Source organism: Bacteroides fragilis (genome assembly GCF_019583405.1).
In the GTDB taxonomy this organism is placed as follows: domain Bacteria; phylum Bacteroidota; class Bacteroidia; order Bacteroidales; family Bacteroidaceae; genus Bacteroides; species Bacteroides fragilis_B.
On sequence record NZ_SZUU01000012.1, the window covers coordinates 1 to 57,671 of the forward strand.

The following is a 57,671-nucleotide window of genomic DNA, read 5'->3' on the forward strand; positions in this document are numbered from 1 at the left end:
GTTAACATTGTTAATGCGGTTGGGGAGAGATTTATTTCGAGGGCGGAAAGAACAAAGCTTTTACTTCGAAAAGACTTGTTATTTGAAAACAAAAGGCTTGATTTAACAGAGGGTTAAATCAAGTAATGGGAAGAGGAAAAACAAAAGGGGGAAAAGAATTGAGAATGAAGGAAATAGAGAGATAAGAGGGGGTTTCCTGGAAAAAGGGATAAGGGGCGGACGGAAAGGGATAGTTGCGATTAGAACAAGTATGGGGGCAGCGGATTTTTAAAGGAAAGGTTGGGAGTAGAAACGGGAGGAGCTTACTTTTAAAGCCAAAAGGAGGTTGGTTTGAAGTCAAAGAAAGCAAACTACAAACACTGGCACAGTCCGCCATTTTGTGTAACTATCATGGAGAGTTCCGATCCTTTTTTGAAAGCGGCACTGTCCACTATTTTATGTAAATAGAAAACTTCAGGATTCAGGTTTTATACGGCAATATTCAGTTCTACCCAAAGTCATATTCAAGCTACACACCATTCAAAAGTGGATCGGACATGTCTTAAACAGAAGCCTCAAAATGAAAATCTCCCATAACTTATAAAATATGCGCTTATGTTTTTATACTTTTGCATTCATATTCAGAAAAGAAACTATATGCGACTCGGACTTTTAACCGCTTTCATCCTACTACTGCCCTTTACTACTTCCTGTCAATATAAGGAAGCACAGCCCAACCCTGCATTTAAAGATTCCATTGTCCTCGTAACTCCAATGGAACTGCAACCGACTGCAAGTAAAAGCCCAACAGCCTTTTATCTGGATTCCATCGGTCTGATGAATATCGCCGAACTCGATTCTACATTCATTATCCGGCTAATGTACGCCACTCCGGACAATTTTACCGGTCAACTTCTTTATAATGAATTGAAAGAAGCATATCTTCACCCGGACGCAGCTAAAGCTCTTTTAGAAGCACATCTGTTACTTAAAGCCCAATATCCCAGCTACCGCCTGATAATTTATGATGCGGCACGTCCGATGTCCGTACAGAAAAAAATGTGGGATGTGGTAAAAGGGACCTCCAAGTATATGTATGTATCTAACCCCTCACGGGGAGGAGGTCTGCATAATTATGGATTGGCAGTAGATATCAGCATAGCCGATTCATTAGGGCATCCGTTACCCATGGGAACAGAAGTGGACTATATGGGTGCAGCATCACACATAACAAATGAAGCACAATTAGTAAAAGAAGGAAGAATAACCCAACAAGAGCGGGAAAACCGGATTCTACTAAGACAAGTTATGAAAGGTGCAGGATTCCGTGCACTTCCCAGTGAATGGTGGCACTTTAACCTATGCAGCCGAGACGAAGCCAAACAGAAGTACAAACTCATAAACTAAAGTAAGATATGTATCTTTCTCCGGAAACCATCTTGTTTATCCGGGAGCATCGCAATGACGATGTACACTCCCTGGCATTACAAGCAAAGAGATATCCTCAAGTGGACATGCCTTTGGCTATCGTTCAGATAGCCGGATGGCAAGCTACCGTTTCTAAAATACCAAGTTGGCATGCAACAGAAGGACTTTTATATCCGCGACATCTATCATTAGAGCAATGTTCATCGGAAGTTACCGCACTCTACAAAGCTTCATTGGTACATGGAGAAGGGTTAGTCGATCTGACCGGCGGATTCGGCATTGATTGTGCCTTTCTCGCTACTCAGTTCAAAACAGTCACCTACATAGAACGCCAGGAGGAACTTTGTGAACTTGCCATACACAATTTCCCTTTATTAGGACTGAAACATATTCGGGTACAAAATGGCGACGGAGTGGAATATCTACAACAGATGCCGGCTGTAGACTGTATTTTCCTGGACCCGGCACGCCGCAATGAACATGGTGGAAAAACAGTAGCCATATCCGACTGTGAACCCGACGTGACCACATTGGAAAAGTTACTACTCGAAAAGGGTAAGCAGGTAATGATTAAACTTTCACCCATGCTCGATCTTTCCTTGGCTATACGAGATATGCAGCACGTATCCGAAGCCCATATCGTCTCAGTCAACAACGAGTGCAAGGAGCTTTTGTTACTACTCCGGCCCGGTGATGATTCTCCGAAGATTCCATCTGCAATGTCTCAGCCCATCGTCTGCATCAACTTTGCAAACCGGGAAGTACAACGTTTTGTCTTCACCCGCGAATCAGAACAAGCCACCGAGTGTTCATACACCCACGAAATAGGAACTTATCTGTATGAGCCCAATGCCTCTATTCTCAAAGCCGGTGCTTTCCGAAGCATCGCTTCTTCGTTTCATCTGAGTAAACTTCACGCCAACAGCCATCTCTACACCTCAAACGAACGAATAGAAAAGTTTCCGGGACGCATCTTCCGGATAACCGGTTACTCGGGCCTCAACAAGAAAGAATTAAAAAATATTTTAAACGGATTAGATAAAGCAAATATCACCACCCGCAATTTTCCACAGTCCGTAGCCGAATTACGGAAACGGCTGAAACTAACTGACGGAGGTGATACCTATCTGTTTGCTACTACCTTGAACGATGAAAGAAAAATCATCATCCGGTGTGAGAAAGCATAAAATGAGGAGAGGCAACGTCGTCCCGACGCTGCCTCTTTCTCTCAATCAATTTATAGAAACTGTTTGTCCCAACGAATATATTTCATCTGATTGTCCATAGTTTTTTTCTTTCAACATCCCCTGGACTTTAACCACAATCCTATATTTCGATTCAGGCTCTTTCAGTGTATATTCCCACGAAGTAGGTTCACCTTCCAAAGAAATCTGATGCTCCAGCACCGCCCCCTTGTAAACCTGAACATAAACGGATAAAGGACGTTGTATCTCTTCCGGAATCGCTGAAGGTAGTTTCCATTCCAACACTGCATCATTATCAGGTGTCAGTGACGATTTTAAATCGGTCACCGGAGGTAAGGAAACCCCATCTTTAAAATCAATGATATCGCGATCCTGGCAACCTGTGACGGCAAGTATACAAAGCATCACAGAGAAAAAGTATAATATTCTTTTCATAATCGTCTGTTTTTTTATTAGTAACCCGGATTCTGTATATAATTTCCTTTCGCCCAGTTCATCTGTTGCTGAGGAATAGGTTTATACTCATCTCTTCCCGCAACAAAGACAGCATTATTCATCCAAGAGAAACGGGTTTTCTCTTTTTTGAAGTAAGCATTCATCGTAGGCTCCAGGATTCCCCATCTTTGCAGATCGAAGAAACGTCTTCCTTCACATGCTGTTTCAAGACGATTCTCAAACATCAATGCTTTCCATGCATAGTCTTTGGTCCAAGCAGCCTCATCGGTATACAAGCTGACCTTATAATTCATGTAAGGAGTACCATCTGCCATCAACAAGCGAATTCTACTGTTATTAGCACGTTCGCGCAGCTTATTAATGATAGGACGAGCTTCTTTGTGACGATCCAACTGAATCAAGATCTCAGCTTTCCACAACAAGACTTCAGCATAACGAATTTGCTTCACATTCATCGAATTACGGTTCACAATGATACAATCGCAACCGGCAGGAACCAACTCTTTAACAGATTTCAAATAACCATAATCACCGGGGCTTCTGGAAGCCTTTTCCTCGTACAGCAAATCCGGATTATATTTATAAGGATATCCCGGGATAGCCGCCGTATGACTCAAACGAGGGTCAAAGCTATTTTCATTGAAATACTCTTTATATCTTCCTTTCATTTCCGCATCGTTAAACGTATCGAACAAAGGCAATCCGTCCGTACCGGTTCTGAAAGCATTTGCCATATTAAAGCTCATCTTATGGAAATCACAACATGGGAAATAAGGTTCCCAGGAAGGAGCATTCAACTCTGCACCGTTGTTTGTATTTCCACCACTTGATGTTCCGTCGTTGATAGAATACTGGATTTCCCAAATTGCTTCTTTGGTAGCATTATCATATTCCGGCAAGAAGTTTTCGGCAAAGTCTTCACATAAACCTACATTTCCACCTTCCTGATCAGTGATCTCGTTGATATAAACCAAAGCACGTTCCAGAATCTTCTTATCCACCTCGACTACCTGATGTCTTGCATCCTGTTTATACGCCATGAATAATAAGGCTTTGGCGGCCATTGCCCGTGCGGCATTCTTGTTGATACGGCCTATCTCTTCCTGCTTTTCAGGCAACAGTCTGACAGCCTCTTCCAAATCGGCAACAATGTGTTCCCACAAATATGTATCATCAGTACCATTGGGCCGGTTCGAGATATTAGTCACATCTTCCACCGTTCTTCCGTTCTCTTCATCTACCCAAGGAATGTATCTCCACAGAGTCTTCATAAAGAAATAGGTAGCTCCGCGCAGGAATTTCACCTCACCGGTACGTACACCTTTCAACGGATAGTTTTCATCGGTAACTTTAGACAGGGCATAGAGTGCCAGGTTGTATCTGGATATCGCTACATATCCTTTGAACCAAGGTCCGTCATTGTTGCCTACATTGGCAGTTACAGAAGAGAAAACTTCCATATCATGCCAGGCAGACTGGTCACTTACACCCGATCCGCCTTTGTAAGCATCGTCCGATCGGATAGAACCATGCATCCACCATGCATGAGCTTCCGACCAGGGCAGATAAGGGATCAGCGAATAGCACGGAGTCACAAAATCATCAATATGTTCGGGCTTTCCTAATAATAAATCATCAGCCAGCACCCCTTTAGGGTTAATATTCAATTGGTCGGCACAGCTCGTCACCAATAAGGAAAGCAAAAGGGCAGATGACAGAAATAAACTATAAAAGGTTTTCATACTATTTCTATTTAAAAGGTTATATTAACTCCGACTGTAGCGGTAAATGGAATGACATAGCCAAAGTCACGGATTTCAGGATCGGGACCCGAGAAGCGGTTGCTATCCCACCATTTCTTGATAGTGAATACATTGTTAGCCGAAACATAAGCACGCAAACGGCTGATCATGGCTTTCTTCACCAGGCTTTCCGGGAAAGTGTATCCCAATTCCACTGTTCTCAGTTTCAGGTACGAACCATCTTTGAGGAAATACGTAGATGTACGCTTTTCATCATTGGTGTTACGGGTAGACAGAGCCGGAATGTTAGAATCCGGATTCTGGGGAGACCAGGCATTAAATACGCCTTTCAGGTGATTGGTATTATTCACATTCTGAATGTTCCAGAAGTCACTGTATTCAATCCATGAATCCCAAACATCTCCGCCATGCACACCCTGGAAGAAGAGAGCCAAGTCTACATTCTTATATGAAGCCTGAAGATTCAAACCATAAGTAAAGTCTGGGTCACTGACACCAATCCATGTGCGGTCGTAGTCCTGAGTGATACGTCCGTCTCCGTCAAGGTCTTTATAGCGAATGCGCCCCAAACCTTTTCCTGCCTGCTGCGGTGAGTTGTCCACCTCTTCCTGTGTCTTGAAGATTCCGTCTGCCACGTAGCCGTATACAGAGTTACGGGGGCGTCCGATGATATCATCCAACATACCGTTTCCACCATATACACTTCTCACGTTGTCCGGCAATTCGGTAATCTTATTCTTGAAAGTGGCAAGGTTTCCCGTAATACTGTAACTAAATCCGGACGGAAGATTATTCCGGTATGTCAGCAAGATTTCAACTCCTCGGTTTTCCATGCTCGGACCGTTCACATAAGTATCTCCACCTTCACCGAATGCACCGATATAAGGGGGCAAATAAAGCATATCGGTTGTCTTCTTATAAAAGTAATCGATTGTTCCGACCAGGCTCTGGTTGAAGAAACCAAAATCAATACCGTAGTTGGTCTGTGTTACAGTTTCCCATTTCAATGTCGAATTACCGGTGAGATATTTACGGAAACCAGACTGTAGAGAACCGCTTTCCTGTCCGTTCATAGCATAAGAAGTTCCATTATAATCGGCTACATAGCTACTTTGCAGGTATCCGCTCGGGATAGCCGAGTTACCATTACGTCCCCAACTGAATCTCAGTTTCAGGTCCGAAAGAAAATCTACATTCTCAAGGAAGGGTTCATTCTTTATTCTCCATCCCAAAGAAAATGCCGGGAAGACTGCCCAACGGTTATCAGCACCGAACTTGGAAGAACCGTCATAACGTAACGTTGCCGATGCCAGATATTTGGAAGCATACGAATAGTTAAACTTACCGAAGTATGACAACAGAGCATAAGCATCACCCGAACCGGTAGCCTCTGTAATCTTGTCGCCGGTAGCCGAACTCAAAAAAGCATAGTCTCTGTCTTCCAGGGTCAAACCGTCTTTACGTGCATAGAATGCTTCGCTTTCAGCTTTCGTGAATTCCATTCCGACCACAGCTCCTATCGAGTGTTTTCCGAATTGCCCGTTATAGTTGATCTGGTTGGTCCACTGGTATTCCAGGAAATGAGTCTGATCGTTGCGGACATAGTTGAACTTTTCATCACGGCCCGAACCGTCTGCTTCACCCCATTTTTTATCGACTGCGCGATAGTATGAACCGCGATAGTCTACACCGAACGATGTTCTCAGGTTCAACCCTTTGATAATCATCAAATCGGCATACGTATTACCAATTACCTTCAGGAACTTATTGACATTGTCTTTTCCCAGAATAAGGTCTTTCACCGGATTACGATAATCGTCCATACCCACATCGAGAGAGGCACCACCCCAGCCACCGGTTTCGGTATATACAGGAATGATAGGGGGTTCATTCGCTGCAAGCTGAGTATGATTGGCTTCGCGATAGTTCATGTAGTTCAACTCCAGATTCTCACCTACTTTCAGACGACCATTCAATAAATCGTATTCCGAGTTCAAGCGGGCCGAATATTTCTTCCAGAAGGTTTCAATCTGGATACCTTCCGTGTTTTCATAACCCAGGTTGAAGAAAGTGCGTGATTTTTCAGTACCACTCGATACTGAAATCTGATGATTCTGCGACACTCCGGTACGGGATATTTCGTCGATCCAGTTAGTATCGGCCGAGCGCATAGTCTTGGCTGTATTCAGCCATTCCACCGGTTTCACGGAGTTAAGTACCGGATAACCGTTACCATCATAACTCCAGTCGTAATCGAAGAAACGGACACTCTGTTTGATCTCACCCAGTTTGTCATCGTTGGCATACGCCTGCCAGATAGCACGTCCATACTCATCGGTATTCAACAAGTCGGGTTTGTTAACCCATTTAGAGAACTGTACGCGACCTTCGTAGCTAATTTTCGATTCACCCTTTTTACCCTTCTTTGTTTCGATAATGATCACACCACCGGCAGCTCTCGAACCGTAAATACTGGCCGAAGCAGCATCCTTCAACACCTGAATAGATTCAATATTTGCCGGGTTGATGTCCCTCAAGTTATAGTCGCCTGCCAATCCGTCGAGTACAATCAGCGGGTTGGGTTGCGCATTCAGTGACGTAAGACCGCGAATCTGTATCGAAGCATTTCCACTGGGGCTACCATCCGCAGTAATAAATACACCCGGCAATTTTCCCTGCAAAGACTTCAGCGCGTTAGTCGAAGGATTCTGAGCCAAATCGGAGGTATTAGCAATGGCAACCGAACCGGTCAGATCGGCTTTGCGCTGCGTCATATATCCGGTCTGGATAACCACCTCACCCAACATCGTGGCATCATCGGCCATCACCACGTCGATCTTGCTTAATCCCTTCACAGCTTTCTCCTGTGTAGCCTTTCCAATAAATGAGAATACCAGAATATCTTTATCCGAATTCACATCAACCGAATACTCACCATTCAGATTCGTAATCGTACCTTTCGAAGTGCCCTTTACCGACACGTTTACTCCGATCAGCGGGTCACCTGTTTCCTTTTCGGTCACCGTACCCGTAATGACTTTCACCTGGCTGATATCCAGATTGCCTGCGTATGCCATCATTGTCCCCGAGAACAAGACAACCACCCAGACCAAAAGCCTTCTCAACACTTCTTGCAGCCAGTCACTTCCGGAGGCCACAAGGCAAGGTCTTTCATGTTTCATATTCACCAATTAGATTTAATTAAAAATTTAAATAATACTATCATATGTTTTTCAGTTTGCCGAAGCTTCGACAGCAGGCAGCAGCTGCCGGCGAGCTTCTTCAATACCTGAAGTTCCAAATACCTGTGCCTCCGGATCACCATACCAGTAAATGGTAGTGGCATAATCAGCCTCACCCCGTTTCCATCCCAGCATTTCAATATCGAACTTAAAGCTCTTATTGAAAGGGATGCCATCCAGATGGCGGGTGCGATAGAAAGCATTATAACCGTGAGAGCTTTCCAAATCAGCTCTCGGGGCTCCTCCAAATGGAGTATAGAAAGGCACTACCGGTGCCCAAGAGCTATTATAGTAGTCTTCCGTACCTGTGCCGGAATGTGATGGGAAAGTATCGTCGTCCACCCAAATCTTTTCATCACCTTCGCCATACCACAACGGAGCATGATTATAAAGTGAAAGTAAATCGCCTTTATAGACACCCTTTCCTTTCAGTGTAGCGAAGTTCCATTCTACACACTGATCGACCTCTTCGGGTTTATCATGGATGTAGATACCGTTCTCCTGCCTCCATGAAGCATAGAAATACAATGACCGGTCTTTATCCCACTTCAACGGAGCCACGTTTACCTCCAGTTCAGCATCAACCGGCTGGGAAGAAAGGTTCAGTACTTTCAAGACTCCCGCTTTGCGGTAAGGCATCAACCAGCGACTGGAGATGTTCCCTTTCCCGTCGGACGTCAGATACCAACTATCTACTTTGGGAGCACCCATACCACCTCCGGAGAAATCACTCAAGGGCACCCATACGGTCTGTTTCCCATCGAATGTGGCACTGAACACCAATTCCCGCATCAATTGCGCATATTGCTCCGGATTATCAACACGGATATTGAACTTCACTTCATACACCGCATTTTCACCTGTCGGCAGCGGAATGGTTAGTGAATCGGAAGAAAGAAGGTTCTTATTCTCCCGGATCATTTCACCTTTACGTCCGGCCGTCGGATGAAGAAGACGATTGTCTACTTCAGCTATTTTCTGTGCTGCTCTCTCTACCACTTCTTTAGATAAAGTCTCCACCTGTGTACCCTCCGGATATTTACGGAAGTTGATGTGGTAATATTTTGGAGTAGGATTCACTCCCGGCTCGTCTTCGAACGTCACTTTACATCCACGGGCATACGGGATAGGCAGGAACAGGGTATTTCCTCCCTTACCTTCGGGCGTATAGCTGGTGTGTGCCTGCAACATTCCCTTTCCCAGTCCGGGCACATTGATCCGCATCAGGTCATAGGCGGGAATGATCCAGCCCGGCTGGTCGGAACCATCGAAATAAAACCTCCATGTACCGCGTTTGTCAATAGTAGTAATCCAGATGCGGGTGATAGCCCCCGGTCCGACTTCGTCGAACATTACTTTCTCGATACGGCCTGCTATCGTATCTACCCGCTTGATTCCAAACCCATCGCTATTGGCAAACCAACCGGCAGAATCGGGTGATACCGATGCACGGTCATAACTACTTTCCTGACGACAAGTATAAGAGGGAACCGGATATAGCGCCTGCTCCTCCACCGATACCATTTCGTCCAACAACGTTTCCAGTGTTACCGGCTTATTCGACACTTGAGAGCCGCATCCCCACGAACAGAACAAGAGTCCTGCGCAAACGGACAACCATACATTTCTTTTACTTTGTTTCATATTTATATCCAATTTTGTGTTTATTATATTTTCGAGAAAGCATGTTCTTCTTTCGCGGTCCTTTCAGCTTCTTTATCCACTCCCAATTCTTTTTCTATTGCCTCCAGTGACTTTCCTTTAGTCTCGGGCACACAAAATAAAATGAATGCGAATGCAGCAATGCTGAAAACAGCAAAGATTCCGAATGCGACCGATCCGCCCAGGTTATTCAGTATCCAAGGAAAAAACTGAACGGTGAGGAAAGTACATAGCCAACTGATTCCAGTGGAGAGCGACATGGCTGTTCCGCGGATGCGGGAAGGATAGATCTCGGAAGTCACCACCCACATCAAAGGTGCCAGTGAAGCGGCAAAGAATCCGATATAGCATAGCACAGCTATCAATGCACCTATACCATTGGCTGCCGGAACCACGAAGGTGTAAACCAGGTAAAGCAAGGAGCCCCCCATCCCCAGACTTCCGCAAAGGAGCAGAATCTTACGCCCGACTTTATCAACCAGCCACACAGCAATCAGGGTAAACAACAGATTCACCACGCCTACCAGGATGGATTGCACAAGGGCAATATCCCCGGCAACACCTGTCATCTCAAAAATAGAAGGGGCGTAATTAATAATGACGTTAATACCCGTAATTTGCTGTAAGGCGGCCAGTATAGAACCTATGAAAACCACTTTAGCCAAGTTACCCTTAAACAATTCTGTTACCTTTATCCTATCTCTACCTTCTTGTGTGTTTGTGTCGGACACGGTCATCTCACCGGCTTCCAGGTTCAGTTTACTGGCCACCTGTCTGGCTCTGTCTGCTTTTCCGCGGGCCGAAAGCCATCGCGGACTCTCGGGCAATATAACCAGCAGTAGCAGGTAGGCTACACTAAAGAAGAACGGGAATCCCAGCATCAGGCGCCAGTTCCGCTCGTAGTCCAGCAATATATAATCTACAATATAAGCAATCAGGATTCCTATCACAACGGCCAGCTGGTTGTAAGAGACCAGTGTTCCCCTCAGGCGGGCAGGAGAAATCTCGGATATATAAATAGGTGCTACAGCAGAGATCACTCCGATACCCAGCCCGCATATCAGACGAAAAACCAGCAGTGAAACCAGATTGACAGCCAATGCGCAACCTAAAGAAGAAACAATAAAAAAGATAGCTGACGAGAACATCACTTTCTGCCTGCCATAACGGTCACTAAAACCTCCTCCCAGCAAAGCACCGCAAAGGCAACCTACGGTCAGAATACTTACCACCAATCCCAAAGCCATATCATCCAACATGAATTGTTCCTGTAAGAAAGGAACGGCTCCGGAAATACCTGCCATATTTAATCCCACAATCAATCCACCAAAGACGGTGATAAAGGTATATAGGAATAAAGGTTTGTTCTCTCTGTTCATTTTGATTTTAAATTTATAGTAGTTATACGATGTGTGATTGTTGATGCAAGGTTAGCCAGAATAGTACAGAAGCGATATAACGCAGGAAACAAATAATATAAGAATGGTAACATCCGGCAAAAATACCGGCAGACTATCAATCCGGTTACCCACTGATGTAACGAAAGGATAAAGCTAATAATGAAGCATTTGAAAAAAATGATTCTTGTAATAAGTGGATTGTCTTTTATTAAAAGGAAGGTAATGTTTCAAAAGACGTTCGTCTGATGCAACAAAGATAAGGCGCTTTTTTTATCTGTGCAAATATTTCTACATCAATTTAATTATCAGTTATTTATCTCTTCCTTTGGCCTTCAGTGCGCAGAGCCAAAACTGTGTTTCAAAAAAGGAACGTCTTTTGAAACACAAGATTCGTTCTATCTGTCTAATTTACACAAACTTACCGCAAAATAAAAGCTGTATTCACAGCCTGCCATAGCCGGTCTTCCCATTCATTAATGGGAAGGCCTTGCTGAGTATGATCTATTTTATTCATTTTTAAACATTTGAGTTATGAATACGAAGAAAAAACTTCTGTATGTAGGCTTTCGTGCGTTAAGCACATGCTGTGTGTGCGCGGCTTTTTTAATGATAACATCGTGTGGCGACAATGTTGTGAACCCCGACAGCCCGGAACCGGACGGAGGGGACATGATCCCTGTTACGGTCGGCCGGGTTGAGGATGGCATTTATATGGAAAGCCATGTTGATACTCCCGACACAACCGGAGGAAGAACGCTTGTGGACGAATGGGTACCCGTGAAAGAGTCACCCACCAGCAGGGCCATACCCGCTGCCGTGCCTTACGAAGGGCCTTCAGCGGTACGGATGACGCTCCGCGAAGAGCCGCAAGCCACTACCCGTGCCGCTACATTGGGCAACGGCATTTATTTCCGGTTGATCGCTTTCCGTAAGGTGGGCAGCAATTACGTGTTCCAGTCGGCAGCGGATTTTACGACGAACGGGGCTTCCGCTCCCACACTCAGGCAAGGAAAGTTACTCACCAGAGCGGGAACTGTCCGTGTGATCGGATACTCGTTCAATAGTACGGCAGCGATGGGAACGATTCTTTCAGCCTATGCTTATAACGGTACTCCCGTCACTATCCCGAATATGAGTAATGACTTTATGGTTTATGATTCGGGGGATATGGCAAATGTGAGTACAATCAACCACAACCTGTCGGTTAGTTTCACGCAAAAACTCTGCAAGCTGACGGTTAAGCTCTCCTTGTCGCAGTTTGGAAGCAACACGTTTACCAACTGTACGGGCGTATATGTTTCTCAGGGCGGTAATGCGTCCGCCTGGACGATAGGTCCCTCTACAAATAATGTAAGTGCCAATACCGGAACTGCGCCTACATTCAATATAGCCAATAATTCGACTGCCACTGTGCGGTTAGTTCCTTTTTCGGGTGCCCGGGCGATCACGGTGCATATCGGTACGTTGAAACTTAGTAATTACTTCAATGCGAATAACCGGAATATCACCTCGAGCCAGAATGTGCAGTTGCTACCGGGAAAGAGTTATACCATTACACTGAAGTTTGAATTGGGGATACAATTGGCGGCAAGTGACATTAACCTGACACAAAACGGATGTACAGCAAGTGATAAAAATAATTTAGCGAAGTTAAGATGGGCTACGGGAAATTTGAAGAGTACGGGAAGCACAAATTATGTATGGGCACCTTCGCAGACAGAAACCGGATATTATTACACATGGTATAGCACTTATACAGGGAACAAAACTACAAATAACATAGATCCATGTTCAAGATTAAATACTGCATACTATGGTACAGGATGGCGTACACCATCCGAAAATGACTATATTTCATTATCCCGATGTACGGATAGAGTGCATACAAATAATGGCATGTGGTTTATGAATAAAAGTATTGGTGTTTTTCTATTGGCCGCTGGAACAATAGGTAATGGTGGAGGCAGTGGTACGACTAATCCTAATTCTAATCCTAGTAAGACTGGACAGTATTGGACTACAAAAAAAGATGGAACAAATAATGGAATAAGCTTCGCATTTAACCCAAGTTCGATATTCATGTTTTCTGATTATAAAGCAACTGGAATGCCAGTTCGTTGTGTTAAATAATTAACTGTCATTTATGATTAAGATTAGCTTGTAAATAAAGCCTTGATCAGTATCCTATAGTTGAGAAGTGTCGGAAACCTGACACTCCAAGAAACTGTAGACTATATTTAGTTCTTTAAAGGTGTATAAGTTACGGATTGATTAGGCATTTTGAGTAAAAAGCTACTAAAAAGACTTTTATACAAGAGCCACATAATCAGATTATCAAGTAATTTTTGAGAAGAAGAGAGATAGTTATCCCGTAATTTTCAGGACACTCTTTCAAAGACCAAGAAGATCTACTAAGATGCAAAGTTTACTTTTGGAACGGTGTTTCAAAAGACGTACGTCTGATGCAACAAAGATAAGGCGCTTTTTTCATCTGTGCAAATATTTCCACATTGTTTTAATTATCAGTCATTTATCTGTTCCTCTTATATTTAATGTGAAGAGTAAAAATAATGTTTCAAAAAACGTACGTCTTTTGAAACATTATTGTGTATTCAAGACCGTTATATCTGATTGTAATACACAAACTTACGCATAATAAAAGTGGTATCAAACAGCCTTTCCGGACTTATACGAGGATGTGTAGGTCCGCAATGCGTCTTTGATACGATTATTCACTTTAATATCTTAGTATATGAATAGAACTTTTATTATGCGAGAGTGTCTTGGTAAAGCCTTATGGCTGTGTTTTTGCCTTTCGATGGCAGGATGTGCGGAAGATGACAGAATGACTCCCTTATCTCCTGATAGCGGGGATACTGCCGACGAGTTAATCCCCATCCAAATCAGTCTGACGGGTGACAACGACTATCATTCTTCCTCTTTTAATGACGCTTCGACCCGTAACCACTCTCCCCTGATCGCCGAATGGGTGGGGGTAAAAGCTTTCTCACCTACACGCACGGGAGAGCAACCGGACTATGAAGGTCCCCGGATAGCCTCGATGGAACTGACGGAAGATACTCTACCCTGTGCAAATACCCGTGCAACAGTATCTTCAGGAGTCTATTTCCGGCTAATTGTTTTCTGGAAGTCCGGAAATAACTATGTCTTCCAGTCGGCCGCCGATTACACCTCAAATGGTACGGGCACTCCTGTACTCAAACAAGGGAAATTGCTGACACGCTCGGGAACGATACGCGTGGTGGGTTACTCCTTTAATACCGCTACAGCTGCCGACTTGGGAACTATGCCCGCATCATATACCTACAACAGTAGCACAGTGTCTATCCCTAACATGAGCAAGGACTTCATGACCTTCGATTCCGGAGATATAACGAATGTAAACAGCCTCAGCCACAACCTTCCGGTGAGCTTCAGCCAGAAGCTGTGTAAACTGACAATTTCCATTAGTCCCACCGGATACCCGAGCAATACGATCAGCAATTGCACGGGTGTATATGTAACGCAAGGGGGAAACTCCACATCGTGGAAGATCGGTCCTTCGACCAATGTGGTAACCCCCAACACGAATAAAACGGCGGCATTCAATCCAAACACGACCTTGAGTACAACCATACGCATGGTTCCATTTGCAGGGGCCAGAACGATTACAGTGCATTTCAATACGCTGACGGTAGGCGGACGGATTGTGAACAACAACACTGAAATTACCTCCACCCAAAGCGTACAACTGAAAGAGGGAAGGAGCTATACACTAAAAATACAGTTTAAGAAAGGTCCCGGCATCAATGTGTTGGAGAGTGATATAAATCTTACAGGTAACGGGTGTATGGCTCAGGATAAAAAAGACCTGGCCAAATTAATATGGGCGGACGGCAATCTGAAAAGTACAGGAGCGAGTAATAATTATGTGTGGGGAACCAATTCAGAATACGGATATTTTTATCAATGGCATAAAGATTATAATGGAAACAATATAGATCCATGTACGAGACTTAACCCTACGACATATGGTTCGGGGTGGCGACTGCCAACAAAAAACGAATGGATAAAATTTGCAAAATGCTGTAATGTAAACTCCAAAGTAACTATTGGAGGTGCAAATGGGGTGTGGTTCTTGAACTCAACAAAGGGAGTATTTATGCAATTGGCTGGTTGGCGTGACTCTGGTGCAGGAACATCCGCAACAACCTGGCCCGGTACTTTTGGCGATTATCTATGTGAAACAGCAGGCTGGGTGTTAGATATTGACCCGGGGTATATTCGCGTGCATGATGGAGCCAGCACTTCTTCTGGAAACTCTGTCCGTTGCGTAAAAGGTACCAAACAGTAATGTATTCACTTTTAAAAAGATAAATCATGAAAACCGAACTCAAAGGCTGGCTTGCGGACAATACCGTGACCACCGACAACAAAGAAGACAAAATCCTGGTATTGGAGAGTGCCGGAAACCTGACGCTATCCGATGTACTGGATGAAATGAAGAAAGAGGATACCGGCTTGCGGGCAGAGACTTTAAAGCATGCCGTCGATCTTTTTCAGCGCACAGTATCGGAATTGGTACTGAACGGATACTCTGTCAATACGGGGCTTTTTCGTGCTGTCCCACAGTTTCGCGGGGTAATAGACGGCGGGATATGGAATCCCGAGAGAAATTCTATCTATGTTTCCTTCAATCAGGATAAGGATTTACGTGAAGCTATCGCACGGACCGGCGTGAAAATTCTGGGAGCCAAAGGTGACCCGGCCTACTTCATCGGCGGTGAAGACGCTGCCACCCGTGCCACGGATGGTAGTGCAACTGCCGGACGTAACTATCGCCTACAGGGCAAGAATATCAAAGTAGCAGGCACAGACTCTGCTGTAGGTATTGTATTGATTGACGAAAAAGGCATCGAAACGAAGTTACCGATGGATATGATTGCCATAAACAACCCCTCGGAAGTATTGGTGCTACTTCCTGCCGACATGAAAGACGGAACCTATGAGCTGCGACTGACTACACAATACTGCCACAGTTCGCAGACAATGCTAAAAACGCCGAGAACTGTCAGTCGATTTATCAACATCGGCGCATCTCAAGGAGATGGCGATGGTGATATTGTAGATGATCCAACGGCCTAATAGTAAACATACCGGCACATTTCATATCGTCCCGCATTGAGAAAATTCAATGCGGGACAATTTTGTATAATGCGTATACAGCATTATCTACAGCTCGTATACTACTCTATATACGTACTGTATACAGAGTTGCATACGGTGCGTAGACAGAACGATCTGTTTCCCATATTCAGTTAGCCACCATTGCCTCTGTCGGAGTGACCCCATAAAGTGTACGGAAACATTTAGTGAAATAGGCGGGCGAAGTAAAACCGGTCATATAAGCTATCTCACTGATATTGTACTGCCGGGCTTTAAGCAAAAGCATTGCTTTATTGAGCCGGTAATTCCTCAGGTAATCAGTGGGTGAAACCCCGAACAGTGTTTTCATCTTCCGGTAAAGGTGCACCCTCGACAATCCCAAATGTTCACTCAAGTCTTCGATGCTGAAATCGGAGTTTTCATATTGCGTGTCGACAATGCTCAGCAGCTTGTCCCTGAACAACTCGTCTACCTTCATCAGTTTGCATACCTCCACATTGTCCATCGTACCGGCCCGGAGATTCTTCATATAAGCTTCCTTCATCTTTTGCCGTTCCGAAATCATGTTGATGATACGTATTTTCAGGAAGTCGATGTTGAAAGGTTTGGGAATATACTCGTCCGCCCCTTCGGCAATGCCGTAAATGCGCTGGCTGTCTTCGGACAAAGCAGTCAGAAGTATGATAGGAATATGGCTGAAAGCAAGATCGTTCTTCACCCGGTTAACCAACTGGAAACCATTCATACCAGGCATCAGCACGTCACTCAGAATCAGGTGGAAAGCGACATCCTTCCCCAACAGATCCAACGCTTCATTGCCATTACCCGCCACTTCGACCCGGAAATTGTCGGACAGCTCCTTCCGCAGGCTGTATCGCACATCGGGGTCGTCTTCCACCACCAGAATATGATAATCGTAGGTCGTGGACAGCATTTCATTCACTATCGTCGTATCCACTTCCATGTCATGATAACTCAGATTGAAACGGTCGGTCTCTTCCAGTATATATTCGTGGGTATAATGGGATATGGCCTTATAAAGCCTGACGCTGAACAAGGTATATTCTCCGGGCTGGCTCTCTACACGAATTTCACCGTCATGCAAATCGACGTATTCTTTCGAAAGATTAAGTCCGATGCCGAAACCTGCCGTACCGAATGTTTTATTACCGGTATAAAACCGCTCGAAGAGATGCTCCATGCTCTCTTTTGAAATTCCCCGCCCGTGGTCCTCCACTTCCACCAGAACAGTTTCCGCCTCATCGGTAATCCTGACGGAAATATCCCCGCCTCCATCCGAATATTTAAAAGCATTCGAAATGATATTCACCAATACCTGCTCTATCTTATTGACATCGATATGGATATTCAGCTCGTCGATGTTGGTGCGGAACTGATAATGAATCTGCTTCTCCTGAGCAATACCGGTAAAGTAGTCGAAGACTTCTCTGACCATTCCTATCAGATCTACCTGACGCAGAATCAGTTTCATCTTGTCGTTGTCAATCCTGCGAAAATCGAGTATCTGGTTGACAATCCGGTAGAGCCGGTCTACGTTCCGCTTCATCAAAGCCACATCTTCCTGAATAGAAGGATCGAGCCTGGAGTTTTTAATCAGTTTGTTTACCGGCCCCAGTATTAACGTAAGGGGAGTACGGATTTCGTGGGAGATATTGGTAAAGAACTGCAATTTCTGGTTCGAGATGTTTTCTATCTGGTTATTCTTGACCGCCAGTTCCTCCTTCTGCGCCTCTACAAGCTGGTTTTTATCATACAGTTCTTTGTTTTTGTTCTTGATACGGAGATTCATGTACATGACATATCCCAACAAAGGGATAATGAGTAACATCAATGCCAGGATCAGTATGGTGGAGTTGCGCAGGAACTTGAAACGAGACAGCAGATTGTCTTCTTCCTGCTTCTGGCGGTTGATCCGCTTCTGGTAATGATTCAGTTGTTCGGACTGTGCCAGAATGGTTTTTGCGTTTCCCCGGTTAATGATAGCGGTATTCAATACGTAGTTTTTCTTCACCTTCTCGCCATTGATAATGGCCATAGCCACCTGAATGGAGATAGCTCCTCCGGTAGGATACTGAAAAGAGGCTTCCAATTTCTCGTCGGCTACAGCCTGCAATCCGGCTCCATCACCATATACTCCGTCGATACCTATAAACCGGATACGTCTGCCGGACACGGAGTCACGCTTCATAATGACATCACGTGCAGCAAGAGCCATCACATCATTATGGGCATACACCAAGTCGATATCTGTAAAAGCAGGCAGCTTGCTGACGGCATCGTAAGCACTGTTATAGTGCCACTTACCAAAAACCTGGGTCACCCGGAAGTTTTTGTCGCTGCGGAGATGGTCAATAAACCCGTCATGGCGTTCCATGGCGGGCGAAGAGCCTTCCAGTCCCCATATTTCAAGTATTTGGGAATTGGGAGAAAGTTGTCCGTTGATATATTCGCCGATGGCGGAACCGATGTTGTAATTATTGGCGCCGATAGAAACCGTATATTCATCCGACTGTATCTTACGGTCGTGGATAATGGTAGGAATGCCTTTCCGGTAGGCTTCCACTGCCACGTCGGTAATGGGAACAGCTTCGTTGGGTGAAATGATAAGCACATCCACATTCTGGGAAATCAGTTTGCGGATCTGGGCTACTTGCCGGCTGCTGTTATCCATTGCATTATATACTACCAACTCCACGTTGCGGTAATTGGAGGCCTCAATCTGCATTTCGAGCAATACGGCTTCGCGCCAGGAATCGGAAGTGCACTGAGAAAAACCTATAACATATTTTCTGTCCGCCTCTTCCTTCCGTTGGCAAGAAGACAGGAATACGAACAGGCCTGCAAAAAGCAAAATGCCGAACCGAAATAGATTTGTGTTTTTCATGCTGTGTTCTCCTTAGTAATACGTATATAAGACATCCTGAAGCAAAGAAACAGGACGCCTTATCAAAAGAAAATGTTCGTTACCAGATGGATTTTACCGAGAACACTTCCAAATTCTTGACTTCTATGTTGTTACCCCAGAAGTGAAGTCCTTCGCGATTTCCTTCACGCGGGCTCCGTTTCATCGAATACGAATAAGCTCCTCCGTCGATGAAGACTTCGATGGAGGTACGGTCGATGTATATGTCGGCTGTCAGTTCCATACTGGTGCGGTCGTCGGGTGAATAGAACACACCGTTTATCAGATTGGAGTTCATGTCATAATCCACCAGAGGCTGTCCGTAAAGATTCAGTCCGGCACTGGTGGCATGTGATAACTTGATGGTAGTCCGTATCCGCAAACAGTCTTTATCGGAAAATGATTGCAACCGCCCGTTGGCTGCATCAGAAGTAAGTGATGTCCAGTTTCCTACCGGCCGGAACAGTTGCTCTGCCTCCCTGACAGGAACACTAAACAAACGGACTCCCTTTGAAGTAGTACGAAGAGTCAGTTCATTGGGCAGCAGCATCATTCCGTTGAACGGCATGCCATCGTGTGAAATTCGTCCCCAGCCTATCTGGATGCGACGTCCGTCACTGGCAGGCAGGTTGCTATAGGTTTGGGCAGCATACATACTTCCTGTATAATAGTAGTACTTACCCGCCTCCGGAGTAAATGTCTGACCATCGAACGATCCCAGCATATAAGTACCCGAGGCTCCGTACATCACCCATTTCGTGTGATTCTTATCTCCGTCAACCGGCAGTTCAAACAGTTCGGGACATTCCCAGAAACCGGTAACATGGCTCTTGTACTCCCAGTTCTTCAGGTCGGAAGAGTTGTAGATGGAGTGTCCGTCCCGCTCGTTGAGCACCATCACCCAATGTTTGCCGGGTGCGTACCAGAAAACTTTCGGATCACGTGTGTCTTTACTATTCCATTTTGCCTTTGAGTCTATCACCGGATTGCCTTCGTATTTGGTAAACGTACGTCCCCGGTCGAGACTGTAGGCAATGCACTGTCGCTGTTTCTCTGGATTATCCACTGTATAGGCGGCTACCAGTGCCGGCTCTCCCTTTTTATTAAATCCGGCGGTATTATCATAATCGATCACGGCCGAACCGGAGAAGATGGTTCCCAGTTCATCGGGGTGCAAAGCATCCGGCAGTTCCTCCCAATGTACCAGGTCACGGCTCACGGCATGTCCCCAGGTCATGTTCTCCCATTCCCGTTCGTAAGGATTATGCTGATAGAAAAGATGGTATTCACCTTCATAGTAAACCAATCCGTTAGGATCGTTAATCCATCCGCGACGGGTAGTGAAGTGAAATTGCGGACGGTTCTTCTCTTTATACAGGCTGTCTTGCCCCGCAATCACATCGTCCTGATAGATCTTCTCCAATCCGGCAGACTCTCCTTCATAGCTGATTCGGAGTGTCTTGCCTTTCCAGGAAGAAACATCGCAAAATACCCAATAATCGGGTTTCCCGTCGGCCAGGCGAATCACGAAGTTACGTTCCGGAGCCCCTTTCACCTCGAATGTCATTTTCTTCCGGTCCATTTGGTGGGACACGGGAAGGTTGATATACTTCTTCGTAATCTTCAGCGTAACATCGCCGGCAAATGAAGCAAACAGGTTACCGGCAAGCAGCGTTGCGGCAAGAAATAATTTTGTAGTCAAATGCATAGTTTTATTTTGTTAGTTAATAATGGAAAACCTGAGTGCAATTTTACGCATTTTTTCAGGGATAAGCTATCACTCAGCGTACAAAACGTATCACTCAAGTTACCCGAAAGAAGCTTTACGGTCATACAGATGTAACATCTTTGTCACCCAGCGTTCAAACAACTGTAAAAGTGACGAAACTTCCTCCCTCTACTTTTGCAACAAATTATTAACGCATACTAACAAATATGAAACGAATTCTGAAACTGGTATCATTCGTTCTTTTATTATCGAACATGGGCGGTCATCTCTACGCCGATGAAAAAGCAAACGTAGTAAAACAAGGTACGATCCGGGGACGTATCATCGACACATCCAAACAGACATTACCGGGGGCCTCGATCTACATCGAGAACCTGAAAACAGGAGTAACGAGCGACGTAAACGGTTTTTATACCTTCGCCAATCTCAATCCGGGCACTTACACCGTAAAAGTAAGCTATGTGGGATATGCTCCCGTAGAAATGAAAATAACGATTCCCGAAGGCAAGACGCTCGAAAGAGATGTCATACTGAATGAAGGGGTCGAATTGCAGGAAATTGTAATAGGCGGTGCTTTTCAAGGCCAGCGCCGCGCCATCAACTCACAAAAGAACAGTCTGGGCATCAAGAATGTGGTTTCTGCCGATCAGGTAGGCAAGTTTCCGGACTCAAACATCGGAGATGCGCTGAAACGCATCTCGGGTATCAACGTTCAATATGACCAGGGTGAAGCCCGTTTCGGACAGGTGCGCGGTACATCGGCAGACCTCAGTTCTGTCACGATCAACGGTAACCGCATCCCATCGGCAGAAGGTGATACACGTAACGTGCAGCTTGACCTGATTCCGGCAGATATGATTCAGACCATCGAAGTCAGCAAAGTCGTAACCTCGGACATGGACGGCGACGCCATCGGAGGATCGATCAATCTGGTCACCAAGAACTCTCCTTATAAACGTACGCTGACAGCCACAGCCGGTTCCGGCTACAACTGGATCAGCGAAAAGGCACAACTGAACCTGGGATTGACTTACGGCGACCGTTTCTTTAATGATAAACTGGGAGTCATGCTATCGGCTTCGTATCAAAATGCCCCTTCGGGTTCGTACGATACGGAATTCCTCTGGGAGAAAGACGATAAAGGCAATGTATACATCAACGACTATCAGATACGCCAGTATTATGTGACCCGCGAACGCCAGAGCTATTCGGCAGCCCTGGATTGGGACATCAACGAAAACCATAAACTGATGTTCAAAGGTATTTTCAATAACCGGAACGACTGGGAAAACCGGTACCGCACTACTCTTAAAGATCTGGACGAAGAAGGCAAAGCAACCGTACGCGTACAGACTAAAGCCGGCACACCCGACAATCGGAATGCCCGTCTGGAACGCCAGCGCACAATGGACTTCACATTGGGCGGGGAGCATCTGTTCGGACCGCTATCTATGGACTGGAACGCCAGTTATGCCCAAGCAACCGAGGAGCGTCCGAACGAGCGTTACATCGACTTTCAGCTCAAGAAACAGCAATTCGATATGGATCTGAGTAACGAACGCGAACCATTGGCTACTCCGAAGCCCGGCTCTACAATGACGCTGAACAAGGATTTCGGCCTGAAAGAACTTACCGAACAACAACAAGACATCAAAGAAGAAGATCTGAAATTCTCTATGAACTTCAAGCTTCCGTTCCAAAACGGAAACAAACTGAAGTTTGGAGCCAAAGTAGTGCGCAAAACCAAAGACAAGGAGGTGGATTTCTATGAATATACCCCGAAAGATGAAGATGCATTTATGACCCACAGCCTGCAAAATACGGTAGATCAAACTAACAAAAACTTCATGCCGAGTAACAAATACAAGGCAGGTGTTTATGCCAGCAAAGAATATGCAGGCTCACTGGATCTGAACAATCCTTCCTTATTTGACAAAGAACAGGTACAGGAAGAACTGGCGGGCAACTTCGAAGCACGCGAGACTGTAAGCTCGGGATACATCCGCTTCGACCAGAAACTCACCGACAACGTGGAGCTGATGACAGGACTACGCATTGAGAATACCAGCCTCAGCTATACCGGACGGACGTATGACGATGAAACAGACCAAACCTCAAAGACTGCCCGAGAAACAAACAGTTACATCAACTTCCTTCCGTCACTCCTTATGAAGTGGAGCATAAATGAAGATTTCAAGGTACGCGGTTCGTTTACCCAGACGCTGTCGCGCCCGAAATATTCCGCCCTGGTGCCCAGCGTCAACATTAAACGTTCGGATAACGAAGTGACAGTGGGTAATCCCGGCTTGAAACCGACTCTTTCTTATAACTTCGACCTGAGCGCGGATTATTACTTCAAGAGTATCGGCCTGGTCAGCGCAGGAGTATTCTACAAAAAGATAGACGATTTCATTGTCAACCAGGTGGCTACGAACTACGAATACAACGGCAACCTATACAACCGCTTTATCCAACCCAAGAATGCAGGCAATGCCAATCTGATAGGTATGGAACTCTCTTACCAGCGTGATTTCGGATTTATCGCTCCTGCCCTGAAATGTGTCGGCTTCTATGGCACGTATACTTTCACCCACTCCCGTGTAGAAGACTTCAACTTCGAAGGACGCGAGAACGAAAAGGACCTGAGCCTGCCGGGCTCTCCGAAGCATACCGCCAACGCATCACTTTATTTTGAGAAAAGCGGGCTGAATCTCCGCCTGAGTTATAACTTTGCCTCCGCCTTTATTGACGAGATGGGTGAAGACGCCTTTCACGACCGCTATTATGACCGTGTGAGCTATCTGGACGTAAACGCCGGTTACACTTTTGCAAAACACTACACCCTCTATGCCGAAGCAAACAACCTGCTGAATCAGCCGCTCCGCTATTATCAGGGGACAAAAGACCGTACGATGCAGGCGGAATATTATGGCGTAAAGATTAATGCCGGGTTTAAGATCAACTTCTAACCGCCTGTCAGAGGAGGTTTAACCTACGGTGCACCGCTGATTAAAAAACGGTGCACCGTTTCTAAAGGAACAGTGCACCGTAGGTCTGAGATTAAAACCGTCTTCTCGCGCCACTGACGAAAAAACGTATTCAATTCATTAATAATCAATATAAAAACTCATATTCATGAAATTAAAAAACTTACTGATACTGCTGTTTATCTCCATTGCCGCAACCGCTTCGGCCCAGCTCAGGGACTACTCTATGTTTGACAAGAAGTTTAACTTCTACATAGCTAACGACCTGGGGCGTAACGGCTACTATGATCAAAAGCCGATTGCCGAATTAATGGGAACTATGGGTGAGGAAATAGGACCGGAATTTGTGCTGGCTGCCGGAGATGTCCATCACTTCGAAGGAGTACGCAGTGTGAACGACCCGCTCTGGATGACCAACTTTGAACTGATTTACAGTCACCCGGAACTTATGATCGACTGGTATCCCGTACTGGGAAACCACGAATACCGGGGCAACACACAAGCTGTACTGGACTACAGCGGAGTGAGCCGCCGCTGGACCATGCCTGCCCGTTACTACACCAAGACATTCGAAGAAAAAGGAGCCACCGTCCGCATCGCCTGGATAGATACTGCTCCTCTGATCAATAAATACCGTAACGAAACCGAAACTTATCCCGATGCCTGCCGGCAGGATATGAACGGACAACTGGCTTGGCTGGATTCTGTGCTGACTGCTGCCAAAGAGGACTGGGTAATCGTTGCCGGCCATCATCCTATCTATGCCGAAACACCGAAAGACCAGAGTGAACGCGGTGATTTGCAAAAACGGCTCGACCCTATCCTGAGGAAGCATAAGGTAGATATGTACATCTGCGGACACATTCACAACTTCCAGCATATCCGTGTACCGGGCAGTGATACCGACTATATCGTAAACTCTGCCGGATCGCTGGCGCGTAAGGTGAAACCGGTTGAAGGTACTCAATTCTGTAGTCCCGAACCGGGATTTTCTGTATGTTCTGCCGATAAAAAGGAATTGAATTTACGTATGATCGATAAAAAAGGGAATATACTCTATACAGTGACCCGAAAGAAATAAATCACTCTCTCTTGAAAAATACACAACTTTCAAAGAGCCGGCTTCTTCGCGACGAAAGAGCCGGCTCTGTTTTATGGGATACAGGAGCCAATTACGCAAACTGACACTGAGTTTTAATCTTTAGGAATATATAAGATAGAATCAGTCTCTATATCCTCTATAGTAAATCAGAACCTGAAAGCTCTATAGTACTCCTGCTTCTTCACTCTGCAATGAATCGGAGAACCGACTCTCTGAGAGGCTCTATTTGTCAATATTCAAAAACAAACCAGCAACCTATAAAATGTATTCTATAATTACCAAAATCGATTTAAGGGCGTTTACCCTCCGAAAAATTGAGATCACGACGACGATTTTTTGTCATCGAGACGATGTTTTGTTGAGATCGTGACGACGGTATATCGCCCTCTGGACGACGATTTTCAATTTTCCTGATTTTGTATAAAAAGAAAACCGCTACGGGTAGCGGTTTCTAATGGTATTATGTCTTGATTTTTACTTATCTTGATTTCTGCCTTTTTTTAGAGGATCTATCCAGATACTGACCAAGCAGGCGGGATTCTTCTTTTTAATCTCCGTAAAGATAGGAACAATCGTTTGAGAAAGCAAAAAAACAGGGCGAAAACTTATTTCTTACGATAAAAGACATAGAGTGTGCCATAAAGTATTTATTCTTAATTAACCGGAAACTTAACCGTTTAAGATTCTCCGTGGTGTGAGTTTTTGACTCATCCGCTTACTACTGTTTATCGGTTTTAGGTCTCAGATCATCTTTCGGAATGGTAGACTCGTTGCCGTCACGCATAGCCATATAGTGAGGTGACATGATTTCGACGCCCGCTTCATTAAAACGATCCTGAATGTTCTGATGCAGATCCGAATAAATTTGCGCCAGCTTATCCGCCTCGCGAATATAAGCATTGATCTGATAAACCGGATACCAGTCGCTTAATGACGTTTCAAGTACAAACGGACGAGGATCATCAATCACTCCGGGAGTATTCAAGGCGGCTTCTATCAGCAACTGGTGCACCTGACGCCAGGGAGCATCGTAACCAATGGTCACCTCAGAGTGAATAATCAATCCGTATTCGCGCGCCGAAGAGCTATAGTTCACCGTATGGGACGACATGATAAACGAGTTGGGGATTGTCACCACTTCATTCTTCGGTGTCCTGATCCTGGTCACCAAAGGTGTTTTCTCTATCACGTTTCCGGTAGTATCATTCAGCTGGATGCGGTCCCCTAACTTGAAAGGACGCATATAGGTAATGACGAGTCCCGCAATGATATTACCGATCACCGTACTGGACCCCAACGAAACGATCAATCCGACGAAGACCGATATTCCCTGAAACACCCCGCTTCTGGATCCCGGCAAATAAGGATAGATCATCGCAATCATAAATGCATAAAGCAAAAAGCGGATAATATGGAAAGTAGGCATTGCCCAGTCGGGATAAAAACCGCCGAACTTAAGCCGCCCGGCTTCAATCTCACGGGACAGATAGTGGACAAAACGCACCAGATATTTAATAGCATACCAGATAATAAAGATGGTGAACAGATTGGGAATATAATCGACGATGCCTACCAAAATATCCTTCACCGGATTCCAGATATACGAAAAGATCGTGTCGGCCAACCCCTTGGTCTGCGGAAAAATAACAAATAGAAGCGGAACAGTAATCAACAACTGGAGAAACACCAGCACGTAACGCAACAGGTTGGAAAGGAAGATCAGCAAATTAACCTGCCGTTGTGTGTCCAGCAGTTCATAGTCCTGAATGGAAATGGGTTTCAACTTTGTGTCCTTCAGCTTCTGGATACGTACTTTCAGCTTACGGAAAAGCCAGGTAGTAAGCCGGAACAAGAGATATTGCCCCACCAATACTAAAACGAAATAGAGAATCCGTTTACCCAATTGCCAGAAGCTGTGTTCCTCTTTCAGTTCCTTCAGCTTCTTTACCACCACGATACGCTTATCTGCCGCCAGTTGCTCACGGGAACGTCCTTCCCACAACCCGTCCTGGTCGGTAAACGAAGCAATGACCTTATTGCCATACATCAAATCGGACACTATATCACTGCTCTCTATATATACCGAATCGGGATGCAGCGTAAACCGTTTACCCAATTGGGTAATGGCCGCGTCAATCATTTCAGCCCTCTGCAACGGAGTGTATCCTCCACGCTTGGTGTAGAGATAAAACAACGTATCACCCTCAACCACCACCGGTACGCCCGGAGTGAACTGACGGAGCGAGTCGATGCGTGCTTTCTGCTGTGCCAGCTTCACAGAATCGGCAGCAAAGGCCTTCAACCTCAACTGCTCCATTTCCATACGCATATTGGCTTCATTCAGACGTGCCTCTTCCAACTCCCTTTTCATATTTGCCATCCGTATGGAATCCGAATCATTCCGGACCGTGGTATGGGTAACGGCACTGTCGCCGGTCAGTATCTCCCGGACCGCTTTCCCTAACTGGGCAAACATACTGTTGGCCACTAACAGAAACAACAAAAGGCTGAATAATCTGTTCTTCTTCATATCAAAAACTCATATAGTCATTGTCACTAAAATGGATAAACGTGCCAAACATACAGATTGTTTTTGACATAGCATAGAGTGAAATCACTATATTTGCACCCGAATCAGTAATTTAAGGTATCAACATGGATATATTACTACTTATCGGAGGATTACTCCTTATTTTAGTGGGCGCCAACTGCCTGACGGATGGAGCTGCGTCCGTAGCCAAACGTTTCCATATTCCTTCCATTGTGATCGGACTGACCATTGTAGCTTTCGGGACATCGGCACCGGAACTGACGGTAAGTGTATCATCCGCCTTGAAAGGCAGTGCGGACATCGCTGTCGGCAACGTTGTGGGAAGCAACATTTTCAATACCCTGATGATCGTGGGTTGCACAGCCCTCTTCGCTCCCATTGTAATCACCCGGAACACCTTGAGAAAAGAAATTCCCTTGTGTATTCTTTCTTCCATTGTTCTGCTGATATGTGCCAACGATGTCTTTCTGGACAAAGCTCCCCGTAATACATTAAGTATTTCAGACGGATTGATTCTGCTCTGCTTCTTCACTATCTTTCTGGGCTACACATTTGCCATAGCTTCTCGTAATACGAACGACGCCCAGCCACCGGAAGAAGAAATCAAAAGTCTCCCGATGTGGAAATCCGTACTTTTTATTCTGGGCGGATTAGGCGGACTTATCTTCGGAGGACAGTGGTTTGTAGAAGGAGCAAGTAACATCGCCCGTAATCTGGGTGTCAGCGAATCCGTTATCGGACTCACACTCGTAGCCGGAGGCACCTCCCTGCCCGAACTGGCTACCTCCATTGTGGCTGCCTTGAAAAAGAATCCCGAAATAGCCATCGGCAACGTCATAGGCAGCAATCTGTTCAATATCTTCTTTGTGTTGGGATGCAGCGCTTCCATCACCCCCTTGCGGCTGACAGGTATCAATAACTTCGACCTTCTCACACTGGTCGGTTCGGGCATTTTGCTTTGGTTTTTCGGATTATTCTTTGCCAAACGCACCATCACACGAATCGAAGGAAGCATTCTGGTGTTATGCTATATAGCCTACACCACCTATCTTATCTATCAGATTTGATAACATCAAGACACATAGTTTTTAGTTTTCGTACGTGGTAATTTAAAGATTATCACGTATCTTTGCCCCCTCATCATAAATACAAGCTATGGCCATTACAATTAAGAAGGTATCGACAAAAAGAGAACTTAAAAAATTCATTCGTTTTAATTACGAATTATACAAAGAGAATCCTTATTCCGTACCTGACCTCTACGACGACATGCTGAATACATTCAATAAGAAGAAAAACGCGGCATTCGAATTCTGTGAGGCCGAGTACTTTCTGGCTTATAAAGACGGGAAAATCGTAGGGCGCATCGCAGGTATTATCAATCACCGTGCCAATGCCACCTGGAACAAAAAAGATGTCCGTTTCGGTTGGATCGACTTCATCGACGACCTTGAAGTATCTTCCAAACTTCTGCAAACCGTAGAAGAATGGGGCAAATCCAAAGGAATGGAAAACATTCAGGGTCCACTCGGATTTACCGATTTCGACGCAGAAGGCATGCTGATCGAAGGGTTCGACCAACTCAGCACCATGGCCACGATCTATAACTATCCCTACTATCCGCAACATATGGAGAAACTGGGATTCGACAAAGACGCCGATTGGGTGGAATATAAAATCTTCATTCCCGATGCCATTCCCGAAAAACATCAGCGCATATCCGATCTTATCCAACGTAAATATAACCTCAAGGTAAAGAAATACACTTCATCCAGAAAAATCGCAGCCGATTACGGACAAGCCATCTTCGAGTTGATGAACGAAGCTTACAGCCCGCTGTATGGCTACTCTCCCCTCTCCCAACGCCAGATTGACCAATACGTAAAAATGTATCTCCCGATTGTCGACCTGCGGATGGTGACCCTGATTACCGATGCGGAAGACAAACTGATCGCCGTAGGAATTTCAATGCCTTCACTTTCAGAAGCATTGCAAAAATCACACGGACGATTACTCCCCCTCGGATGGTATTATCTGCTGAAGGCATTATTTATGAAACGACGTGCCAAAATGCTTGACTTGCTGCTTGTAGCCGTAAAACCGGAGTACCAGAACAAAGGTGTTAACGCTTTGTTATTTTCCGATTTAATTCCGGTTTATCAAAAATTAGGTTTTATCTTTGCAGAAAGCAACCCCGAACTGGAAATGAACGGAAAAGTTCAGGCACAATGGGAATACTTTAAAACCGAACAACATAAACGACGTCGTGCGTTTACTAAGAAGATAGACTGAAAACAATGGAAGAGAACGAACTGATACCTGTAGACAACAACCCTGTAGAATATACAGACGACAACATCCGCCACCTGAGCGACATGGAACATGTGCGCACCCGTCCGGGTATGTACATCGGTAAGCTGGGCGACGGTTCGCATCCCGAAGACGGAATTTATGTCCTTCTGAAAGAAGTTATTGACAACAGTATCGACGAGTTCAAAATGCAATCCGGCAAGAAGATTGAAATCAGAATTGAAGAGAATCTTCGTGTCAGCGTACGCGACTACGGCCGTGGTATCCCACAGGGAAAACTGGTAGAAGCAGTCAGTGTGCTGAACACCGGTGGTAAGTATGACAGCAAAGCATTCAAGAAGAGTGTCGGACTGAACGGTGTCGGCGTGAAAGCTGTCAATGCCTTGAGCTCAAACTTCGAAGTACGTAGTTACCGGGATGGTAAAGTGCGCTGCGCCACCTTTACCAAAGGTGAGTTGATAACAGATCACACCGAGGATACCGAGGAAGAAAACGGTACTTACATCTTCTTCGAACCCGATAATACTTTATTTCTGAATTATACTTTCCGTCCCGAATTTATCGAGACGATGCTGCGCAATTATACCTACCTGAACACCGGGTTGGCCATTATCTATAACGGGCAGCGGATTCTTTCGCGTAACGGTCTGGTCGATTTGCTGAATGATAATATGACAGCTACCGGACTCTACCCCATCGTCCACCTCAAGGGAGAGGATATCGAAATCGCTTTTACCCATACAGGACAATATGGCGAAGAGTACTATTCATTCGTCAATGGACAGCACACCACTCAGGGAGGTACCCATCAAAGTGCGTTCAAAGAACACATTGCCCGCACTATCAAGGAATTCTATAATAAGAACCAGGACTATACCGACATCCGTAACGGATTGGTAGCCGCCATTGCTGTCAATGTGGAAGAACCCATGTTCGAGAGCCAGACTAAAATTAAACTCGGCTCTACCAACATGTCGCCGGGTGGCGTTACTGTGAACAAGTTCGTTGGAGACTTTGTAAAACAAGAGGTAGACAATTTCCTCCACAAGCATGCGGATGTAGCCGAAATCATGTTACAGAAGATACAGGATTCGGAAAAAGAACGCAAGGCCATTGCCGGAGTTACGAAACTGGCACGTGAACGTGCAAAGAAAGCCAATCTGCACAACCGGAAACTGCGTGATTGCCGTATCCACCTGAACGATGTGAAAGGCAAAGGGCTGGAAGAGGAATCGTGCATCTTCATCACCGAGGGTGACTCGGCAAGCGGCTCTATCACCAAAAGCCGGGATGTAAACACACAAGCTGTATTCAGCCTCCGTGGTAAACCACTCAATTCTTTCGGCCTAACCAAGAAAGTGGTTTACGAAAACGAAGAATTCAATCTGCTGCAGGCCGCATTGAACATAGAAGACGGCATAGAGGGACTGCGTTATAATAAAGTGATTGTGGCTACCGATGCCGATGTGGACGGTATGCACATCCGCTTGCTGCTGATCACTTTCTTCCTCCAGTTCTTCCCCGATCTGATCAAGAAAGGACATGTATATATACTCCAAACACCTCTTTTCCGCGTACGTAACAAAAAGAAAACACTCTATTGCTATACCGAAGAAGAGCGGGTGAATGCCATCAAAGAACTTAGCCCGAATCCGGAAATCACCCGGTTTAAGGGTCTGGGAGAAATCTCACCCGACGAATTCAGACACTTTATCGGTAAAGATATGCGTCTTGAACAAGTGTCACTGCGCAAAACAGACTCAGTCAAAGAACTGCTTGAATTCTATATGGGTAAGAATACAATGGAACGGCAAAACTTTATTATTGGCAATCTGGTTATAGAAGAAGATATCGCATAGACATGAGAAGAGCCATCTTTCCGGGAACGTTCGACCCGTTTACTATCGGACACTATTCTGTTGTACAACGAACCCTGACATTTATGGATGAAGTTGTCATCGGTATCGGTATCAACGAAAATAAAAATACGTACTTCCCGATAGAGAAACGTGTGGAAATGATTCGTAAGTTTTATAAAGACGAACCCCGGATCAGGGTTGAGTCTTACGATTGCCTGACCATTGACTTTGCCCGTCAGGTGGATGCCCGATTTATCGTCCGGGGCATCCGTACCGTAAAAGATTTCGAATACGAAGAAACCATAGCCGATATAAACCGGAAACTGGCAGGAATCGAAACCATTCTGCTGTTTACCGAACCGGAATTGACCTGCGTCAGCTCTACTATCGTTCGCGAACTGCTGGGCTATAATAAAGATATCAGTATGTTCATTCCCAAAGGGATGGAAATGTAATAAACCCATGTGATCATGAAAAAAATAATATACCTGTTTATCGGTTTGTGCTCTGTCTTAGGATTACAGGCACAAAACTTCGGCTCGCCTGCCATGCGGAAATTGCAATTGGCAGAGTTCGCTATCTCTAATTTATATGTAGATACGGTCAATGAAAACAAACTCGTTGAATCGGCAATTATTGAAATGCTGGCACAGCTCGATCCCCATTCCACCTATTCGGATGCCGAAGAGGTGAAGAAAATGAATGAACCGCTCCAAGGCAATTTCGAAGGGATAGGTGTACAGTTCCAAATGATCGAAGATACGCTGCTCATCGTACAACCGGTGAGTAATGGCCCGTCCGAAAAAGTAGGTATCCTGGCAGGCGACCGTATCATCGCAGTAAATGACACAGCCATAGCAGGCGTAAAAATGGGAACAGAAGAAATCATGGGACGCCTGCGGGGCCCCAAAGATTCGAAAGTAAACCTGACCATTATCCGGAGAGGTGTGAAAGAACCGCTTTTATTTAATGTAAAACGAGATAAAATTCCAATCCTCAGCCTGGATGCCGCTTATATGATTCAGCCTAAAATAGGATACATCCGTATCAACCGTTTTGGAGCAACTACCGCCGAAGAGTTTCTAAAAGCCCTGAAAGAGTTGCAGAAGAAAGGGATGAAAGACCTGATTCTGGATCTGCAAGGCAACGGAGGAGGTTATCTGAATGCCGCCATCGATCTGGCAAACGAGTTCCTGGGACAAAAAGAACTGATTGTCTACACAGAAGGACGTTCTGCACAACGCAGTGAGTTTTTTGCCAAAGGCAATGGAAACTTCCGTAACGGACGTCTGGTGGTATTGGTAGACGAATATTCGGCTTCGGCAAGTGAGATTGTGACAGGTGCCATTCAGGATTGGGACAGAGGAGTAGTGGTAGGCCGCCGTTCGTTCGGTAAAGGACTGGTTCAACGCCCGATCGACCTTCCGGACGGTTCTATGATCCGCCTGACCATCGCCCGCTACTATACACCTGCAGGACGTTGCATACAAAAGCCTTATGACAGCAGTATCAACGAAAAATCGGGAAAAGGAAAAAGCAGTGAAAACAGCATTGAAAAATACAACCAGGATCTGATCGACCGGTATAATCATGGCGAAATGGTCAGTGCAGACAGCATCCACTTCCCGGACTCACTGAAATGCCAGACTAAAAAACTGGGACGTACGGTTTATGGTGGAGGAGGTATCATGCCGGACTACTTCGTTCCGGTAGACACAACGCTATATACCGACTATCACCGTAACCTGGTAGCCAAAGGGGTAGTCATTAAAACCACAATGAACTTCATTGAAAAGAACCGAAAGGCTTTATTGGATAAATACAAGACATTCGAGAAATTCAATGAGAAGTTTGAAATCGACGACCCAATATTGAGCTACCTGAGAGAAGCTGCCGACAAAGAAAAAATTGAATTCAACGAAGAGCAGTACAACAAAGCTCTGCCACTGATTAAGGCTCAACTGAAAGCTTTGATAGCCCGTGACTTATGGGATATGAATGAATATTTCCAGGTAATGAATGCTACCAATAAGAGTGTAGAACGGGCATTGGAAATCTTAAACGACAAGGAGTACGAACAAATATTGAAATAACGTTTCTATAACGGAAAACGATATAAGGGTGTATTATCATTCACCACAGAGTAACATAGAGTAAACTTAATCTACTGATAATGACAACTAATGATATTAATCTGTGGTACTCTGTGGTGAATATGAGTTTCGACACACACTGCTTATTGTCAATAATTTATTGTAGCCTTCTTCTTCTCACCGAACAACCACTTGTTAAGCCATCTATTGACATAAATATTGGCCACTGCACAACCAGCTCCTATCACAGCTCCTGCCGCTACATCCGACGGGTAATGTACTCCTTCGTTCATTCTTGAGAACCCTACAGAACATGCCCAAAAAGCGGATGGAGCTATCACGTACCATTTAGGATAGCGGATGCTCAAAGAAGTAGCCAATGAAAAGGCCGCCGCCGCATGACCGGAAGGAAACGAAGGGCTCGATTCGTGACTACGTGCATGTACCCGATCCGGATAACGGTCGTACGGACGCTCACGGTCAAAAGCGTATTTCATACCATACGTGATCACGACTGCCTCAGCTACACTCGTACCTATATAAATGGCGTCTTTCAGCAACTCTTTATCTTTATCGATACCTGCATATACAGCCATTGCCACCGGAACGCCTACTGCAATATAAGGTGCCGATTTAGAAAAGACCTTGCTATAATTCCTCGCAAACTTACTATCAAGACTGTTTATTTTATGCAACGTATTGATATCCCAGTTCTGAGCATATCCCCCTATCGAAGAAAACACACAAAAACAAATAAGCACAAATTTCTTCATTTTTCTACCGATTTACTATTTTGCAGCAAAGATAGATTAAAAAGACAGAGTTTTCACAAAAAAAACCTATCTTTGTTCCCCAAGTATTATTTACCCTGACACCTAACTTTAATTCATGACCAGAGAAACTCAATGTAATAGACAGACAGATTGTGCGCAATGTCCCAAAGCTACAGAAGGCATACTTGTTCACCGGACGTTTCCAAAAGGGCAACATTTTCCGGCCGACAAATGCATACAAAATTGTATCCTGTTTATACTACAAGGAGAGTTACTGGTCAATAGTGAAGAGTATCCCGGCACAGCATTACGCGAAGGACAATTCATCCTCCAGTCCATCGGCTCCAAATTAGAATTACTGGCACTGACAGATGTAAATTATGTAGTGTACTGGTTCAACGAACCACCCTTGATCTGCGAACAACGTTATCATGAGATTCTGCAACAATCAGATCCCCCACTAACTTATACACCATTGGTTATGACACAACGCATAGCCAACTTCATGAAAGATATTTGTGATTACCTTGATGAACAGATGCCTTGCGGCGCATTCATCAATCTCAAATGTCAGGAGCTTATGTATCTGATAATTTGCTATTATCCATTACCCCAACTGAGCAAGTTCTTCTACCCCATCAGCAGCTATACGGAAAGCTTCCAATATTTCGTCATGCAGAATTACGAAAGGGTGAAAAACGTAGAGGAGTTTGCACACTTGGGAGGCTATACCACTACCACTTTTCGCCGTTTATTTAAGAACATGTATGGCGTGCCCGTATACGAATGGATACTAAGCAAGAAGAGAGAAGGTATCCTGGAAGACCTCCAACATACCAAACAACGTATCACCGAAATCAGTAACCGTTACGGCTTCGATTCTTTATCACATTTTGCACATTTCTGCAAATCCTCTTTCGGAGACTCTCCACGTGCCCTTCGTACACGTGCAGCCAGGGGTGAAAAAATTACTACTTTAAAGATAGAATAGAAACCGATATCTTTACCCGATAACAGAAAAGGTTTCACCCTAATCCTCCCGCCTCATTCTTCGGATCAGCAGGACACTTCTCCCACACAAAATGAATTTCGATCTTCCATCTTCCACCTTTTAAAAGTTTACACTCTGATTATCAGAAATATAATTGGTGGAAGATAGCGTTTATAAACCCATTTATCTTCCACCCCTATCTTCCATCTTCCACCCTCCAAACAGGAGGCATAGTACAATATATAATACTGATGTTCAAATATATACAATTACACTTTTATCTATTTATATCACTTATAGTATTTTGTTTTTCCTGCTATCTTTAGTGAAAATGGTCTTTTCTTTATCTCGTCCCGCATACCCGGGCTCATGGGCACAGGTATGCGGGCTCATGAGCCCGGGTACGCGGGACGATGGGCCCAGGTAGCGGGGCTGACATAAACATCCCATAAAAGGTAGTAATAATCTTATTTACAAAGCATTATAAACGATGTTCTTTTGACTTGTTTTCTTCTTAATTCATGCACAACACCCCCAAAGCTAACTTCCTAAAGACAAAGATTTTACTATTCTAACAGATTCACAACAAATCCTTTATAACCCCAACCGATCGCCCCGTTTAGCCCATCCTCTCCGGACATTCAGTATTAAAGAATTATTTCTTTAATCCTTTGGTTAATCAATGTATTTCGTGTACTTTTGCACAATGAGAAAGAAGGCTTGTAAAACAGAAATTATAGTTCTAACAATTAAATAATTTAAAATCAATCATTTATGTGGTTAAGTAATTCATCTGTAGGAAGGAAAGTGGTGATGAGCGTTACCGGTATCGCCCTTGTCCTGTTTCTAACGTTTCACATGGCGATGAACCTTGTTGCGATCATCTCGGCTGAGGGTTACAACCTGGTTTGTGAGTTCCTGGGAGCAAACTGGTATGCGTTGGTAGCTACGCTGGGCCTGGCTGCCCTCTTCGTGATTCACATTATCTACGCTTTCTGGCTGACAATGCAGAATCGCGCAGCACGTGGTAGCGAACGTTACGCCGTAGTTGACAAACCTAAAACCGTGGAATGGGCATCACAGAATATGCTGGTGCTGGGTATCATCGTTATCTTAGGTTTAGGCCTTCACCTCTTTAACTTCTGGGCTAAAATGCAGTTGCCTGAATTGGTGCACAACATGGGAGGAGTAGCAGACACAACTTATGCTGCTGATGGTGTTTATCACATCATGAACACTTTCTCTAACCCCGTATACGTAGTGCTGTACCTTGTTTGGCTGGGTGCCCTGTGGTTCCACCTGACTCATGGCTTCTGGAGCTCTATGCAATCTCTGGGCTGGAACAACAAGATTTGGATCAACCGCTGGAAATGCATCTCCAACATCTATTCAACCATCGTTGTTGTATGCTTTGCTCTGGTAGTAGTCGTATTCTTCGTTAAATCGTTGGCATGCGGTGCTTGCTAAATTGTAAATTGTAAATGATTAAATTGTAAATAGCATTATGACTAAGATAGATTCAAAAATTCCTGAAGGCCAGCTCGCCGAAAAATGGAGTAACTATAAAGCTCATCAAAAACTTGTTAACCCTGCCAACAAACGTCGTCTTGACATCATCGTTGTAGGTACCGGACTTGCCGGAGCATCTGCTGCCGCTTCTCTGGGCGAAATGGGTTTCAGAGTATTCAATTTCTGTATTCAGGATTCACCCCGCCGTGCTCACTCTATCGCAGCACAGGGTGGTATCAACGCAGCTAAAAACTATCAAAATGATGGTGACTCGGTTTACCGTCTTTTCTACGATACAATCAAAGGTGGTGACTACCGTGCACGTGAAGCCAACGTTTACCGTTTGGCCGAGGTATCAAACGCTATCATCGACCAATGTGTAGCTCAAGGTGTACCTTTCGCACGCGATTACGGTGGCACACTCGATAACCGTTCATTCGGTGGTGCACAGGTATCCCGTACGTTCTATGCCCGTGGCCAGACCGGACAGCAGCTATTGCTGGGCGCTTATTCAGCATTGAGCCGTCAGGTACAAAAAGGTACTGTTAAACTTTACACTCGTTACGAAATGCTCGATCTCGTCGTTATCGAAGGACGTGCACGCGGTATCATTGCCCGCAACCTCGTAACCGGTGAAATCGAACGTTTCGCCGCTCATGCTGTAGTAATCGGCACAGGTGGTTACGGAAACGCTTTCTTCCTTTCTACAAACGCTATGGGTTCCAACGGTTCTGTTGCCATCCAATGCTACAAAAAAGGTGCTTACTTTGCTAATCCTTGTTTTGCCCAAATTCACCCGACTTGTATCCCGGTACACGGTGACAAGCAGTCTAAGCTGACATTGATGTCAGAGTCACTTCGTAACGACGGTCGTATCTGGGTTCCAAAGAAGATTGAAGATGCCAAAGCATTGCAGGCAGGAACTAAAAAGCCGACTGAAATTCCTGATGAAGACCGTGACTTCTATCTGGAACGCCGTTACCCCGCATTTGGTAACCTTGTTCCCCGTGACGTAGCTTCACGTGCTGCCAAAGAACGTTGTGACGCAGGTTTTGGTGTCAACAACACCGGTTTGGCCGTATTCCTCGATTTCAAATATGCCATCGATCGTCTGGGTGAAGATGTAGTTCGCGCCCGTTACGGTAACCTCTTCGACATGTACGAAGAAATCACGGACGAAAACCCGTATAAAACTCCGATGATGATATTCCCCGCTATCCACTACACCATGGGTGGTATCTGGGTTGACTATGAATTGATGACCTCTATCCCGGGTCTGTTCGCTATCGGCGAAGCTAACTTCTCTGACCACGGTGCCAACCGTCTGGGTGCATCTGCATTGATGCAGGGTCTGGCTGACGGATATTTCGTATTGCCTTATACTATCCAGAACTATCTGGCCGACCAGATTCAGGTACCACGTTTCTCTACAGACCTGCCCGAATTTGCGGCAGCAGAGAAAGAAGTGAAAGATAAAATCCAGAAGATTAAAGCTGTAAACGGAAAACATTCTGTTGACTCAATCCACAAGAAACTGGGTCACATTATGTGGGACTTCGTAGGTATGGCTCGTACTAAAGAATCTCTGCAGAAAGCTCTGACAGGTATTCAGGAAGTGAAAAAAGACTTCTGGACCAACGTTCGCATCCCGGGTGAAGTAAACGAACTGAACGTAGAACTTGAAAAAGCCCTCCGCCTGATCGACTTCATTGAAGTAGGTATGTTGATGGCTCGTGACGGTCTGAACCGTGAAGAATCCTGCGGTGGACACTTCCGTACAGAATATCAGACTCCGGAAGGCGAAGCATTGCGCGACGATAAGAACTTCTCTTACGTAGCATGCTGGAAATACACCGGTGAAGATTCAGAACCGGAATTGATCAAAGAAGACTTGAACTATCAATTCGTGAAAGTTCAGACTCGTAACTACAAGTCATAATTCGGTTAATCAATTAAAGGAAAACAAAAATGGATAAAAATATATCATTCACGCTGAAAGTATGGCGTCAGAAAAGCCCTAAAGCGAAAGGTGCTTTTGAAACATACCAAATGAAAGATATCCCGGGCGACACTTCATTCCTCGAGATGCTGGATATTCTGAACGAACAGATCATCAATGATGGTGGCGAACCTATCGTATTTGACCACGACTGCCGCGAAGGCATCTGCGGTATGTGTTCTCTTTACATCAACGGACACCCACACGGACCTGCAACAGGTGCTACTACCTGCCAGATGTATATGCGTCGTTTCAAAGACGGAGATACTATCACTGTTGAGCCGTGGCGTTCTGCCGGTTTCCCGGTAATCCGCGACTTGATGGTTGACCGTACGGCCTATGACAAGATCATGCAGGCCGGTGGTTACGTAAGCGTAAACACAGGCGCTCCCCAGGATGCCAACGCTATCCTTATCTCTAAGGATATCGCCGACGAGGCTATGGATGCTGCCGCATGTATCGGTTGTGGTGCTTGTGTAGCTGCTTGTAAAAATGGTTCTGCCATGTTGTTCGTATCAGCTAAGGTCAGCCAGCTGAACCTGCTCCCACAAGGTAAAGTAGAAGCTGCCCGCCGTGCAAAAGCAATGCTTTCTAAAATGGATGAACTGGGATTCGGTAACTGTACAAACACACGTGCTTGTGAAGCAGAATGCCCGAAGAACATCTCTATCAGCAACATCGCTCGTTTGAACCGCGATTTCATCATCGCAAAACTGAAAGACTAAGCACAACTTAGCATTTGATTAATAAGTAGGAAAATTCCCCACCGGTATCGGTGGGGAATTTTTTATTACGGAAAAGTATTATTTTTTACGGTGTCTACGATACCAAATAATGAAGTCGGTCACAGGAAATGAAGCACCCGAACATTAAAAGCTACTCCTTACCGCTGGATTTCCGGATTGCCCGGGGCGAAACACCGAATGACTTCTTACAAAAATTGGAGAAATGGGGTAAAGACTCAAAACCATATTTATAACAGATTTCCGAAATGGTGGCATCGGTGTTCTTGAGATCATACATAATTCCCTCCTTGCGACGTTTCAGCATCCATTCGTAGACCGGCTCGTGGAAGATAGTATTAAAAATACGACGAAATGTGGTCACACTATATCCCCCTATGTGAGCCAGTTCCTCTACGGTTTTCACCCTCATATAGTTTTGCAGAACAAAATACTGAAAGCTATTGGTATATTGTGAGAGCGGATGAATCAATGAAGACAGGTCATAGTCCGAATAATAATATCCCAAAATAAAAGCGAGTTCCTTCCGTTTGAGTGATAATAGCTCTCGACAAATCTTATTTTCACTCAAATAGTTTTTCGATCCTTCAAGAAAATATTGCAACTCCGGGATAATTTTCAGAGGTGAGTAAATTAATGGTGCCGGAATTTCATTCATAATGTAGTTGTAGCGTTGCTCACAAAAAAGTTCCGGCTGATTAAAACTGTAGCACACACACTCCACATCTGTCATGGCCAATACTTCCAGCTTTGATCCGATGGCCTGAAGAATAAACTCTCCGGCATGCAACATCGTTCCGGCATATTCCCGGCTATTGACCAATATTTCCCCTTTTAAGAGGAAAATCATCAGGTTCTCTTCACACTTCTGGGCAGGACGATGAAAGCCTCTCGGATGAAAAGCGTGCATAATGGCATTATCAACAGCCTTAGGACATATCTGACAGTTCATCTTATCTCCACAGAAGGAGTCGGACATAGCGCGTTGTGTTTTGTTTATGTTGCCGACAAATGTAGGAGATTTTTTTGAAAAAACAATTAGGAAAGGAGAAAATGGCATAAAAATAGGACGAAAGTCAGTAGTACCTCCACTATATCCTTTAAAATGGACATACTACTGACTTTTAATTAGACTTTATATTATACTAATTTGCAGATCCTTCTCTGTTATCATCAGTCCAATTGCCCACTGTAGGATTGAAAGATATTTTATCTGCACCTGTTGGAAGAGTTAAAGTATACCGAATCTTCTTTCCTTTGTCCCAAGCTGCAGAATTTTTAAGTTCAACTTTTTTAGTTCCTGTAAAAGTCGTTTGTCCATTAGAAGCTATAGCAGTATATGTAACTGCAATTGCAGCTGTAGATGAAGTATCAAATGACTGAGGTAATAACATGAGTGCATTATTAGTTGTTGAAAAATCAACTGCTGTTTTAGCATCACCTTGAGTATATCCTTCAGATTCATAAGTAACACCATAAACATAGCTTACGGTACCTGTCTGTGATGTCCATCCCATAGTTTCATAACCAAATGTTCCTTTATCAGCGACATTCTCTATCTTTATTTCAGTTATTTTATAAGTGAAATCTTCTTCTAAGTTTACTGAAAAATTAATTTGAGTAAGTGCATGTTCAAATGCCAAAGACACTCCATCGGTATTACTTGCTTTTAGCAGATTCGTTGCCTTTGCTATAACCAAATCCTCTTGAGAATCAACCGTTTTAATGGTATATGAAAGTGTTGGGTAGCTATTATCAGGGACAGTATATACATCTGGTGATGATAGTTCAGGAGAGTAAGCAAAGAAACATAACTTATCAGTAGCAGATGCAGGCCAATAATAAGTATCCCCAACCCAAGCTGCATTTTTATCAGCTCTAGTATAGCTACTTCCATTAGCAATTAATGGAGTTGTAAAAGCTGAAGTATTAGAAGCATCTGCCTCTCCAATATTGTATCCATACACATGAAATGCCTTAAAGTCATCAGTCACCAATGGAGTAGCTCTTGTTGTAGTTTTTACAACTGCATTAAACCCAATTTCCACCGGCTGTGCAGCCTTTTCAATCTCTTCATTCTGTGAGCAACCCGTAATTGCCATTGCAGCAACTGCTGCGAATAAAATCTTCTTCATAATAGTATGTTTTTTAAGTTATTAATGTTTTTATTTATATGTATTTTTTCTTACCCAACAGGCAACTCCACATTCGTTTCGTCGTCCCAGTCTCCTACATCACCGCCAATGCCGCCACCTCCACTTGGAGGCACCTCCACATCGTCTACTTTTATTTCGTCTTCAATTTCAACCTCGACCAATGTTGGCGGTTTCGTTTCATCTCCTCCTTCACCACCGCCGGTAGGTTCTTGTACGGCTTCCGTTATATTAATCTTCACTTCCTGCACCGACTTGTCCACCTTAATAATCATCAGGTTCATCATCACCGGAAGTTCGGTTTCCGCACGACTAATAATAACTTCCGGTAGCCCAAAAGTGGTAAATACCCCTTCTATCTTTCCGGCTTTCACATTCAGATCAATATTAATCGGACAGGCATCACACATAGCATAGCCCTTTCCTAAAAAATAATGGTCTGCCATCCCACCAATACTCCCTATCACAGTAGAAACATTACTCAATCCCTGCGCTTTGATGCTAAAGGAATATGTCCTTACCACCAATCTCGGTTTCAACTTCAGAGTCAATGTCTCATCAATATTCTGTATATCCAGATCATCTACATTCACCACATAAAGCGGATCCGGTCCCCAAACCATCTTTTCTGTTCCGGCAATCCCCAACCCGCAAAGATTGGTATATGCCTGAATGGTTTCATAAGATTCTTCGCCACGAATCAAGACCGTTTCTGTATCGTAATTATAAATAACAACAGCATAGTGTCCCGAAGGAACTTTTACCTCTCCACCTGTTACCGACAAATACGTATCTATCTTTCTGCCTTTTTCATCTTTCGGATAGAAAATAATCCGAACTCCTTCCGGTAACTTCTCCGTCACTCCGCTCCAATCCAATTCCACTTTCACACCACTCACCGGATAATCGTCCAGAATATCCCGCCGGCTGCATCCCGTCACCATCAGAAACGAGAGGAGAACCATACAAAGCAACCTTGTTATATCTTTCATTCATTATCATCTCCTTGCTGTTATAAGCCACACCAAAGATATTTTTGCCTTGGTAGGACCCATGAAATTATAGCGCGCACTACTTTTCCAAATCAAGTCTCCTTCATAAGGAGTGTACTTCTTGTACTCCGTAGTCAGATAACCTATGCCCAAGCTGAATTCAAATGAGAGATGCCGTGCAATCTGCTTCGCATATCCGTAAGTCAGCCCTGAAGCCGCATAATATTTTCCTTGATAGCCGTCGCTTTTAAACTGGAAATCGTAAATTCCCCCTTCGGCGTAGGCTCCAACAAAATGTCCCGTCAAACGATTTCTCCGCTTCCGGTTGCCCAACCAGCAACGACCTTCAACGCCTCCCGAAAGCAATTGATAGCAAAACTCCCGGCTACTATTGAGCCACCACGGACATTTATACTCGGCATTGACCGACCAACGTCTGTTCAGTGGTATTTCCACTTCTACATTCGGTGCCAATGCCAGGTCATATAGCAAGTTGTTTTTCAGTGCAAGCACTGTTCTCTGTTCTATTATTACTGGTTTTTCTATTTTTCTCTCTTGCGGCATCACCGGATGAGAACACACCCATTTCACTTGAGGTACCACGTTCGCCGTATTCAGAAACACACCGGTAGCCTTATCATCCGGCATAGGTCCGAGTGAATGTTCTCTGTATACATACAAAAGCGGTAAGATTCTATTAATAATATAGCGGTACGCTTCCCCACCATTCAGTCTGCATAATAGGTTCTCGCATTTCACCCGATCATCGCGGTGATAATCGATCAGCATCAACACATCTTCACGATCCGGAACGTGAAGGTCAGCCTGTACCCTTTCGCGCAACAGCAACCAGTCCTTTTGGTTTACACCAATCATCATTCTGGTCCAGGCATCCGGCATCAATACCATAGCTCGACTTTCTCCTGAAAATAGAAGGAGAAAAGCAAAAAGGGTCAATATACAGATGCGGTTTTCCATAATTTGTCTGTTTGTGCGATACAAATATAGCAGTTCAGAATAATATATAATTATTAAATCAAAGCTAAATACAAGCCCTGAATGCTTCTGTGAAACGATTGAAAGGAATTTGCAAGTTTGGCGGTGAAGTAACCCCACACTTGGGTAGCTTTCCGGTCAATGCCTGCCTCTAAAAGTGGGTACTGCCGTTACTTAAATCTTCTTACTTACCACCTGACTCACTTATCCCGGCAAGAAAATAGATCTGTCTCTACGACATACGTTGTTCGACATGGGGGTGTCAGACCGTCCGACACCCCCATGTTAAACCTCCCGACATCCCCATGTCAGACTATGAAGAGTGGGAACCTAATGAAGAAAGCTCTTCAAGGAAAGTGAAGAGAGGTTAAAAGCAAAAGAATTATTGCCGATGTTTAGCCCACTTGTAAAAGAGAACAGTAAAAGAAACTCAAAGAGAGCCAATATTAAGAAGAATATTTGGAGAATAGATAAGAGAAAACTACATTTGTACAGTGATTTTTTTCATAGTATTAGATTTAAGGTTAACAAAAGGTTGGAGTCAGGCGTGACTCCTTTTTTTTGCCTTTTTTATCTGAGTAACTGGTAAACTCCTCCTGCCAGAACCCGAATCACGCCTTTCATTTCGAGCTCAAACAGAATAACACTGATCTTATTAATGGGAATATCGGCTTGAACCATCAATGCGTTTATTTGCAGATCGCCCAGCTTTCCGAGAATATCGACAATTCTCAGTTCCTCGGCAGACAGATCCGGAAAGAGGTTTCGCTGTACGGTTTCCGGCTTGACACTTTTTAAATCGCTATCCCAGCCCATTGCCTTCACAAAATCCGATGCAGACTCCAATAAAACAGCTTTGTTATCTTGTATCAACTGGTTGCATCCTTTTGAATATTCATCCGTAACCCGCCCGGGAAAAGCAAAACAATCACGATGATAGCTCCCGGCAATATCCGCCGTAATCAAAGAACCACCTTTGGCGGCAGACTCCACCACAATAGTAGCATCACTTATACCGGCAACAATGCGATTCCGGCTTATGAAGTTGTGCTTGTCCGGATTCGTTCCGGAAAGAAATTCCGTCAGCAACCCGCCTTGCCGAAGCATGTCGACAGCCGTCTTACGATGAAGGGACGGATAGATGCGATCCAGTCCGTGAGCCAACACTCCTACAGTAGGAAGCTCAACAGACAGTGCTGCACGGTGGGCATTGATATCGATTCCATAAGCCAATCCACTGACTACAAGTACATCCGGACACAGCATCTGCAACTCTTGCAGGAAGCTGACACAAATGTGCTTCCCGTAGTCTGTCGCATTACGGGTTCCCACCATATTAATAATGTGTAAGGCATTGAGATTGGCCTTCCCTTTAAAGAATAGTACGACAGGAGCATCATCGCACTCCCGCATCCGGGAAGGATAATCGTCATCTGCCAGTGTCAGACAAGAAATACGGTTATTCCGAGCAAACTCATATTCTTGCTCGGCACGCTTCAAGGCTTGCGGAGAGTCTAATGCTGCGACCACTGCCCGGTTCACTCCGGGTAAACGGTCGGGCAGTTCGGTCCGGTAGCGAAATACATCGGCAGCACTTCCCATACCGTCTACCAGCCGCTTGGCACCTATGTGCCCCACACCCGGTATTTGTGTCAGAGCAATGCTGTATATCCGCTCTTCGTCTGTACTCATTGCAGATAGGGTGCGAAGATCTGGTCGAATAACTCACTGTCGCTCAGGCGGCCATTAACGACACATACGGTCTCTACCGTCGACTTAACGACTACTTTATTATCGCTTTTCCGAAAGATATCCTGATAGAATACATATTTGATGCCTTCTTTCTTCATATACAATTTGGAAACGAATTCATCGCCACTCTTCAACGGGGTTTTGAAGGCCATATTAATGCGGGCTACCACCGGATCCACGCCCTCTTCGTGCAGTTTTGCAAAACTTACGCCTACCGATGAAAGAAACTCATGACGGGTATGTTCCAGATAATGTTGATAATTAGCGTTATTCACAATGCCTTGCAGGTCGCACTCGTAGTCACGTACCTTTAAAGTAAGTTCATAGATATACTTTTCCATCTTTATTCCAGTCCTTTAAATTTTTTCAGTTCTTCGGTCGAAACCAATTTATACAGTTTGTCACTCGGACGTATCTTATCCAGCTTCATAGAGAAGTGCTCTCCCTTCTTCACGGTTTCTACCGGTTTCAGGTCCACACGGGCCTCATCGAGCGTAGCAAACACAGCTCCGGTAGTAGGTCCGGTAATCAACAGTTTATCACCCACACTTACTTCTGCCGCTTCAACCAAGAATTCGGCTACACCAATGTTAGAGAAGTATTTGATGCCTTTACCCACATATATCTTACGCTCAGTGGCTGCCGACCCGTAGTTCTTAGTCCATTCTCCCAGACGCTGTCCCAGGTAATAGCCATCCCAGAATCCCCGGTTGAATACAGTCTTCAGGCGTTCATCCCATGCCGCAATCTTCTCGTCGGTAAACGAATCATCCAGATATGCCCGGATGGCCTGCTTATAACATTCGACGACAGTACGTACATATTCGGGACCGCGGGCGCGGCCCTCAATCTTGAACACACGCACCCCGGCATCTATCATTTTGTTCATGAAGTGAATGGTCTTCAAGTCTTTCGGCGACATGATATACTGATTATCAACCTCAAGCTCTACATCGGTATCTTTGTCGCGGACTGTGTAAGCGCGGCGACAAATTTGCATGCAAGCTCCCCGGTTGGCGGAATGATTCATTTCGTGCAATGATAAATAACACTTGCCCGAAACAGCCATGCAAAGTGCACCGTGGCAGAACATCTCGATACGGATCAGTTCTCCACCCGGTCCACAGATATGTTCTTCCTGAATCTGACGATAGATTTCCGCTACCTGTTCCAGATTCAGTTCGCGCGCCAACACCACTACATCGGCAAATTGCGCGTAAAACTTCAAGGCTTCTGCATTCGAGATATTCAATTGTGTAGACAGATGCACTTCCTGACCAATCTTGTTGGCATAACTCATCACCGCCACATCGGCGGCAATCACAGCCGAAATACCCGCTTCCTTGGCCGCGTCGACAATGGTACGCATCAGTTCAACATCCTTGTCATATATGATGGTATTCACCGTCAGATAACTCTTCATTCCATGTTCGTCACAGGTCCGGGCTATCTCGCGCAAATCCTCAATGGTGAATGTATTGGCCGAACGTGCACGCATGTTCAGATTCTCAATACCAAAATAAATAGAATCGGCTCCCGCCTGGATGGCTGCCGCGAGCGATTCGCGTGAGCCAACCGGAGCCATTATTTCAAAGTCACTTATCTTATACATAGTTACCAATTATAAGTTACGAGTCCGTAACTACTGAATATATCCTTTTTCTTTCAGGTTTGCCACTATCTCCTGGGCAATCCCCATTCCGATCTGCTGGCCAGCTTCCATAGCCTCGGCAGTCATCACCGGAGTGGACTCGGCCAGCTTCTTGCCTACCGGCGATTCATAAAATGCAGTGATCTTCTTCAGGTCGCTTATCGTCAGGTATCTGTGATAGATAGACACGTATATATCCAGAAACTGGGTGTTTGCTTTCTCCGATAATTGCTCCTCGAAGCTCTTCCAGAATTCATCCGGAACGTTCGAATAAGTATGTTTCATCATCCCGATCATCTGCGGAACCATCGATTTCACAGTAGTCATAGCGCCCGAGGCCTCGAGCATCTTGCTTAACGCCTCTTTATAAGCAGCATCCTGAGCCGAAACGGAAGTGGCAGACAAGATAAAAGTCAGGCACAGAGCAATGGAAAATAGTCTTTTCTTCATAATTTCTATCCAGTTAAATAAATGAATGAGGTGCAAAGGTAGGGGTTTTTTCCGTACTTTTGCAGCCAAATAATGAATAGAAAATCGTAAAAAGATGAAAATAGGCCACATAGACCTGGGTGAACGCCCTGTATTTTTGGCTCCGATGGAGGATGTCACCGATCCCGCTTTCCGCCTGATGTGCAAAAAGTTCGGAGCCGATATGGTATACACAGAATTCGTCTCGAGTGATGCTTTGATACGTTCCGTCAACAAAACAACTCAAAAACTGACCATCTGCGACGAAGAGCGTCCCGTCGCCATTCAAATATACGGTAAAGATACGGAAGCCATGGTTGGCGCCGCCCGGATTGTAGAAGAAGCACAACCGGATATATTAGACATCAACTTCGGCTGTCCGGTAAAGAAAGTTGCCGGAAAAGGCGCAGGCGCCGGTATGTTGCAGAATATCCCGAAGATGCTGGAAATAACCCGTACCGTAGTAGAGGCGGTCAAAATACCCGTTACTGTAAAGACCCGCCTGGGATGGGATGCCGATCATAAAATAATAGTAGACCTGGCAGAGCAACTGCAGGATTGCGGCATTGCGGCACTGGCCATTCACGGACGTACCCGTGCGCAGATGTATACGGGCGAGGCAGACTGGACCCTGATAGGAGAAGTCAAGAATAACCCACGTATGCACATACCTATTATAGGAAACGGCGATGTGACTACGGCTGCGGGTGCCAAAGAGTGCTTTGAGCGATATGGTGTAGATGCGATTATGATAGGACGCGGCAGTATCGGCCGTCCCTGGATATTCCGCGAAGTGAAGCATTATCTGGAAACCGGAGAAGAACTTCCGCGGGAATCATTCGAGTGGTACCTCGATGTGTTGCGCGAAGAGGTGCTGAACAGTGTAGCCCGACTGGACGAACGCAGGGGGATCATCCATATCCGCCGTCATCTGGCAGCAACTCCCCTATTTAAAGGAATCCCCAATTTCCGGGAAACACGCATCGCCATGCTGCGAACAGAGTCGGTAGAAGAACTCTTCCGGATATTCGACGGACTCACCACAGAGTAACACAGAGTTCCACAAAGTAAAGTGGACAAATTGATAGTTAATATTAGAGTTAATGTAGATTTATTTTAGTATATGTGCACACACACGTGTACGAACTTTATTTTAATAAAGTTTATTTATTCTCTGTGAGACTCTGTGTTACTCTGTGGTAAATCCACCCCATCACTTAAACATCGGCACTGCGAACCATTTCTTGAACATCTTCGTCACCAGCACATACAGCACGAAAGCAGAGATAAAGCCCGCAATCGCATCAATCAGATAATGTGCCTGAATATAGACAGTAGCTCCGCAAAGCAACAGATAGAGCGGCAACAGGCAGGCAAAAAGTTTCTTGCTGCCACGCCAAGCCATAATCATCAGAATAGTCGAAACACCTACATGCGAACTGGGAAAAGCCGCCGTAGGGCGCTCTCCCACTTGTTGCGAACCCTCTACCAGGCTATAAAAGAATCCATGCTGATAGCCGGGACCCGGAAGCAACTCCTGATTGTGATTGAAATAATCGCCAATGGAAGGAAAGACACCCTGCGAAACCGAATCCATGCCGATGGCAGGGAAATAGAACTGAGGGCCGGCAACCGGAACGAATATATAAATAAGGTAGTAGATGAAAAAGCAGGTGACCAGTACAAAAGACATCTTCTCAAACAGATCGAACCGATAGATGAAATAGAACAACGTCACAACCAGAATCATAGGATAATAAGCGAAATAGCCCATGTTGAACGGCTCGCTCACCCACATCTGCGGAAACGCATGACAGAACCATACGGCAGGCTGCCCTCCGAACATCCACTGCTCGGCCGTAGCAAACAGATGATCCAGATTGGGGAAGACGCGGTTGAACTCGAAAGTATCCGGATACCAGTAGGATAAAAGGCTCATCTGAATGGCGATACGCACAAAAGCAGAAAACTTACACGGAGCCAGCCGATAGAGATACATCAGTAAAAAAGTCATTGCCGCAATCACCGCCCTGTCCCACAACATGTGGAGCGGATGGTCCATCCGTTGAAACATGAATAAAATCAAGATAGAAGTTAACAGATTGTATATCAATGTTATCTTCTCAACAGCAAACAAGCCTTTACGGCTTTCTACACGTTTAAATAAATCTAAAGCCATCCTTCATTCTTATACCAGGCAATTGTTTCTTTCACTCCTTTTTCCAAGTCGTACTCAGGAGCATATCCCAGTTCTTTCACAGCCGGAGTTATGTCGCATTGCCAATTCCTTTGTTTCATTATTTTATATTTGTCCGAATTCAGCGTGCTGCTCTTTCCCGAACGGGTCGCTATAAATTCGGCGAGCAAAGATACGACTTTTAGCACAATTAACGGACATTTGATGTGAATAACAAACGGACTCCCCAATTCTTTTTGAATCAGATCGGAGAAAGCACGGCTTTTATACACCTTCCCGTCAGACAGGAAGTAAGCGCGCCGGGAAACCTCCTTCTCAATTCCCAGAAAAATAGCCTGTACAATATCTTTCACATACACAAATGTCAGATCCTGCCGTTTATATCCCACAGAGAAGTCCGTATGCTGCCGGATGGACTTCGCCATCAGGAAATAGTCTGCCTCACGAGGTCCGTACACTCCCGTCGGACGGTAAATGACATACGGAAAACCGGGTATGCTCTGAATGTAGAGCTCTGCTTTCAGCTTGCTTAATCCGTAAGCCGTATTCGGAGCCGGAATATCTTCTTCACGGATGGGTGAATAGTCCTTTTCGCGTATCGGACCGAATACGCTCAGGGTGCTGATGTAGATGAACTGCTTGGGAATCATATTGAGCTCGCGCAACGTATCGACAAAGTATTTGGTCTGCAGATAGTTGACACGGTCGAAGTCGTTCTTGTCCGCACACTTGGTCACGCCGGCACAATGGACGATATAATCGAATTTATTGTACGTACCTTTATGCCCGGACAGTTGCGCCCGCAATTCATTGGGGTGTGCAAAGTCCAATTCAAGAAAGTGGATCTTACGTTCTTTCAGGTATTTCTTACTGCTGGATGCACGAATCCCTGCCCAGACACCGAATCTGCGCTTCAATGCTTCCTGAACAATGAAACTGCCGATAAATCCGCTTGCTCCGGTAATTAGAATACTCTCCATAAAATTCAGATCAAATGATAATTATTTCGTTGGTTCCACATGAATACCTACATGGGTTCCTTTCCCAAACATCTCTTTCAGCTTATTTTCAATGGCAGTTGCCGTACTATGTGCCTCTTCCAGAGTTATCTTCCCATCCATACGAACATGCAATTCGATGGCATAATAATTGCCGATCCTGCGAGTGCGCAAATGGTGGGGCTGACTCACTCCCGGAAAAGAGAGTACAGTCTGTTCGATCTCTTTCTCGACATCGTCCGGCAAGGACTTTTCAAGCAGTTCGTCCACACAAGGAATCAGCAACTGCACAGATACCTTCATTATAAAGAAGCTGACTACCACTGCGGCAATCGGATCGAGTACCCGCCAATGATCTCCCAGCAAAATGGCCCCTCCAATACCGATAGCCGTTCCGATGGATGACAACGCATCACTCCGGTGATGCCAGGCATTGGCTACCACGGCCTGGGAGTTCAACTTCTTGCCCTGAATCACGGTATACTGATACAGTATCTCTTTTGACACAATCGACACCAATGCCGCCACCAATGCCACTACACCGGGAGACTCCAACTGTCCGCCCCGCAAAAAAGTATAAATGGACGAAGCACCATTCCAAAAGATACCGAAACCGACACACAGAAGTAACAACCCGATGATGGCCGTAGCCAAGGTTTCGTATTTGCCATGACCGTAATCGTGACCTTTATCCTCCGGTTTCCCGGCAATGCGGACAAAGACAATGACAACAATATCGGTGATGAAATCGGATAGTGAATGGACAGCATCGGCCAGCATAGCCGCACTATGCCCGGCAATTCCGGCAAAGAATTTAAAAACGAGCAAAAGGAAGTTCACGATACTTCCCACGATCGTTACTTTATAAATTCCCTTCTCCCTGGAAGACTTTTCACTTTCCATTTGTTAGATTATTCATAATGTGAGGGGCAAATGTACATGAAAATCTTGAATTATTAATATTTAATCGCTTACTTTGTACTGATTGATATAAAACGAACCAATTATGGCTAAAAAGAAAGAAAAAAAAGCCGGCAAAAGAATGAAGAAGAAAGAACTGTCACAGGCGGTTCTCGATTTCTTCCATGCCAAACAAGACGAGGTTATCAGCCTGAAATATATTTTCTCGGAACTGAAGCTAACCACTCATCCGCTAAAAATGCTCTGCATGGATATCCTGGCCGATCTCCTGACCGATGACTACATTACCGAAGTAGATAAAAACAAATATAAGCTAAACAATCACGGTGTTGAGATGACCGGAACTTTCCAGCGTAAAAGCAACGGAAAGAACTCGTTTATCCCCGAAGGAGGCGGAGACCCGATTTTTGTCGCCGAGCGTAACTCCGCTCATGCGATGAATAACGATAAAGTGCGCATCGCCTTTTATGCCAAACGTCGCGGACGCGAGGCCGAGGGAGAAGTGATCGAGATACTGGAACGCGCCAACGATACATTCGTCGGCACACTGGAAGTGGAGAAATCGTATGCTTTCCTCGTCACGGAAAACCGTACGCTTGCCAACGACATCTTTATCCCTAAAGATAAACTGAAGGGCGGAAAGACCGGCGACAAGGCAGTGGTAAAGGTCACAGAGTGGCCGGACAAAGCTAAAAACCCGATCGGACAAGTGCTCGACATTCTTGGCAAAGCCGGTGACAATACGACTGAGATGCACGCTATCCTGGCCGAATTCGGATTGCCATACGTCTATCCGCAGTCGGTAGAAAAAGCCGCGGATAAGATTCCCGCAGAGATTTCCGCAGAAGAAATAGCCCGCCGCGAAGACTTCCGGAAAGTAACCACCTTCACCATCGACCCGAAAGATGCCAAAGACTTTGACGATGCCCTTTCCATCCGCCCGTTGAAGGACGGACTTTGGGAAGTCGGCGTACACATTGCCGATGTGACGCATTATGTCAAAGAGGGAAGCATCATCGACAAAGAAGCCGAAAAGCGTGCAACTTCCGTTTATCTGGTAGACCGCACCATACCGATGTTGCCCGAACGTCTCTGCAACTTCATCTGCTCGCTTCGCCCCAACGAAGAGAAACTTGCTTTCTCTGCCATATTCGACATTACGGAAAAAGGAGAAGTGAGAGATTCGCGCATTGTACACACGGTCATCAAATCGGACCGCCGCTTCACTTACGAAGAGGCGCAACAGATCATCGAAACCAAAGAGGGTGACTTCAAGGACGAGGTACTGATGCTCGACACCATAGCCAAGGCTCTGCGTGAAAAGCGTTTTGCGGCAGGAGCCATCAACTTCGACCGTTACGAAGTGAAATTCGAAATCGATGAAAAAGGAAAACCCATCAGCGTTTACTTTAAGGAGTCAAAAGATGCCAATAAACTGGTAGAAGAGTTTATGCTGCTTGCCAACCGCACCGTAGCAGAAAAAATAGGCAAGGCACCCAAAGGAAAGAAGGCCAAAGTGCTGCCTTACCGTATCCACGATCTTCCTGATCCGGAAAAGCTGGACAACCTCGCACAGTTCATCGCCCGTTTCGGTTACAGACTTCGCACAAGCGGAACCAAGACAGATGTCTCTAAATCGATCAATCACCTGCTGGACGACATACAAGGAAAAAAGGAAGAGAACCTGATTGAAACCGTATCTATCCGTGCCATGCAGAAAGCGCGCTACTCTACGCACAACATCGGACACTACGGACTGGCTTTCGACTATTACACCCACTTCACCTCTCCTATCCGGCGTTTTCCGGACATGATGGTGCATCGGTTGGTAACCAAATATATGGATGGCGGACGCAGCGTATCGGAAACGAAGTACGAGGATCTGTGCGACCACAGTTCGAACATGGAACAGATTGCAGCCAACGCCGAACGTGCTTCCATCAAATACAAACAGGTGGAGTTTATGAGCGAACATCTGGGACAGACTTATGACGGAGTGATCTCCGGCGTAACGGAATGGGGACTTTACGTAGAACTGAACGAAAACAAATGTGAGGGCATGATACCTATCCGCGATCTGGACGATGATTATTACGAGTTCGACGAAAAGAACTACTGCCTGCGTGGTCGTCGCAAGAACCGTATCTACAGCCTGGGAGACGCGATCACTATCAAAGTGGCACGGGCCAATCTGGAGAAAAAACAACTGGACTTCGCATTGATAGAATAACATTTTATCAAAATGATAATCGTATTTGCTCAGATTGGCTTATTTACGGCCAAAAGTATGGGCACAAAGAAAAATCGCTTTCCCTACGGGTTAGCGATTTTCTTTTTATTATCCGGATTGGAGAAGTTGATACAAAAGTGAAAGCATAAGTACGCAGAAGCCGGACAAAGAAAAAGGAATAGAGGATATAAGAAATCATTTTATCTTTTCCTAAGCGCTCGCCATTCGGAAGCAGCCAGAGAAATATATGGATTCACACTGCTCCGAAACACCGGTAAAAGAAGATGTGAAACAAAAGACCTTTGTTTTTTCCAAAAAGAAGTAAGCATTTCACCCGAAAGAAGTAAGCGTTTTCGGAAAATGCTTACTTCTTTTTCAGAAAAGCAAGGGGCTTCAACCCGAAAAGCCCGGGTTTCCGATCCCCAAAGTCCGGCTGTTGGAGTCCAAAAATCTGTTTTTGTGTTCCTGTGCTCCCTATCAGTCCGATAAAAGAGAAAGTACATGTAAGCGGAAACAGCCATTTACTTACTTTTTGAAATGAAACACAGACAAAACGTAGCAACCGGATTATCCGAAGAGTCCTAATATATAAAACTCATTCCGGTAATGTATCCAAGGTGCCGTGCAATTCTTTGATGAAGTGTAAATGCGACAGTTCTTCTTTTTACCATATACATTCGTACCCGCTTATCAACTCTGCTCATTGCCGCTTCATCATTTAGCATTTTAACAATAAAACCAATTTTCATTCGGTCATCGGAATTAAAACAGTATATTTGCCGCCAACTAAACAAAGTTGGAATACGGAGTAAAACAACTCAATAAAAAGAACATCACAAACATGCTTGGAATAAAACTGATCATAGCAATACTATTTGTAATCATCGCATTACTCAGCATCTTCTTTATAATTATCAGAGCAATCAAGAATAATAAGAACTGGAAAATAATAGAACCTGAACTTATAAAGAAAGTTCAAGAGTCCACCGGGCAAGAAATTATACATACAATGACGTTAAACGCCAGCGACTCAACTGACTCCTCCAACGACAAGGGTTTCTTACTATGGATAGCATTTACATCTGACTACACAGCTTTTATCAATAAGAGCTATATTGCCGATAGCGGTAATGGACATGTTTATCTTTCAAGAAGAATGGATACTTCAATGAAAAGATTAGAGAAAAGATTTATGGAACTTGAGTTCAGGAACAAGGAATCCGCAGAAATATTAAAATTAGACGTACTGGTCCGTCCCAAAGATATAGAGATACTAAGCGCATTTATTCCCAATAAAAAATCTTTGTAAAGATTGACAGTACAAAGACCGATCGGGCAACCCTGTATCGAACGTACTTTCATCCGCTACGGCGGATAAAGGCAGAATGCAGATATTCCAATTATTTATTATCACAAAATAAACCAAGAAATCAATGAAAAAAGTTATTCTTTTACTCTTACTCGGAGCATGGGTATTCACAAGTGTTGCTCAGGAAAAGGTATTTCAAGTAAACGAAGTGTCCGTCATTAACTATGGTGACGGACGGTTGCTGTTCCGGGAACTGAACGAGGAAAAAACACCATTACAGGGCGAATACCGCATCATCGACGGCTATCATTCGGAATATATCCTGGCTTCTTTCAAGAATGGCATGTACGACGGGCTGTATCGCCATTTTAAGAGGAATGTCCTTGCGGAGGAAAGCACATACAAGGATGGATGGAGAGAAGGCTATCGTAAAACATATTATGGCGACGGCAAAACCCTGCAGGGCGAAGGAACGTTCACGGAAGGAAAGTTGCACGGTGTCTGTAAGTCATACTATCAAAATGGAAAAGTCGAAACGGAGGTCTGCTATAAAATGGGAGACCAGGACGGATACGATCGCAGATACAATGAGGAAGGAAGCCTCGTGCGCAATACTTATTATAAGGACGGCAAGCCCGATGGAAATTGGGTAGAGCATCTGTCCGGTAGTATTGATTTCACTCGTCGCAGCAGCTATAAAAACGGATTGCTGACGGGCGAATATTCTGAAACGCTAAAGAATGGAAATCTCCGTAAAAAAGGTACTTACAAGGAAGGCAAAAAAGACGGAATCTGGATCGAATATCGCCGTGACACGGGCATCCCCGAACGTTCGACTACCTACCGGGCAGGGGAAAAGACAGGAGAAGAGATTCGCTATTTCACTGATGGAAAGCCCGAAAGCTCCAAAAATTACCTGAATGGCAAATTGGAAGGCATCAGCCGCGAATATTATTATAGCAACGGCCAGCTAAAGTCGGAATTCACCTATAAGGCCAACAAACAGCATGGTCCTTTTAAATATCTGAACGAAGACGGAACCGTGCGCGAAGCAGGCCGTTACGAGAACGATATACGGAAAGAGTAATTCTGCCGGAACCGGTATGGAAGGCGGTTTTACATTTATAGATAGGAATATGAATAAACACATTTGTTTTTATGAATAGAAAGTGGATCTTAATAACACTGTGCATTATACTACTATCCGGTTGTATAAATTTTGGGAAACGTTCGTCCACTCCGAAGACTCAATCACCCGGCAACGAAACCGAACAATCAGAACACGCCATCAGTCAGCATTGGATTGGGAGCTATTCTTTATATATCCTCTCAGGAGAAACCATTCAAGAAGATGCCAGCAACATCGGAGTCGGTTATGATTTTGAAATTCAGGATTCGATGGTTTCTTTTACAGCAGAGGGCTTTCAGACGTTTTTCGTGTGTGAATGCTCGGTCCGGGAAGGCAAAGATCGGTTGTTGTTACTCTACAAAAGAAAGATTGAAGAGACTACTACCGTACCTTTTAGAAACGAGGGCGATACGGTTGCCCTGATTACCTGCGAACAGGGAAAATATTATGTGCAAAGCCCGGTCATTCCGGTTACCGGATGGGTTTACAATCAAAAGATATTGCTGGAGAAGGAGCCGGTTAATACATCAGAGGAATCGGATCATGACTCGATCCCGGAAATAACCTATTGGCACGAGGACTTTGAATATGGCACTGAAGAAGATCATTTAGACCGTTGGGTCATTCCCATTGACGAAGCTGAATTTTTAGCGGCATCGGCTAACTATAAGAACATACAGCCGGACAGCACGGTTCAGTTACCCACTGACCAAGGGAGCTATTCTGTTTCACTGGAAAATGGGCACACAAAAGTGTTATCCGATTGCTATGAACAATCCGATGCGTATCGTAAATACCTATACAAAGGATATCTTGCAGAAATGAATTGTTATGTATTTGAATACGAAGGCCTTGAGTGGGAAGGAATTTCATACGTCTCTAAAGCGAACGGGGAAGAATACGGTCTCCGCACCCAAGCTTTGTTCTCTCTGAATCAGAATTGTTATTGTGTGGATGCATGCACCGAGCTTGAAGGCGAAAGAGCCGGAATTATAAAGGTATTTC

Annotated in this window: 41 protein-coding genes (1 of these 41 running past the window's edge); 21 read left to right on the forward strand and 20 right to left on the reverse strand. The window is 44.9% G+C overall.

All coding sequences use genetic code 11. The features are described from left to right. The first annotated feature begins 594 nt into the window (after window positions 1-594). Both FDF36_RS19100 and FDF36_RS19105 read left to right on the forward strand, forming a co-directional pair. Window positions 595-1,386 carry a M15 family metallopeptidase gene (locus tag FDF36_RS19100; protein ID WP_409013164.1) on the forward strand — a complete coding sequence of 264 codons (792 nt, stop codon included), beginning with the start codon at window positions 595-597 and terminating at the stop codon, window positions 1,384-1,386. Window positions 1,387-1,394: 8 nt separating this feature from the next. Then, on the forward strand, window positions 1,395-2,594 hold the full coding sequence (locus FDF36_RS19105; RefSeq protein WP_220392404.1) for a THUMP-like domain-containing protein: 1,200 nt from the start codon (window positions 1,395-1,397) through the stop codon (window positions 2,592-2,594). A 45-nt stretch (window positions 2,595-2,639) separates the two neighbouring features. Here the strand turns inward: FDF36_RS19105 and FDF36_RS19110 are convergent, their stop codons facing one another. The 5 genes from FDF36_RS19110 to FDF36_RS19130 are packed head-to-tail and all read right to left on the reverse strand — an operon-like array spanning window position 2,640 to window position 11,114. Further along, complete coding sequence (locus FDF36_RS19110) at window positions 2,640-3,047, reverse strand: DUF4945 domain-containing protein (protein WP_005822458.1); 408 nt, start codon at window positions 3,045-3,047, stop codon at window positions 2,640-2,642. A 17-nt stretch (window positions 3,048-3,064) separates the two neighbouring features. Next, entirely contained in the window at window positions 3,065-4,810 is a 1,746-nt protein-coding gene (locus tag FDF36_RS19115; protein ID WP_005822460.1) for a RagB/SusD family nutrient uptake outer membrane protein, read from the reverse strand. A gap of 11 nt (window positions 4,811-4,821) precedes the next feature. After that, window positions 4,822-8,013: a SusC/RagA family TonB-linked outer membrane protein gene (locus FDF36_RS19120; RefSeq protein WP_220392405.1), complete on the reverse strand. Its 3,192-nt coding sequence runs from the start codon at window positions 8,011-8,013 to the stop codon at window positions 4,822-4,824. A 51-nt stretch (window positions 8,014-8,064) separates the two neighbouring features. Next, window positions 8,065-9,717: a glycoside hydrolase family 172 protein gene (locus FDF36_RS19125; protein WP_220392406.1), complete on the reverse strand. Its 1,653-nt coding sequence runs from the start codon at window positions 9,715-9,717 to the stop codon at window positions 8,065-8,067. 23 nt (window positions 9,718-9,740) lie between these two features. Beyond that, the gene (locus FDF36_RS19130; RefSeq protein WP_220392407.1) at window positions 9,741-11,114 is read right to left on the reverse strand and encodes a sugar porter family MFS transporter; all 1,374 of its coding nucleotides are present in this window, start codon (window positions 11,112-11,114) and stop codon (window positions 9,741-9,743) included. Between the two features lie 552 nt (window positions 11,115-11,666). Here FDF36_RS19130 and FDF36_RS19135 point away from each other — a divergent pair. The 3 genes from FDF36_RS19135 (at window position 11,667) to FDF36_RS19145 (ending at window position 16,280) form a co-directional block, all read left to right on the forward strand. Continuing rightward, window positions 11,667-13,265 carry a fimbrillin family protein gene (locus tag FDF36_RS19135; protein WP_220392408.1) on the forward strand — a complete coding sequence of 533 codons (1,599 nt, stop codon included), beginning with the start codon at window positions 11,667-11,669 and terminating at the stop codon, window positions 13,263-13,265. 622 nt (window positions 13,266-13,887) lie between these two features. Continuing rightward, window positions 13,888-15,489, forward strand: a complete 1,602-nt coding sequence (locus FDF36_RS19140) for a fibrobacter succinogenes major paralogous domain-containing protein (RefSeq protein WP_220392409.1) — start codon at window positions 13,888-13,890, stop codon at window positions 15,487-15,489. A 26-nt stretch (window positions 15,490-15,515) separates the two neighbouring features. After that, window positions 15,516-16,280, forward strand: coding sequence for a DNA-binding domain-containing protein (locus tag FDF36_RS19145; RefSeq protein ID WP_220392410.1), 765 nt, complete (start codon window positions 15,516-15,518; stop codon window positions 16,278-16,280). A 169-nt stretch (window positions 16,281-16,449) separates the two neighbouring features. On the opposite strand, the gene FDF36_RS19150 is transcribed toward FDF36_RS19145, so the two are convergent. Together FDF36_RS19150 and FDF36_RS19155 are read right to left on the reverse strand one after the other, a co-directional pair. After that, a complete protein-coding gene (locus FDF36_RS19150; protein ID WP_005822470.1) occupies window positions 16,450-19,206 on the reverse strand; it encodes a hybrid sensor histidine kinase/response regulator transcription factor in 2,757 nt (918 codons plus the stop codon). 79 nt (window positions 19,207-19,285) lie between these two features. Beyond that, the gene (locus FDF36_RS19155; RefSeq protein WP_005782940.1) at window positions 19,286-20,932 is read right to left on the reverse strand and encodes a glycoside hydrolase family 32 protein; all 1,647 of its coding nucleotides are present in this window, start codon (window positions 20,930-20,932) and stop codon (window positions 19,286-19,288) included. A 227-nt stretch (window positions 20,933-21,159) separates the two neighbouring features. Here FDF36_RS19155 and FDF36_RS19160 point away from each other — a divergent pair, with 227 nt between their 5' ends. Further along, a complete protein-coding gene (locus FDF36_RS19160) occupies window positions 21,160-23,922 on the forward strand; it encodes a TonB-dependent receptor (protein WP_220392411.1) in 2,763 nt (920 codons plus the stop codon). 166 nt (window positions 23,923-24,088) lie between these two features. Continuing rightward, window positions 24,089-25,021: a metallophosphoesterase gene (locus FDF36_RS19165; RefSeq protein ID WP_220392412.1), complete on the forward strand. Its 933-nt coding sequence runs from the start codon at window positions 24,089-24,091 to the stop codon at window positions 25,019-25,021. 739 nt (window positions 25,022-25,760) lie between these two features. Here FDF36_RS19165 and FDF36_RS19170 read toward each other — a convergent pair. Next, window positions 25,761-27,572, reverse strand: coding sequence for a mechanosensitive ion channel family protein (locus tag FDF36_RS19170; protein ID WP_022012251.1), 1,812 nt, complete (start codon window positions 27,570-27,572; stop codon window positions 25,761-25,763). Window positions 27,573-27,697: 125 nt separating this feature from the next. Between FDF36_RS19170 and FDF36_RS19175 the strand changes: the two genes are divergently transcribed. From FDF36_RS19175 to FDF36_RS19195, 5 genes are all read left to right on the forward strand, one after another. Then, window positions 27,698-28,660 carry a calcium/sodium antiporter gene (locus FDF36_RS19175; protein ID WP_220392413.1) on the forward strand — a complete coding sequence of 321 codons (963 nt, stop codon included), beginning with the start codon at window positions 27,698-27,700 and terminating at the stop codon, window positions 28,658-28,660. An 88-nt stretch (window positions 28,661-28,748) separates the two neighbouring features. Next, window positions 28,749-29,885: a hypothetical protein gene (locus FDF36_RS19180; RefSeq protein ID WP_032540912.1), complete on the forward strand. Its 1,137-nt coding sequence runs from the start codon at window positions 28,749-28,751 to the stop codon at window positions 29,883-29,885. Between the two features lie 5 nt (window positions 29,886-29,890). Further along, entirely contained in the window at window positions 29,891-31,762 is a 1,872-nt protein-coding gene (locus FDF36_RS19185; protein ID WP_220392414.1) for a DNA topoisomerase IV subunit B, read from the forward strand. Between the two features lie 2 nt (window positions 31,763-31,764). Next, window positions 31,765-32,217 (forward strand): pantetheine-phosphate adenylyltransferase, encoded by a 453-nt coding sequence (gene coaD / locus FDF36_RS19190; RefSeq protein WP_005782931.1) that lies wholly within the window; start codon window positions 31,765-31,767, stop codon window positions 32,215-32,217. 15 nt (window positions 32,218-32,232) lie between these two features. Beyond that, entirely contained in the window at window positions 32,233-33,855 is a 1,623-nt protein-coding gene (locus tag FDF36_RS19195) for a S41 family peptidase (protein ID WP_220392415.1), read from the forward strand. A 149-nt stretch (window positions 33,856-34,004) separates the two neighbouring features. Here FDF36_RS19195 and FDF36_RS19200 read toward each other — a convergent pair whose 3' ends face one another. Then, entirely contained in the window at window positions 34,005-34,628 is a 624-nt protein-coding gene (locus tag FDF36_RS19200) for a phosphatase PAP2 family protein (protein ID WP_220392416.1), read from the reverse strand. A 115-nt stretch (window positions 34,629-34,743) separates the two neighbouring features. Here FDF36_RS19200 and FDF36_RS19205 point away from each other — a divergent pair, with 115 nt between their 5' ends. From FDF36_RS19205 to FDF36_RS19220, 4 genes are all read left to right on the forward strand, one after another. Beyond that, window positions 34,744-35,619, forward strand: a complete 876-nt coding sequence (locus FDF36_RS19205) for a helix-turn-helix transcriptional regulator (RefSeq protein WP_220392417.1) — start codon at window positions 34,744-34,746, stop codon at window positions 35,617-35,619. A gap of 774 nt (window positions 35,620-36,393) precedes the next feature. Further along, window positions 36,394-37,086 (forward strand): succinate dehydrogenase/fumarate reductase cytochrome b subunit, encoded by a 693-nt coding sequence (locus FDF36_RS19210; protein WP_195341926.1) that lies wholly within the window; start codon window positions 36,394-36,396, stop codon window positions 37,084-37,086. Between the two features lie 37 nt (window positions 37,087-37,123). Next, entirely contained in the window at window positions 37,124-39,067 is a 1,944-nt protein-coding gene (locus FDF36_RS19215) for a fumarate reductase/succinate dehydrogenase flavoprotein subunit (protein WP_005782919.1), read from the forward strand. 29 nt (window positions 39,068-39,096) lie between these two features. Then, window positions 39,097-39,852 carry a succinate dehydrogenase/fumarate reductase iron-sulfur subunit gene (locus FDF36_RS19220; RefSeq protein WP_005782917.1) on the forward strand — a complete coding sequence of 252 codons (756 nt, stop codon included), beginning with the start codon at window positions 39,097-39,099 and terminating at the stop codon, window positions 39,850-39,852. Between the two features lie 151 nt (window positions 39,853-40,003). On the opposite strand, the gene FDF36_RS19225 is transcribed toward FDF36_RS19220, so the two are convergent. The 8 genes from FDF36_RS19225 to FDF36_RS19260 form a co-directional block, all read right to left on the reverse strand. Beyond that, a complete protein-coding gene (locus FDF36_RS19225; protein WP_220392418.1) occupies window positions 40,004-40,849 on the reverse strand; it encodes a helix-turn-helix domain-containing protein in 846 nt (281 codons plus the stop codon). Between the two features lie 166 nt (window positions 40,850-41,015). Next, window positions 41,016-42,005, reverse strand: a complete 990-nt coding sequence (locus tag FDF36_RS19230) for a fimbrillin family protein (protein ID WP_220392419.1) — start codon at window positions 42,003-42,005, stop codon at window positions 41,016-41,018. A gap of 50 nt (window positions 42,006-42,055) precedes the next feature. Continuing rightward, complete coding sequence (locus FDF36_RS19235; protein WP_220392420.1) at window positions 42,056-43,015, reverse strand: DUF5119 domain-containing protein; 960 nt, start codon at window positions 43,013-43,015, stop codon at window positions 42,056-42,058. Between the two features lie 6 nt (window positions 43,016-43,021). Continuing rightward, a complete protein-coding gene (locus FDF36_RS19240) occupies window positions 43,022-44,041 on the reverse strand; it encodes a DUF3575 domain-containing protein (RefSeq protein WP_409013165.1) in 1,020 nt (339 codons plus the stop codon). A 540-nt stretch (window positions 44,042-44,581) separates the two neighbouring features. Continuing rightward, the gene (dprA, locus tag FDF36_RS19245) at window positions 44,582-45,703 is read right to left on the reverse strand and encodes a DNA-processing protein DprA (protein WP_220392422.1); all 1,122 of its coding nucleotides are present in this window, start codon (window positions 45,701-45,703) and stop codon (window positions 44,582-44,584) included. Next, the gene (locus tag FDF36_RS19250) at window positions 45,700-46,104 is read right to left on the reverse strand and encodes an acyl-CoA thioesterase (protein ID WP_220392423.1); all 405 of its coding nucleotides are present in this window, start codon (window positions 46,102-46,104) and stop codon (window positions 45,700-45,702) included. Before FDF36_RS19250 ends, dprA begins: the two co-directional genes overlap by 4 nt. 2 nt (window positions 46,105-46,106) lie before the next feature. Next, window positions 46,107-47,348 (reverse strand): peptidase U32 family protein, encoded by a 1,242-nt coding sequence (locus FDF36_RS19255; protein ID WP_220392493.1) that lies wholly within the window; start codon window positions 47,346-47,348, stop codon window positions 46,107-46,109. Between the two features lie 57 nt (window positions 47,349-47,405). Continuing rightward, window positions 47,406-47,864 (reverse strand): DUF2059 domain-containing protein, encoded by a 459-nt coding sequence (locus tag FDF36_RS19260; RefSeq protein WP_220392424.1) that lies wholly within the window; start codon window positions 47,862-47,864, stop codon window positions 47,406-47,408. Between the two features lie 94 nt (window positions 47,865-47,958). Between FDF36_RS19260 and dusB the strand changes: the two genes are divergently transcribed. Then, window positions 47,959-48,933, forward strand: coding sequence for a tRNA dihydrouridine synthase DusB (gene dusB, locus FDF36_RS19265; protein WP_220392425.1), 975 nt, complete (start codon window positions 47,959-47,961; stop codon window positions 48,931-48,933). Between the two features lie 162 nt (window positions 48,934-49,095). On the opposite strand, the gene FDF36_RS19270 is transcribed toward dusB, so the two are convergent. From FDF36_RS19270 to FDF36_RS19280, 3 genes are read right to left on the reverse strand one after another with little or no spacing between them, the layout of a single operon-like run. Continuing rightward, a complete protein-coding gene (locus FDF36_RS19270; RefSeq protein ID WP_220392426.1) occupies window positions 49,096-50,061 on the reverse strand; it encodes a phosphatase PAP2 family protein in 966 nt (321 codons plus the stop codon). Then, window positions 50,052-51,059 carry an NAD-dependent epimerase/dehydratase family protein gene (locus FDF36_RS19275; protein ID WP_220392427.1) on the reverse strand — a complete coding sequence of 336 codons (1,008 nt, stop codon included), beginning with the start codon at window positions 51,057-51,059 and terminating at the stop codon, window positions 50,052-50,054. Before FDF36_RS19275 ends, FDF36_RS19270 begins: the two co-directional genes overlap by 10 nt. 21 nt (window positions 51,060-51,080) lie before the next feature. After that, entirely contained in the window at window positions 51,081-51,980 is a 900-nt protein-coding gene (locus tag FDF36_RS19280) for a cation diffusion facilitator family transporter (RefSeq protein ID WP_220392428.1), read from the reverse strand. Window positions 51,981-52,083: 103 nt separating this feature from the next. Here FDF36_RS19280 and rnr point away from each other — a divergent pair, with 103 nt between their 5' ends. The 4 genes from rnr to FDF36_RS19300 form a co-directional block, all read left to right on the forward strand. Then, window positions 52,084-54,228 (forward strand): ribonuclease R, encoded by a 2,145-nt coding sequence (gene rnr / locus FDF36_RS19285; RefSeq protein WP_220392429.1) that lies wholly within the window; start codon window positions 52,084-52,086, stop codon window positions 54,226-54,228. A gap of 796 nt (window positions 54,229-55,024) precedes the next feature. Next, window positions 55,025-55,537: a hypothetical protein gene (locus FDF36_RS19290; RefSeq protein WP_259281479.1), complete on the forward strand. Its 513-nt coding sequence runs from the start codon at window positions 55,025-55,027 to the stop codon at window positions 55,535-55,537. Window positions 55,538-55,661: 124 nt separating this feature from the next. Then, window positions 55,662-56,624: a toxin-antitoxin system YwqK family antitoxin gene (locus FDF36_RS19295; RefSeq protein WP_220392430.1), complete on the forward strand. Its 963-nt coding sequence runs from the start codon at window positions 55,662-55,664 to the stop codon at window positions 56,622-56,624. A 71-nt stretch (window positions 56,625-56,695) separates the two neighbouring features. After that, on the forward strand, window positions 56,696-57,671 hold the 5' portion of the coding sequence (locus tag FDF36_RS19300; protein WP_220392431.1) for a DUF5991 domain-containing protein. 170 nt of this gene lie beyond the right edge of the window; the window shows 976 of its 1,146 coding nt (coding positions 1-976); its start codon is at window positions 56,696-56,698; its stop codon lies beyond the right edge, outside the window.

Bases quoted from the DNA above. Each gene is read 5' to 3' on its own strand.
- FDF36_RS19100 (WP_409013164.1), top strand. From the start codon at position 595: ATGTTTTTATACTTTTGCATTCATATTCAGAAAAGAAACTATATGCGA.
- FDF36_RS19105 (WP_220392404.1), top strand. From the start codon at position 1,395: ATGTATCTTTCTCCGGAAACCATCTTGTTTATCCGGGAGCATCGCAAT.
- FDF36_RS19110 (WP_005822458.1), bottom strand. From the start codon at position 3,047: ATGAAAAGAATATTATACTTTTTCTCTGTGATGCTTTGTATACTTGCC.
- FDF36_RS19115 (WP_005822460.1), bottom strand. From the start codon at position 4,810: ATGAAAACCTTTTATAGTTTATTTCTGTCATCTGCCCTTTTGCTTTCC.
- FDF36_RS19120 (WP_220392405.1), bottom strand. From the start codon at position 8,013: ATGAAACATGAAAGACCTTGCCTTGTGGCCTCCGGAAGTGACTGGCTG.
- FDF36_RS19125 (WP_220392406.1), bottom strand. From the start codon at position 9,717: ATGAAACAAAGTAAAAGAAATGTATGGTTGTCCGTTTGCGCAGGACTC.
- FDF36_RS19130 (WP_220392407.1), bottom strand. From the start codon at position 11,114: ATGAACAGAGAGAACAAACCTTTATTCCTATATACCTTTATCACCGTC.
- FDF36_RS19135 (WP_220392408.1), top strand. From the start codon at position 11,667: ATGAATACGAAGAAAAAACTTCTGTATGTAGGCTTTCGTGCGTTAAGC.
- FDF36_RS19140 (WP_220392409.1), top strand. From the start codon at position 13,888: ATGAATAGAACTTTTATTATGCGAGAGTGTCTTGGTAAAGCCTTATGG.
- FDF36_RS19145 (WP_220392410.1), top strand. From the start codon at position 15,516: ATGAAAACCGAACTCAAAGGCTGGCTTGCGGACAATACCGTGACCACC.
- FDF36_RS19150 (WP_005822470.1), bottom strand. From the start codon at position 19,206: ATGAAAAACACAAATCTATTTCGGTTCGGCATTTTGCTTTTTGCAGGC.
- FDF36_RS19155 (WP_005782940.1), bottom strand. From the start codon at position 20,932: ATGCATTTGACTACAAAATTATTTCTTGCCGCAACGCTGCTTGCCGGT.
- FDF36_RS19160 (WP_220392411.1), top strand. From the start codon at position 21,160: ATGAAACGAATTCTGAAACTGGTATCATTCGTTCTTTTATTATCGAAC.
- FDF36_RS19165 (WP_220392412.1), top strand. From the start codon at position 24,089: ATGAAATTAAAAAACTTACTGATACTGCTGTTTATCTCCATTGCCGCA.
- FDF36_RS19170 (WP_022012251.1), bottom strand. From the start codon at position 27,572: ATGAAGAAGAACAGATTATTCAGCCTTTTGTTGTTTCTGTTAGTGGCC.
- FDF36_RS19175 (WP_220392413.1), top strand. From the start codon at position 27,698: ATGGATATATTACTACTTATCGGAGGATTACTCCTTATTTTAGTGGGC.
- FDF36_RS19180 (WP_032540912.1), top strand. From the start codon at position 28,749: ATGGCCATTACAATTAAGAAGGTATCGACAAAAAGAGAACTTAAAAAA.
- FDF36_RS19185 (WP_220392414.1), top strand. From the start codon at position 29,891: ATGGAAGAGAACGAACTGATACCTGTAGACAACAACCCTGTAGAATAT.
- coaD (WP_005782931.1), top strand. From the start codon at position 31,765: ATGAGAAGAGCCATCTTTCCGGGAACGTTCGACCCGTTTACTATCGGA.
- FDF36_RS19195 (WP_220392415.1), top strand. From the start codon at position 32,233: ATGAAAAAAATAATATACCTGTTTATCGGTTTGTGCTCTGTCTTAGGA.
- FDF36_RS19200 (WP_220392416.1), bottom strand. From the start codon at position 34,628: ATGAAGAAATTTGTGCTTATTTGTTTTTGTGTGTTTTCTTCGATAGGG.
- FDF36_RS19205 (WP_220392417.1), top strand. From the start codon at position 34,744: ATGACCAGAGAAACTCAATGTAATAGACAGACAGATTGTGCGCAATGT.
- FDF36_RS19210 (WP_195341926.1), top strand. From the start codon at position 36,394: ATGTGGTTAAGTAATTCATCTGTAGGAAGGAAAGTGGTGATGAGCGTT.
- FDF36_RS19215 (WP_005782919.1), top strand. From the start codon at position 37,124: ATGACTAAGATAGATTCAAAAATTCCTGAAGGCCAGCTCGCCGAAAAA.
- FDF36_RS19220 (WP_005782917.1), top strand. From the start codon at position 39,097: ATGGATAAAAATATATCATTCACGCTGAAAGTATGGCGTCAGAAAAGC.
- FDF36_RS19225 (WP_220392418.1), bottom strand. From the start codon at position 40,849: ATGTCCGACTCCTTCTGTGGAGATAAGATGAACTGTCAGATATGTCCT.
- FDF36_RS19230 (WP_220392419.1), bottom strand. From the start codon at position 42,005: ATGAAGAAGATTTTATTCGCAGCAGTTGCTGCAATGGCAATTACGGGT.
- FDF36_RS19235 (WP_220392420.1), bottom strand. From the start codon at position 43,015: ATGAAAGATATAACAAGGTTGCTTTGTATGGTTCTCCTCTCGTTTCTG.
- dprA (WP_220392422.1), bottom strand. From the start codon at position 45,703: ATGAGTACAGACGAAGAGCGGATATACAGCATTGCTCTGACACAAATA.
- FDF36_RS19250 (WP_220392423.1), bottom strand. From the start codon at position 46,104: ATGGAAAAGTATATCTATGAACTTACTTTAAAGGTACGTGACTACGAG.
- FDF36_RS19255 (WP_220392493.1), bottom strand. From the start codon at position 47,348: ATGGCTCCGGTTGGCTCACGCGAATCGCTCGCGGCAGCCATCCAGGCG.
- FDF36_RS19260 (WP_220392424.1), bottom strand. From the start codon at position 47,864: ATGAAGAAAAGACTATTTTCCATTGCTCTGTGCCTGACTTTTATCTTG.
- dusB (WP_220392425.1), top strand. From the start codon at position 47,959: ATGAAAATAGGCCACATAGACCTGGGTGAACGCCCTGTATTTTTGGCT.
- FDF36_RS19270 (WP_220392426.1), bottom strand. From the start codon at position 50,061: ATGGCTTTAGATTTATTTAAACGTGTAGAAAGCCGTAAAGGCTTGTTT.
- FDF36_RS19275 (WP_220392427.1), bottom strand. From the start codon at position 51,059: ATGGAGAGTATTCTAATTACCGGAGCAAGCGGATTTATCGGCAGTTTC.
- FDF36_RS19280 (WP_220392428.1), bottom strand. From the start codon at position 51,980: ATGGAAAGTGAAAAGTCTTCCAGGGAGAAGGGAATTTATAAAGTAACG.
- rnr (WP_220392429.1), top strand. From the start codon at position 52,084: ATGGCTAAAAAGAAAGAAAAAAAAGCCGGCAAAAGAATGAAGAAGAAA.
- FDF36_RS19295 (WP_220392430.1), top strand. From the start codon at position 55,662: ATGAAAAAAGTTATTCTTTTACTCTTACTCGGAGCATGGGTATTCACA.